Source organism: Hydrogenophaga sp. PBL-H3 (assembly GCF_010104355.1).
In the GTDB taxonomy this organism is placed as follows: Bacteria; Pseudomonadota; Gammaproteobacteria; order Burkholderiales; family Burkholderiaceae_C; genus Hydrogenophaga.
Genome location: NZ_CP044972.1, coordinates 2933485 through 2989726, shown reverse-complemented (window position 1 = coordinate 2989726; position 56242 = coordinate 2933485). Strand labels below are relative to the sequence as shown.

At 64.0% G+C, this 56242-nt stretch carries 55 protein-coding genes, 1 tRNA gene, 1 pseudogene and 1 riboswitch (1 of these 58 cut by a window edge); of the genes and pseudogenes, 24 read left to right on the top strand and 33 right to left on the bottom strand.

Going from position 1 to position 56242, the window contains the following annotated elements; genetic code table 11:
- On the top strand, positions 1-300 hold the 3' portion of the coding sequence (locus tag F9Z44_RS13805) for a carboxymuconolactone decarboxylase family protein (RefSeq protein ID WP_159607051.1). The gene continues 87 nt to the left of window position 1, outside the view; 300 of the gene's 387 nt are visible here — the last part of the coding sequence; its start codon lies beyond the left edge, outside the window; its stop codon occupies positions 298-300.
- Between the two features lie 17 nt (positions 301-317).
- Entirely contained in the window at positions 318-1280 is a 963-nt protein-coding gene (locus F9Z44_RS13800) for a Bug family tripartite tricarboxylate transporter substrate binding protein (RefSeq protein ID WP_159607049.1), read from the top strand.
- An 87-nt stretch (positions 1281-1367) separates the two neighbouring features.
- On the opposite strand, the gene F9Z44_RS13795 is transcribed toward F9Z44_RS13800, so the two are convergent.
- Complete coding sequence (locus tag F9Z44_RS13795; RefSeq protein ID WP_159607047.1) at positions 1368-1922, bottom strand: LuxR C-terminal-related transcriptional regulator; 555 nt, start codon at positions 1920-1922, stop codon at positions 1368-1370.
- 82 nt (positions 1923-2004) lie between these two features.
- Here F9Z44_RS13795 and F9Z44_RS13790 point away from each other — a divergent pair, with 82 nt between their 5' ends.
- The 6 genes and pseudogenes from F9Z44_RS13790 to hsdR all read left to right on the top strand — a co-directional run.
- Entirely contained in the window at positions 2005-2712 is a 708-nt protein-coding gene (locus tag F9Z44_RS13790) for a CoA transferase subunit A (RefSeq protein ID WP_159607045.1), read from the top strand.
- 1 nt (position 2713) lies between these two features.
- Positions 2714-3352, top strand: a complete 639-nt coding sequence (locus F9Z44_RS13785; protein WP_159607043.1) for a CoA transferase subunit B — start codon at positions 2714-2716, stop codon at positions 3350-3352.
- Positions 3353-3369: 17 nt separating this feature from the next.
- A riboswitch (yybP-ykoY riboswitch) is annotated at positions 3370-3543 on the top strand.
- A 6-nt stretch (positions 3544-3549) separates the two neighbouring features.
- A complete protein-coding gene (locus F9Z44_RS13780) occupies positions 3550-4128 on the top strand; it encodes a TMEM165/GDT1 family protein (protein WP_159607041.1) in 579 nt (192 codons plus the stop codon).
- Positions 4129-4751: 623 nt separating this feature from the next.
- Positions 4752-5522 carry a restriction endonuclease subunit S gene (locus F9Z44_RS13775; protein WP_159608727.1) on the top strand — a complete coding sequence of 257 codons (771 nt, stop codon included), beginning with the start codon at positions 4752-4754 and terminating at the stop codon, positions 5520-5522.
- Positions 5510-5878 carry a hypothetical protein gene (locus F9Z44_RS13770; protein WP_159607039.1) on the top strand — a complete coding sequence of 123 codons (369 nt, stop codon included), beginning with the start codon at positions 5510-5512 and terminating at the stop codon, positions 5876-5878. The genes F9Z44_RS13775 and F9Z44_RS13770 overlap by 13 nt, the downstream gene beginning before the upstream one ends.
- Positions 5875-7473 (top strand): annotated as a pseudogene (hsdR, locus tag F9Z44_RS13765) (EcoAI/FtnUII family type I restriction enzme subunit R); the annotation flags it as partial. The gene F9Z44_RS13770 and the pseudogene hsdR, both read left to right, overlap by 4 nt.
- Here the strand turns inward: hsdR and F9Z44_RS23280 are convergent.
- From F9Z44_RS23280 to F9Z44_RS13730, 6 genes are all read right to left on the bottom strand, one after another.
- Positions 7421-8038, bottom strand: a complete 618-nt coding sequence (locus F9Z44_RS23280) for a helix-turn-helix domain-containing protein (protein WP_442907289.1) — start codon at positions 8036-8038, stop codon at positions 7421-7423. The pseudogene hsdR and the gene F9Z44_RS23280 sit on opposite strands and share 53 nt — an antisense overlap.
- Before the next feature lie 79 nt (positions 8039-8117).
- A complete protein-coding gene (locus F9Z44_RS13750; RefSeq protein WP_159607037.1) occupies positions 8118-8450 on the bottom strand; it encodes a hypothetical protein in 333 nt (110 codons plus the stop codon).
- Between the two features lie 10 nt (positions 8451-8460).
- Positions 8461-8718 (bottom strand): helix-turn-helix transcriptional regulator, encoded by a 258-nt coding sequence (locus F9Z44_RS13745; RefSeq protein WP_159607035.1) that lies wholly within the window; start codon positions 8716-8718, stop codon positions 8461-8463.
- Positions 8719-8941: 223 nt separating this feature from the next.
- A complete protein-coding gene (locus F9Z44_RS13740; protein WP_159607033.1) occupies positions 8942-10186 on the bottom strand; it encodes a tyrosine-type recombinase/integrase in 1245 nt (414 codons plus the stop codon).
- A gap of 188 nt (positions 10187-10374) precedes the next feature.
- Positions 10375-10448: transfer RNA gene (locus F9Z44_RS13735), tRNA-Gly, on the bottom strand.
- A gap of 13 nt (positions 10449-10461) precedes the next feature.
- The gene (locus tag F9Z44_RS13730) at positions 10462-11940 is read right to left on the bottom strand and encodes an NAD-dependent succinate-semialdehyde dehydrogenase (protein WP_159607031.1); all 1479 of its coding nucleotides are present in this window, start codon (positions 11938-11940) and stop codon (positions 10462-10464) included.
- Positions 11941-12177: 237 nt separating this feature from the next.
- Between F9Z44_RS13730 and alaS the strand changes: the two genes are divergently transcribed.
- Positions 12178-14811, top strand: a complete 2634-nt coding sequence (gene alaS, locus F9Z44_RS13725; RefSeq protein WP_159607029.1) for an alanine--tRNA ligase — start codon at positions 12178-12180, stop codon at positions 14809-14811.
- A 10-nt stretch (positions 14812-14821) separates the two neighbouring features.
- Here alaS and F9Z44_RS13720 read toward each other — a convergent pair whose 3' ends face one another.
- The 4 genes from F9Z44_RS13720 to F9Z44_RS13705 form a co-directional block, all read right to left on the bottom strand.
- Positions 14822-15970, bottom strand: a complete 1149-nt coding sequence (locus tag F9Z44_RS13720; RefSeq protein ID WP_236574365.1) for a CoA transferase — start codon at positions 15968-15970, stop codon at positions 14822-14824.
- A 53-nt stretch (positions 15971-16023) separates the two neighbouring features.
- The gene (locus F9Z44_RS13715; protein ID WP_159607027.1) at positions 16024-16803 is read right to left on the bottom strand and encodes an enoyl-CoA hydratase/isomerase family protein; all 780 of its coding nucleotides are present in this window, start codon (positions 16801-16803) and stop codon (positions 16024-16026) included.
- Positions 16804-16813: 10 nt separating this feature from the next.
- The gene (locus tag F9Z44_RS13710; RefSeq protein WP_159607025.1) at positions 16814-17791 is read right to left on the bottom strand and encodes a Bug family tripartite tricarboxylate transporter substrate binding protein; all 978 of its coding nucleotides are present in this window, start codon (positions 17789-17791) and stop codon (positions 16814-16816) included.
- A gap of 62 nt (positions 17792-17853) precedes the next feature.
- Positions 17854-19089, bottom strand: a complete 1236-nt coding sequence (locus F9Z44_RS13705) for a pyridoxal-phosphate-dependent aminotransferase family protein (RefSeq protein ID WP_159607023.1) — start codon at positions 19087-19089, stop codon at positions 17854-17856.
- Positions 19090-19196: 107 nt separating this feature from the next.
- On the opposite strand from F9Z44_RS13705, the gene F9Z44_RS13700 reads away from it, so the two are divergent.
- Positions 19197-19898, top strand: coding sequence for a GntR family transcriptional regulator (locus tag F9Z44_RS13700; RefSeq protein ID WP_159607021.1), 702 nt, complete (start codon positions 19197-19199; stop codon positions 19896-19898).
- The gene (locus F9Z44_RS13695) at positions 19895-22996 is read left to right on the top strand and encodes an FAD-binding and (Fe-S)-binding domain-containing protein (RefSeq protein WP_159607019.1); all 3102 of its coding nucleotides are present in this window, start codon (positions 19895-19897) and stop codon (positions 22994-22996) included. Before F9Z44_RS13700 ends, F9Z44_RS13695 begins: the two co-directional genes overlap by 4 nt.
- 12 nt (positions 22997-23008) lie before the next feature.
- On the opposite strand, the gene F9Z44_RS13690 is transcribed toward F9Z44_RS13695, so the two are convergent.
- Complete coding sequence (locus F9Z44_RS13690; RefSeq protein ID WP_159607017.1) at positions 23009-23905, bottom strand: hypothetical protein; 897 nt, start codon at positions 23903-23905, stop codon at positions 23009-23011.
- Between the two features lie 157 nt (positions 23906-24062).
- Here F9Z44_RS13690 and F9Z44_RS13685 point away from each other — a divergent pair, with 157 nt between their 5' ends.
- A complete protein-coding gene (locus F9Z44_RS13685; protein ID WP_159607015.1) occupies positions 24063-24332 on the top strand; it encodes a hypothetical protein in 270 nt (89 codons plus the stop codon).
- 13 nt (positions 24333-24345) lie between these two features.
- On the opposite strand, the gene F9Z44_RS13680 is transcribed toward F9Z44_RS13685, so the two are convergent.
- The 3 genes from F9Z44_RS13680 to F9Z44_RS13670 all read right to left on the bottom strand — a co-directional run bounded on the left by F9Z44_RS13680 (position 24346) and on the right by F9Z44_RS13670 (position 26465).
- On the bottom strand, positions 24346-25278 hold the full coding sequence (locus F9Z44_RS13680) for a pseudouridine synthase (protein ID WP_159607013.1): 933 nt from the start codon (positions 25276-25278) through the stop codon (positions 24346-24348).
- A 35-nt stretch (positions 25279-25313) separates the two neighbouring features.
- Positions 25314-26042: a tRNA (guanosine(46)-N7)-methyltransferase TrmB gene (gene trmB, locus F9Z44_RS13675; RefSeq protein ID WP_159607011.1), complete on the bottom strand. Its 729-nt coding sequence runs from the start codon at positions 26040-26042 to the stop codon at positions 25314-25316.
- A 93-nt stretch (positions 26043-26135) separates the two neighbouring features.
- Positions 26136-26465, bottom strand: a complete 330-nt coding sequence (locus tag F9Z44_RS13670; protein WP_159607009.1) for a hypothetical protein — start codon at positions 26463-26465, stop codon at positions 26136-26138.
- Between the two features lie 9 nt (positions 26466-26474).
- On the opposite strand from F9Z44_RS13670, the gene F9Z44_RS23155 reads away from it, so the two are divergent.
- Positions 26475-26609, top strand: a complete 135-nt coding sequence (locus tag F9Z44_RS23155; RefSeq protein ID WP_274382128.1) for a hypothetical protein — start codon at positions 26475-26477, stop codon at positions 26607-26609.
- 62 nt (positions 26610-26671) lie between these two features.
- Here the strand turns inward: F9Z44_RS23155 and gluQRS are convergent, their stop codons facing one another.
- From gluQRS to F9Z44_RS13655, 3 genes are all read right to left on the bottom strand, one after another.
- On the bottom strand, positions 26672-27559 hold the full coding sequence (gene gluQRS, locus F9Z44_RS13665; protein ID WP_159607007.1) for a tRNA glutamyl-Q(34) synthetase GluQRS: 888 nt from the start codon (positions 27557-27559) through the stop codon (positions 26672-26674).
- Between the two features lie 47 nt (positions 27560-27606).
- The gene (locus tag F9Z44_RS13660) at positions 27607-28707 is read right to left on the bottom strand and encodes an NAD(P)/FAD-dependent oxidoreductase (protein WP_159607005.1); all 1101 of its coding nucleotides are present in this window, start codon (positions 28705-28707) and stop codon (positions 27607-27609) included.
- Positions 28708-28811: 104 nt separating this feature from the next.
- Entirely contained in the window at positions 28812-29759 is a 948-nt protein-coding gene (locus F9Z44_RS13655) for a LysR family transcriptional regulator (RefSeq protein ID WP_159607003.1), read from the bottom strand.
- 151 nt (positions 29760-29910) lie between these two features.
- Here F9Z44_RS13655 and F9Z44_RS13650 point away from each other — a divergent pair, with 151 nt between their 5' ends.
- The 5 genes from F9Z44_RS13650 (at position 29911) to dnaE (ending at position 36169) form a co-directional block, all read left to right on the top strand.
- A complete protein-coding gene (locus F9Z44_RS13650) occupies positions 29911-30612 on the top strand; it encodes a pirin family protein (RefSeq protein WP_159607001.1) in 702 nt (233 codons plus the stop codon).
- A gap of 50 nt (positions 30613-30662) precedes the next feature.
- Positions 30663-31070, top strand: coding sequence for a DoxX family protein (locus F9Z44_RS13645; protein ID WP_159606999.1), 408 nt, complete (start codon positions 30663-30665; stop codon positions 31068-31070).
- 72 nt (positions 31071-31142) lie between these two features.
- Positions 31143-31697, top strand: a complete 555-nt coding sequence (locus tag F9Z44_RS13640) for a flavodoxin family protein (RefSeq protein WP_159606997.1) — start codon at positions 31143-31145, stop codon at positions 31695-31697.
- A gap of 164 nt (positions 31698-31861) precedes the next feature.
- Positions 31862-32575 carry a DUF599 domain-containing protein gene (locus F9Z44_RS13635; protein ID WP_159606995.1) on the top strand — a complete coding sequence of 238 codons (714 nt, stop codon included), beginning with the start codon at positions 31862-31864 and terminating at the stop codon, positions 32573-32575.
- A gap of 36 nt (positions 32576-32611) precedes the next feature.
- On the top strand, positions 32612-36169 hold the full coding sequence (gene dnaE, locus F9Z44_RS13630) for a DNA polymerase III subunit alpha (RefSeq protein ID WP_159606993.1): 3558 nt from the start codon (positions 32612-32614) through the stop codon (positions 36167-36169).
- A 118-nt stretch (positions 36170-36287) separates the two neighbouring features.
- On the opposite strand, the gene tolA is transcribed toward dnaE, so the two are convergent.
- From tolA to ribD, 12 genes are all read right to left on the bottom strand, one after another.
- Entirely contained in the window at positions 36288-37178 is an 891-nt protein-coding gene (gene tolA / locus F9Z44_RS13625; protein ID WP_159606991.1) for a cell envelope integrity protein TolA, read from the bottom strand.
- Between the two features lie 8 nt (positions 37179-37186).
- Entirely contained in the window at positions 37187-37630 is a 444-nt protein-coding gene (locus F9Z44_RS13620) for a biopolymer transporter ExbD (protein ID WP_159606989.1), read from the bottom strand.
- Between the two features lie 2 nt (positions 37631-37632).
- Positions 37633-38331 carry a protein TolQ gene (tolQ, locus tag F9Z44_RS13615; protein WP_159606987.1) on the bottom strand — a complete coding sequence of 233 codons (699 nt, stop codon included), beginning with the start codon at positions 38329-38331 and terminating at the stop codon, positions 37633-37635.
- 33 nt (positions 38332-38364) lie between these two features.
- Entirely contained in the window at positions 38365-38823 is a 459-nt protein-coding gene (gene ybgC / locus F9Z44_RS13610; protein WP_159606985.1) for a tol-pal system-associated acyl-CoA thioesterase, read from the bottom strand.
- Positions 38820-40040 carry a pyridoxal phosphate-dependent aminotransferase gene (locus tag F9Z44_RS13605; protein ID WP_159606983.1) on the bottom strand — a complete coding sequence of 407 codons (1221 nt, stop codon included), beginning with the start codon at positions 40038-40040 and terminating at the stop codon, positions 38820-38822. Before F9Z44_RS13605 ends, ybgC begins: the two co-directional genes overlap by 4 nt.
- Positions 40037-40567 carry a transcription antitermination factor NusB gene (gene nusB, locus F9Z44_RS13600; protein WP_159606981.1) on the bottom strand — a complete coding sequence of 177 codons (531 nt, stop codon included), beginning with the start codon at positions 40565-40567 and terminating at the stop codon, positions 40037-40039. The genes F9Z44_RS13605 and nusB overlap by 4 nt, the downstream gene beginning before the upstream one ends.
- Positions 40568-40569: 2 nt before the next feature.
- On the bottom strand, positions 40570-41034 hold the full coding sequence (ribH, locus tag F9Z44_RS13595) for a 6,7-dimethyl-8-ribityllumazine synthase (RefSeq protein WP_159606979.1): 465 nt from the start codon (positions 41032-41034) through the stop codon (positions 40570-40572).
- A gap of 36 nt (positions 41035-41070) precedes the next feature.
- Positions 41071-42201 (bottom strand): bifunctional 3,4-dihydroxy-2-butanone-4-phosphate synthase/GTP cyclohydrolase II, encoded by a 1131-nt coding sequence (gene ribBA / locus F9Z44_RS13590; RefSeq protein WP_159606977.1) that lies wholly within the window; start codon positions 42199-42201, stop codon positions 41071-41073.
- Entirely contained in the window at positions 42198-42842 is a 645-nt protein-coding gene (locus F9Z44_RS13585) for a riboflavin synthase (protein WP_159606975.1), read from the bottom strand. The genes ribBA and F9Z44_RS13585 overlap by 4 nt, the downstream gene beginning before the upstream one ends.
- Before the next feature lie 88 nt (positions 42843-42930).
- Positions 42931-43392 (bottom strand): type IV pilin protein, encoded by a 462-nt coding sequence (locus F9Z44_RS13580; RefSeq protein ID WP_274382127.1) that lies wholly within the window; start codon positions 43390-43392, stop codon positions 42931-42933.
- Positions 43389-45098, bottom strand: a complete 1710-nt coding sequence (locus tag F9Z44_RS13575) for a PilC/PilY family type IV pilus protein (RefSeq protein WP_159606971.1) — start codon at positions 45096-45098, stop codon at positions 43389-43391. The genes F9Z44_RS13580 and F9Z44_RS13575 overlap by 4 nt, the downstream gene beginning before the upstream one ends.
- A 249-nt stretch (positions 45099-45347) precedes the next feature.
- Positions 45348-46499 carry a bifunctional diaminohydroxyphosphoribosylaminopyrimidine deaminase/5-amino-6-(5-phosphoribosylamino)uracil reductase RibD gene (gene ribD / locus F9Z44_RS13570; protein WP_159606969.1) on the bottom strand — a complete coding sequence of 384 codons (1152 nt, stop codon included), beginning with the start codon at positions 46497-46499 and terminating at the stop codon, positions 45348-45350.
- Between the two features lie 127 nt (positions 46500-46626).
- Here ribD and F9Z44_RS13565 point away from each other — a divergent pair, with 127 nt between their 5' ends.
- The 6 genes from F9Z44_RS13565 to F9Z44_RS13540 all read left to right on the top strand — a co-directional run bounded on the left by F9Z44_RS13565 (position 46627) and on the right by F9Z44_RS13540 (position 53218).
- The gene (locus F9Z44_RS13565) at positions 46627-47067 is read left to right on the top strand and encodes a type IV pilin protein (RefSeq protein WP_159606967.1); all 441 of its coding nucleotides are present in this window, start codon (positions 46627-46629) and stop codon (positions 47065-47067) included.
- A gap of 8 nt (positions 47068-47075) precedes the next feature.
- Positions 47076-47570: a GspH/FimT family pseudopilin gene (locus tag F9Z44_RS13560; RefSeq protein WP_159608725.1), complete on the top strand. Its 495-nt coding sequence runs from the start codon at positions 47076-47078 to the stop codon at positions 47568-47570.
- Positions 47561-48172: a type IV pilus modification protein PilV gene (gene pilV, locus F9Z44_RS13555; protein ID WP_159606965.1), complete on the top strand. Its 612-nt coding sequence runs from the start codon at positions 47561-47563 to the stop codon at positions 48170-48172. Before F9Z44_RS13560 ends, pilV begins: the two co-directional genes overlap by 10 nt.
- Positions 48173-48192: 20 nt before the next feature.
- The gene (locus F9Z44_RS13550; protein WP_159608724.1) at positions 48193-49248 is read left to right on the top strand and encodes a PilW family protein; all 1056 of its coding nucleotides are present in this window, start codon (positions 48193-48195) and stop codon (positions 49246-49248) included.
- Positions 49249-49295: 47 nt separating this feature from the next.
- Complete coding sequence (locus F9Z44_RS13545) at positions 49296-49781, top strand: hypothetical protein (protein ID WP_159606963.1); 486 nt, start codon at positions 49296-49298, stop codon at positions 49779-49781.
- Between the two features lie 65 nt (positions 49782-49846).
- On the top strand, positions 49847-53218 hold the full coding sequence (locus F9Z44_RS13540; protein ID WP_159606961.1) for a pilus assembly protein: 3372 nt from the start codon (positions 49847-49849) through the stop codon (positions 53216-53218).
- Between the two features lie 71 nt (positions 53219-53289).
- Here F9Z44_RS13540 and nrdR read toward each other — a convergent pair whose 3' ends face one another.
- From nrdR to F9Z44_RS13525, 3 genes are all read right to left on the bottom strand, one after another.
- The gene (gene nrdR / locus F9Z44_RS13535; protein WP_159606958.1) at positions 53290-53739 is read right to left on the bottom strand and encodes a transcriptional regulator NrdR; all 450 of its coding nucleotides are present in this window, start codon (positions 53737-53739) and stop codon (positions 53290-53292) included.
- Positions 53740-53758: 19 nt separating this feature from the next.
- Positions 53759-55003 carry a serine hydroxymethyltransferase gene (gene glyA / locus F9Z44_RS13530; RefSeq protein ID WP_159606956.1) on the bottom strand — a complete coding sequence of 415 codons (1245 nt, stop codon included), beginning with the start codon at positions 55001-55003 and terminating at the stop codon, positions 53759-53761.
- A 271-nt stretch (positions 55004-55274) separates the two neighbouring features.
- The gene (locus F9Z44_RS13525) at positions 55275-56171 is read right to left on the bottom strand and encodes a lytic transglycosylase domain-containing protein (protein WP_159606954.1); all 897 of its coding nucleotides are present in this window, start codon (positions 56169-56171) and stop codon (positions 55275-55277) included.
- Positions 56172-56242 lie beyond the last annotated feature (71 nt).

Below are 56242 nucleotides of genomic sequence, written 5' to 3'. Positions count from 1 at the left end.
GGCAACATGACGCCCTTCACCGAGCCCATCCAGCAGCACATCACCCGCAAGGCCTGGGGCGACGTGTGGCAACGCGGCACGCTCGACCTGAAAACGCGCAGCCTCATCACCGTGGCCATGCTCGCCGCGCTGGGCAAGCAAAACGAACTCAAGGGCCATGTGCGAGGAGCCCTCAACAACGGTGCCACACCCGAGGAGTTGCAGGAGGTGCTGCTGCACGCGGCGGTGTACTGTGGCGTGCCCACGGCGGTGGAGGCGTTTCGCACCGCCGCATCGGTGGTCGAAGCCGACCCCAGCTGATTTTTCAAGGAGCCTTCATGTCATTCAAATTCACCCGCCGTGCCGCACTCGCGGCCACACTCGCCGCCTGCTTCGGGCTGGCACAAGCCCAGTCCACCACCCGCATCCTGGTGGGTTTTCCGCCCGGTGGCGGCACCGACGCGATTGCCCGCATCCTGGGTGAGCGCCTCAAGGAAGAGCTGGGCCATGCGGTGATCGTCGACAACAAGCCTGGCGCGGGCGGGCAGATTGCAGCGCAGGCGCTCAAGGCCTCCGCAGCCGATGGCAACACGCTGTTCCTCAGCCACGATCACAGCATCACCATCCTGCCCATGGTGACGAAGAACCCGGGCTACGAGCCAGCCAAAGATTTTGTGCCGGTGGCGGGCTTTGCCACTTTCGTCAACGCCTTCGCCGTCTCCAGCGGCACACCCGCGCAGTCCTTCAAGGCCTATGTGGACGGTGTGAAGGCCGCCGGCGGCAAAGGCACGGTGGGCATCCCCGCGCCCGCCTCGGTACCGCAGTTCCTGGTGCAGGTGATCGCGAAACAGAACGGGCTGGACCTGGTGGCCGCGCCCTACCGGGGCAGCGCACCCATGATGGCCGACATGCTGGGCAACCAGATCCCGGCCGGCGTGGCCTCCATCCCCGACTTCATCGAGAACCACAAGGCCGGCAAGCTGCGCGTGGTGGCCGTCATGGGTTCGCAGCGCCAGGCCGCCATGCCCGAGGTGCCCACGTTTGCCGAGCTCGGCCTCAAGGGTTTTGAGGATGCGCCGTACTACGGCCTGTTCGCCCCGGCCGGCACGCCCAAGGCCACGCTGGACCGCATCGCCCAGGCGGTGCAGAAGGCGATTGCCCAGCCCGACGTGCGCGAGAAGCTCACCGCCATGGGACTCACCGTGGGCTTCATGACCGGTGAGCAGCTGGGCGCGCGCGAGCAGGCTTACGGCAAGGTGTGGGCGAAGATCATTCAAGAGAGTGGCTTTCAGCCGCAATGAAGTTCGATACCGTTCGACCTGAGCCTGTCCAAGGGCATTCACAAGCGCAAGCTTGAAGGCTTCGACGAGCTCAGCCCGAACGGAAGATCAACCCGCCAGCAATCGATGCACAAGATCGGGCGTGCTGTGTGCCCCGTACTTGCGCATGAGCCGCGCCCGGTAGATCTCCACCGTGCGGTGGCTGATGGCCAGGGCCTTGCCGATCTCCTTGCTGGTCAGGCCGCTCATGAGGTGGGCGGCCACCTCGCGCTCGCGGGCCGTGAGGTCGGCTTTCACGGTGCGGCGTGAGCTCAGGTCTTCAAAGCTCCAGATGCCGGCGGCGTGCGGCGTCTCGCGCCTCAATGCGCGCCCGGTCACATGGCACCAGAAGGTTTCGTCCTGCAGCCGGCCGCCCACGCGCTTCATGATGCGGTCGTCCGCGTAGGTGCCGCCTTTGCCCAGCAGCGGCGCCATGCGCGCGCCCAGGCGCTCGTATTCGTCGGCGCTGGGGTAGAGGATCTGGAAACTCTGGCCCACGAGTTGCTCGCGCGTGGCACCGAACATCTCGCACAGGGCCTGGTTGCAGTCGACCATGGTGCGTTGGCGCGAGAGCGCCAGACCCACAGGGGCCAGGTCGAAGGCCAGGCGGTAGTCGATGTCCATGGGGTTGTTCTTTACGAAATACTACGTATGCCGTTACGTAGTATCGTACCGGCTTCCTTGCTTCAACCCAGGAGACAGCAACGTGAACAAGATCCACCCGAGCGCAGCCGACGCGCTCAAAGACATCGTGGCCGATGGCCAGCTGTTCGCCGTCGGCGGCTTCGGCCTCTGCGGCATTCCCGAAGCGCTCATCGACGCCCTGCGCGACAGCGGCAAGAAGAACCTCACCGTGATCTCGAACAACGCGGGCGTGGACGGCTTCGGCCTGGGCAAGCTGCTGGAAACGCGCCAGATCACCAAGATGATCTCCAGCTACGTGGGTGAAAACAAGGAGTTCGAGCGCCAGTACCTGGCCGGTGAACTGCAGCTCGAATTCACGCCCCAGGGCACGCTTGCCGAAAAACTGCGCGCTGGCGGCGCCGGCATCCCGGCCTTCTTCACCAAGACCGGCGTGGGCACCATCGTGGCCGAGGGCAAAGAGCTGCGCGAGTTCGACGGCGAAACCTACGTGATGGAGCGCGCGCTCGTTCCCGACGTGTCGCTGGTGAAAGCCTGGCGAGCCGACACCTCGGGCAACCTGCAGTTCCGCTTCACCGCGCGCAACTTCAACCCGGCCGTGGCCATGGCTGGCAAGATCTGCGTGGTCGAGGTGGAGGAGATCGTGGAGAAGGGCGCCATCGCACCCGACCACATCCACCTCCCGGGCATCTACGTGCACCGCATCGTACTCAACGCCACGCCCGAGAAGCGCATCGAAAAGCGAACCATCACAGAGAAGGCGGGAGTCTGATATGCCCTGGAACCAAGACCAGATGGCTGCGCGCGCAGCCCACGAACTCGAAGACGGTTTCTATGTGAACCTGGGCATCGGCATTCCCACGCTGGTGGCCAACTTCGTGCCCGCCGACAAAGAGGTGTGGCTGCAAAGCGAAAACGGCATGCTCGGCATTGGCCCCTTCCCCAATGAAGACGAGGTCGATGCCGATCTCATCAACGCCGGCAAGCAGACCGTGACGACCATCCCGGGCTCCAGCATCTTCGGCAGCCACGACAGCTTCGCCATGATCCGCGGCGGCAAGATCAACCTGAGCATCCTGGGCGCCATGCAGGTGAGCGCCCGGGGCGACCTGGCCAACTGGATGATCCCCGGCAAGATGGTCAAGGGCATGGGCGGCGCGATGGACCTGGTGGCGGGCGTCAAGCGCGTGATCGTGCTCATGGAGCACGTGGCCAGGAAGAAGGACGGCACCGAAGACCTGAAGATCCTCGACCAGTGCTCCCTGCCGCTCACGGGTGTGGGTGTGGTCGACCGCATCATCACCGACCTGGGTGTGATGGACGTGACACCCGAAGGCCTGAAGCTGGTGGAACTGGCACCGGGCGTGACGCGCGAGTTCATCCAGTCCAAGACCGGCCCCGCGCTGATCTGACGGCTATACTCCCTACCGCACCCGTCATTGGGGAGTAGCCGCTCTGCGCCCTGCAGAGGTCTGCGTCAACACACTTGGCCCTCATGGCCATGGCGCCGACAGCCTTCAGCCTGGCAAGACCTTTGACCACACTGCCTCCGGATGGGCCGGGGATGCCGTGTGGTCTTTTGGTTTCTGCCGGCCCTCGGAGCACTGTCTTGGAAGCTTTTCTCATATCCACCGGTATCGTCACCCTCGCCGAAATGGGCGACAAGACGCAATTGCTCGCCCTCGTGCTGGCCGCGCGCTTCAAGCGCCCCTGGCCCATCGTGGCCGGCATCTTCGTGGCCACGGTGCTCAATCACGCGCTGGCCGGTGCCGTGGGTGCCTGGGTCATGGCAGCCATCGGCCCCGACGTGATGCGCTGGGTGCTGGGCATCTCGTTCATCGCCATGGCGGCCTGGATGTTGATCCCCGACAAACTCGACGAAGATGACATGCCACCCCGGCGCGGCATGGGTGTGTTCGTCGCCACCACCTGGGCGTTCTTCCTGGCCGAGATGGGCGACAAGACCCAGATCGCCACGGTGGCGCTGGGGGCCCAGTACGAGCCGCTGGTGGCGGTGGTCATCGGCACCACGCTGGGCATGATGCTGGCCAATGCGCCGGTGGTGTTCTTCGGCGACAAGCTCACCCGGCGGGTGCCCATCAAGCTGGTGCACGGCATTGCTGCGCTGATTTTTGCGGTGCTTGGCGTGCTGACACTGCTGGGTGTCGGCAAGTCGTTCATCGGCTGAGCACCCACAAAAAAAGGCCCCGGGTGGGGCCTTTTGCATGTGTGGAGGTGAAGGGAATCGAAAAACGTCGCCAAGTACTTGTTTTTAATCGACTTTTGATGATGGGAGGTCAATTTGTTCCCCCATCTGTTCCCCCGCTTTGATTCTCGTGCTCACGTCAGATGGCTTTGGAGGCCATCGGTGAAAAACTCATGCGCCCTCGAATCGAGGCGTTGCTGACCGGTGACACACTCACGCACGTCTTCCTCAAGAATAGAACATGCGTGATCCTGCTCGATACGCTTACCCGAACAACTTCTCAGGCGAAAAGTCGTCGGGCAGTGGGTCAAACGGCCTCCGGGGCCCGACCAGTTCCGGTTCCTCTCGGAGCAACTGCGTCCAGCAGATTTTGGTTAGATCAGTGGTCGACTCGCTCAGCAGAAGACGCGAAGCGTGTTGTTGAGTGGCCGTGTTTGACTCACCTTGATTTTCCATGCGAGATTCCTTGGAGTTCAGAAGCGAGTCCTGGATTTAGACCAGATTGAGCCTTCAATCTTTAACCGCGATGGGAGAGGCGTTCCCCGGCGTTCAGCCAAGATTTCTTCTGCAAGCCACTAGCCCCGTCGGACCGCAATCCAAATGGTCTGTACCCAGCCTATGGAGCAAACGGGGAGAAAGACCGAACAGATAAGTATTACAAGGATCAACCCAGCATCATCGTTGGAAGAAAAGGGTCGGCGGGTGAAATTACAAAAACGGAAGTGAAGTACTGGCCTCTCGATGTCACCTATTTCGCCGAGTTTGATCGTCAACGGTACGACCTGCAGTTTCTTTACTACCTTCTAACGACACTGGACCTACCGAGTTTGGCGAAGGGTGTTAAGCCAGGTATCAATCGGAATGAGGTCTACGGAGTGCCAGTCATGGTGCCCTCACTGCCAGAACAGCGCCGCATCGTCGCCATCCTCGACGAAGTCTTCGAGGGCATCGCCACCGCCAAGGCCAACGCGGAGAAGAATCTGCATAACGCCCGCGAACTGTTCGGGCGACTGAGCGCGGCGGTGCTGGACCAGTTTGCTCCGACCAGCCGTACCGTAACGCTCGAAGAGGTGGCGGAGCCGGGGTGCAGCCTGTCTTACGGTATCGTACAGCCCGGCGAAGAGGTAGCCGATGGGCTGCCCGTCGTTCGTCCGGTGGACTTGAACGAAGGCGTCGTTACTCTGGATGGTCTCAAGCGCATCGACCCGGCGCTGGCGAAGTCGTACGACCGGACCACGCTCAAGGGTACACGCGACCGCTGGGTGAACGCTATGGCAGCGTTATGCTGCGCTCCAAGCGCGCCGCGCTGGAGTTGGCAATCGACACTCTGCGAAAAGAAATTGCCGAGTTCCAGGCCATTGTGGTGGAAAGACTAGAACGCGAGATCGACTCGTCGCGTAAAAAGCTGGTAGACGGGCTGTGGCAAGCGGTCAAGAAATCAAAGCCGGCTGAATTGGAGGCTCAGGTCAGCGGCCCCATCACCAGTGAACTGGCCAAGCGATACGTTGACATGGAGCTTGCCCAGGTGTTCCCGGATGCCCGAAGCCTCGTCGGGGAAATGCGATTGGAGTTCCTGCCCAAAGGCGTGACCTATGAAGTGCTGAACGACCCCGAATTCCTGGAGAAGGTGCGTCAGGCATTTCCGCTTGAGGACTTCGACCGCCCCTTCAAAGAGTTTGAGGCAGCGCCCTCTATGCAACCTTCTTTGTTCTCCTTCGGAGGGAGAGCATGAACGAAGCTGAAACCAGAGCCGAACACATCGACCCCGCACTCAACACCGCCGGCTGGGGCGTGGTGGATGGCAGCCGTGTATTACGCGAGCACGGGATTACTCTGGGCCGGCTGCAGGGAAGTGGCGGTAAGGGCGCACGGGCCAAGGCTGAGATAGCGGACAACGTGCTCGTCTATCGCAACACCAAACTGGCCGTTATTGAGGCCAAGGCCTGGAACAAGCCGCTCACCGAAGGCGTCGGTCAGGCCAAGAGCTACGCCGCAAAGCTCGCAGTACGTCATACCTATGCCACCAATGGCCAGGCGATCTACGGCATCGACATGGCTACTGGCGCCGAAGGCGAAGTGGCCAGCTACCCGAGCCCAGACGAGCTTTGGGCTTTGACGTTTGCCGAGCTGAACGCTTGGCGCGACCGTTTCGCCGCCGTGCCCTTCGAGGACAAGGGCGGCACCTGGCAAGGGCGCTATTACCAAGAAATTGCCATCGCGCGTGTGCTGGAAGCTATTGAGGCTGGCCGTGATCGCATTCTGTTGACGCTGGCCACCGGCACCGGCAAGACCTTCATCGCTTTTCAATTGGCGTGGAAGCTGTTCCAGAGCCGGTGGAACCTGAACGACTGGAGGAGCGGTGCAGAGCCCACGCGCCGGCCGCGCGTTCTCTTTCTCGCTGATCGCAACAACCTGGCTGACCAGGCCTACAACGCCTTCTCGGCTTTCCCTGACGACGCTCTGGTGCGCATCGATCCTGCTGATATCCGTAAGAAGGGCCGAGTGCCGAAGAACGGCAGTATTTTCTTCTCCATCTTCCAGACCTTTATGAGCGGGCCGGGCGGGGCACCGTACTTCGGCGACTACCCGACTGACTTCTTCGACTTCATCGTCATCGACGAATGCCACCGTGGCGGCGCCAACGATGAGGGCTCTTGGCGCGCGATCCTCGACTACTTCTCGCCAGCCGTGCAGCTGGGCCTGACCGCCACACCCAAGCGCACCATCAACTCTGACACCTACGCCTACTTCGGCGAACCGGTATTCGTGTACTCGCTCAAGGAAGGTATCAACGACGGATTCTTGACGCCTTTCAAGGTCAAGCAGATCGCGACCACGCTGGACGAGTATGTGTATACGGCTGACGACTTGGTCGAACAGGGTGACATCGAGGCAGGTAGGCGCTACGAAGAAAAAGACTTCAACAAGATCATCGAAATCAAGGAGCGCGAGGCCTACCGGGTCAAGCTCCTGATGAGCATGATCGACCAACGCGAGAAGACCATCGTGTTCTGCGCTACCCAGGTTCATGCCCTGGCGGTGCGCGACCTGATCAACCAGACCAAGACCAGCACAGATCCGCTCTACTGCGTGAGGGTGACGGCCGACGACGGCGCCCTGGGCGACCAACACTTGCGCGACTTCCAGGACAACGAGAAGACCATCCCGACGGTGCTCACCACCTCGCAGAAGCTGTCAACCGGCGTGGATGCTCGCAACGTGCGCAACATCGTGCTGATGCGCCCTGTGGCATCGATGATCGAGTTCAAGCAGATCATCGGCCGTGGCACTCGCCTTTCCGTATTCGAGTTGTATGACTTCGCCCAGTGTCTTGGATTCCCAGCCGGTCATCACGCAACCAGCCCCCGGATAGTCGCCAGGACTTCGGCGCTCTCAGCGTCGAGCTCGGCGATCTCATCAAGGATGTCCTGCGGCGTGCGCAGCGCGACCTCGACGCTACCGTTCGGGTTCTTGACCGACAGATCGTAGGTCGTGGTGTCGAGGCCATGCGGCCCGTCTCGTCGCACCCATGCGACCCGTCTGCCGCATCCATACGACCCGTCGCACTCGCGCTACCCGTCGCACCCATGCGACCCGTAGGGGTAGCACCCATGCAACCCGTCGTACCGGCGCTACCCGTCAGTTTTTCGAGGTTGATGCGGTAACGTCGCGTCATGCCTGGCGCGCCACCCATGCTGTTTTCCAGGACGGAAACAAACTTCGCGTCAATCAAGCCATGTACGACGCGCTGGGCTTGCGATCTGGAGATCCGGGTTTTTTTTGCGATCGCTGCAATGCTGGGGAAGCAGGCGCCAGCGTCGTTTGACCAGTCGGCCAAGGCCAGAAGAGCGAGAAGTTCGGAGCCGCCTTCTGGATAGTTCTCCCAGACCATGCTCATGACTTTGATGCTCATGGCGAAGCATCCATGAAAGAACGGGAGCGCGAACTGATCTGGTTAGTGAATGCCGGGATCACTGCGGCTCCTCAATGGCGTGACGGCGGCGCGCATGCTGTTGCTGGACGATGGGTGGGACGTTGCCGATCTCATGATCGATTTCTGCGTGGCGGCTGTTTGCTGCTTGCGGGCTGATGCGCTTGATCTCCGCGTACATCAAGTCTTTGTAGCGATTCATTTCTGACTTGTCATCGGCCGAGTGCGCGGCCAGCATTGCAAGGCCCAGTTGCTCGATCAGGGCCTTGCGCGCCATGTCTGCAGCCCAAAAGTCAAAGCTGGTCACGACGGTCGCAGTGTTAGGTTCCAAACCTCCGGCGGCATCTTCTGCTTGGGTGATGTTGATCGTCACAGCCACCCCCTTACTCCGACATCAACATCGCGAGCTTTTCCGCGCGCATGGCATGAAGGCGACTCACCACTTCGCGGATCTGTTCATCCGACTGCCCTGCAATGCGCGCTGCATTGATTGCTTTCACCTCATAGTCAGGCCAGCCGCTTGAGCGCGTGCCGATCTTGACCGGCTGAGTCCAAAGTCCCTCACGGATCAGCACGTAGATGCTGGCGTGCGAGCGGTAGCCCGATTCCGCTTTGCACAGTTCCATTCGCCAGATAGCCATAGCTGCCGACCTTTCGCGGCCTTTGCCGCAGTTGTTAAGGTTTTGAGCTTTTCACACTTGCATCGAACCCTCCTATCAGTTTCCGCACCTCCTGCTTCGTGCTTTCTTGCGATTCACGCCTAGGAAAACAGAGGCCTTGGTCACCAACGAAGTCATTCGACGAGCCAAGCCGGCAAGCGTATGTGAGGAATTCAAGGCGGGACTTTGCAGGCCCTTGTAGTGCTCAAGCAGCCAGCGGGAGCGGAATCACGGCCGCGCCAGCTCGCAGCTTGTCGAGGTAGTCAGCCCACGTTTGCATCATCTGCCGACGCTGCCCCAGGTAGTCGGCGCGGTCGTAGGCGCTGCCCAGCGGCCCGATTTTGCCGTGTCCTAGTTGGGCCTCTACCATGTCTGCTGGTATGCCAGGGATTCGTTCGGCAATCATGGTGCGGGCCATTGCCCTAAACCCGTGGGCAACGTGTTCATCGTTGCCAAAATCCAGTCGACGCAGCGCCGCGTTGATGGTGCCGTCACTCATGGGTTTTTTGCGGTCACGTGCTCCCGGAAACACGTAGCGCCCGCTGCCAGTCAACTGTTCAAGCATTTTCAGGATGCGAACCGCTTGGGTGGACAGAGGCACGAGGTGCGGCTTGCCGTTGACTTTCTCATGCTTCTTCCGCTTCATGTCGGAAGGGGGAATCGTCAGCATGGCGCCCTCAAGGTCCACCCACGCCCATTCCATTGCCCGAATATTTCCAGGCCGCTGAAAGAACAGGGCGGATAGTTGCATTGCCGCTAGCGTGGTCGTTTGCCCGGTGTAGCTGTCGATCGCTCGCAGCAGACCTCCGGCTTCGACCGGATCAAGGACTGCTGAAAAGTGTTTCGCTACATGCGGCTTGAGCGCGCCTTTCAGGTCGCCCGCTGGATTGCGCTCGCAGTACCCGGTCTGAATGCCGTAGCGAAACACCTGCCCGGCCATTTGTTGCAAGTCTTGCGCCGTGCTGAGAATGCCCTTTGCCTCAGCCTTGCGAAGTGTGGCAAGAAGGGAAGGGGCTTTGATGTTGCTCAGGGGCAAGCTGCCGATGTGGGGGAACAGGTAAATCTCGTTCATCCGCAGCCACTTGGTCGCATGGCCGTCGCTCCACCCCGCCGCCTTGACGGAGTGGAATTCACGGGCCACCGCTTCAAACGTGGTCGCCCCCGTGGCGGCCTTGGCGATCTTTTCCGCTTGGCGCACCTGGACCGGGTCGGATCCACTGTCACGCGCCTTGCGGGCAAGGTCGCGACCCTCCCGTGCGGCCTTCAAGGTCACGTCTGGATAGCTGCCCAGCGCCAAACGCTTTTCCTTGCCTCCAAACCGGTATTTGGCAAACCACCGCTTGGAGCCATTGGGCGAAATCTCGATGTAAAGCCCGCCGACATCGGCCAGGCGCTTGCGCGATTTCTCGGGCGGGCAGGTGGCGTTTCTACAGGCAGTATCGGTCAACATGGGGGAACACTCCGGGGGAACAAGTTGGCCCCTTTGCGGGGGTACAGGTGATCTGTTCCCCCGATTGTTCCCCCGCCTCGTTCTGTCTGTCAACGTCGTTGCCTGTACGCCGTTGACATGAAAAGTGTTGATTTATCAATGAAAAAGGCCGTCAGGTGTATGTCCTTGACGGCCTTTGGCTACTCATGTGGAGCGGGTGAAGGGAATCGAACCCTCGTATGAAGCTTGGGAAGCTGCCGTTCTGCCATTGAACTACACCCGCAGGGCTGCCGAGTTTACTTGAGGATGTCGCCCACGCAGAGGTACTTGATCTCCACATAGTCGTCCATGCCGTGGTGCGAACCCTCACGTCCCAGGCCCGACTGCTTCACGCCGCCAAAGGGCACGTGCTCGGTGGCGATGATGCCGACGTTGATGCCGACCATGCCGTATTCGAGCGCTTCGCTCACGCGGAAGATGCGGCCCACGTCGCGGCTGTAGAAATAGCTGGCCAGGCCGAACTCGGTGTTGTTGGCTGCGTCGATGGCTTCTTGCTCCGTCTTGAAGCGAAACACCGGCGCAAATGGACCGAAGGTTTCTTCCCGGGCGCACAGCATGTCGGCGGTGGCTTCCGAGATCACCGTGGGTTCGAAGAACTGGCCTTGCAGTTTTTTGCCGCCGGCGAGCACCTTGCCGCCCTTGGCAACGGCATCGTCCACGTGCTTCTGAACCTTGGCCACGGCAGCGTCTTCGATCAGCGGGCCCTGCACCACGCCGTCGGTGAAGCCGTTGCCCACCTTGAACGCGCGGACCTTGTCGGCGAACTTCTGCACGAAGCTGTCGTACACGCCGTCCTGCACATAAATGCGGTTGGCGCACACGCAGGTCTGACCCGCATTGCGGTACTTGCTGGCGATGGCGCCTTCCACGGCCGAGTCCACGTCGGCGTCGTCGAACACGATGAAGGGCGCGTTGCCACCCAGCTCGAGCGAGAGCTTTTTCACCGTGGGGGCGCTTTGCGCCATCAGGATGCGGCCCACCTCGGTGGAGCCGGTGAAGCTGAGGTGGCGCACCACGTCGGAGGCGCACAGCACCTTGCCCACGGCAATGGATTGTTCGCTGTCGGCGGTGAGGATGTTGAGCACGCCGGCCGGGATGCCGGCGCGGATGGCCAGCTCGGCCGCGGCCAGCGCGGTCAGCGGGGTGAGTTCTGCGGGTTTGATGATCACCGGGCAGCCGGCGGCCAGCGCCGGCGCGACCTTGCGCGTGATCATGGCCAGCGGGAAGTTCCACGGCGTGATGGCCGCGCACACGCCGATGGGCTGCTTGAGCACCAGCAGGCGGCGGTTGTTGTCGAAGGTGGGCAGCGTCTCGCCGTTGACGCGCTTGGCTTCTTCGGCGAACCATTCCACAAAACTCGCACCGTAGGCGATTTCGCCCTTGGCCTCGGCAAAGGGTTTGCCCTGCTCGGCGGTGAGGATGCGCCCCAGGTCTTCCTGGTTGGCCATCAACAGGTCGAACCACTTGCGCAGGATGGCGCTGCGTTCCTTGGCGGTCTTGCCCTTCCATGCGGGCCAGGCGGCGTTGGCCACGGCGATGGCGGCCTCGGCTTCTTTGGGGCCGAGGTTGGCAACGTCGGCCAGCTTGTGGCCGGTGGCCGGGTCGAGCACGTCGAAGCGGCTGGCGCCTGCGACCCACTGGCCGTTGATCAGGCCATCGGTCTTGAGCAGGGTGGGGTCCTTGAGCAGGGCGAGGGGGGAAGTCTTCATGTCCATGGGGCGTCTCCGGTGTTCGGTGTGCCGGGGTGGCAAGGCAGCGGGGAAGCATAGTCGTTTGGGGTGTCGCGTGCAGTACCGCTGGCGACCTTGACCCCTGGTCCACCGTGGCAACAGCGAGACCAAAACCCGGTTTGCGGGCAACTGCCCGCCATGTTGGAAAATACGGGGTTTCGCGCGCCCGCGCACCACCGACATCGCCTTCCGCATCCCTCGACCGAAAACCACAAGGCCACCATGACCCGCCCCGCCACTGCAGTTGTTTCTGTTGCCGACATCCGCAAGAGCTTCCTGGACTTCTTCGCCTCCAAGGGCCACACCGTGGTCGCGTCCAGCTCACTCGTGCCGGGCAACGACCCCACGCTCATGTTCACCAACTCGGGCATGGTCCAGTTCAAGGACGTGTTCCTCGGCTCCGACAAGCGCCCCTATGTGCGCGCGGCCTCGGTGCAGGCCTGCCTGCGCGCCGGTGGCAAGCACAACGACCTGGAAAACGTGGGCTACACCGCGCGCCACCACACCTTCTTCGAGATGCTGGGCAACTGGTCGTTTGGCGACTACTTCAAACGCGAATCGCTCAAGTGGGCCTGGGAGCTGCTGACCGAGGTTTACAAATTGCCGAAAGAGCGCCTGCTCGCCACGGTGTACGAAGAAGACGACGAGGCCTACGACATCTGGACCAAGGAAATCGGCCTGCCGCCCGAGCGCGTGATCCGCATCGGCGACAACAAGGGCGGGCGCTACAAGAGCGACAACTTCTGGATGATGGCCGACACCGGCCCTTGCGGCCCCTGCTCAGAGATCTTCTACGACCACGGCGACCACATCGCCGGCGGCCCTCCAGGCAGCCCCGATGAAGACGGCGACCGCTTCATCGAGATCTGGAACAACGTGTTCATGCAGTTCAACATGGCCGAGGACGGCTCGGTCACGCCGCTGCCCGCGCCTTGCGTGGACACCGGCATGGGCCTGGAGCGCCTGGCCGCCATCCTGCAGCACGTGCACAGCAACTACGAGATCGACATTTTTGATGCGTTGATCAAGGCTGCGGGCCGCGAAACCGGTACTGCCGATCTGGCGAATCCCTCGCTCAAGGTGATCGCCGACCACATCCGCGCCACGTCCTTCCTCATCAGCGACGGCGTGATCCCGAGCAACGAAGGCCGGGGCTACGTGCAGCGCCGCATCGTGCGCCGCGCCATTCGCCACGGCTACAAGCTCGGCCAGAAGACCCCGTTCTTCCACAAGATGGTGCCCGACCTGGTGCGCATGATGGGCGAGGCTTACCCGAATCTGGCAAGCCAGGCTCAGCGCATCACCGATGTGCTGCGGGTGGAGGAGGAGCGCTTCTACGAGACGCTGGCCAACGGCATGGAAATCCTCGATGCGGCCCTTGCCGACGGTGCGAAGGTGCTGCCGGGGGATGTGGCCTTCAAGCTGCACGACACCTACGGCTTCCCGCTCGACCTCTCGGCCGACGTGTGCCGCGAGCGTGGTCTCTCGGTCGATGAAGCCGGCTTCCACGCCGCCATGGACAAGCAGAAGGCCCAGGCGCGCGCAGCCGGCAAGTTCAAGATGGACAAGGCGCTCGACTACACCGGCGCGGGCAACGCTTTCGTGGGTTACGAGCAGCTCGATGCCACGGCCAAGATCGTGGCCCTGTACCTCGACGGCACGCCCGTGGCCGAGCTCAAGAGCGGCCAGAGTGGCGTGGTTGTGCTCGACAGCACGCCGTTTTACGCCGAGAGCGGCGGCCAGGTGGGCGACGAAGGTGTGATCACCAGCGGCTCGGCCCGGTTTGACGTGGCCGACACGCAGAAGATCAAGGCCGACGTTTTCGGCCACCACGGCGCGGTGGTGCAGGGCACCATCAGCGTGGGTGACAGTGTGGCGGCCCAGGTGAACACCGCAGTGCGCGCTGCCACCGTGCGCAACCACAGCGCCACCCACCTGATGCACAAGGCCCTGCGCGAGGTGCTGGGCGACCATGTGCAGCAGAAGGGCTCGCTGGTGAATGCCGAGCGCACGCGCTTCGACTTCGCGCACAACGCACCTGTGACCGACGCGCAGATCCGCAAAATCGAGGCTTTGGTGAATGAAGAAGTGCTGGCCAACGCCGCCACGCAGGCGCGCCTGATGGACATCGAATCGGCGCAGAAGACCGGCGCCATGATGCTGTTTGGCGAGAAGTACGGCGAGACCGTGCGCGTGCTCGACATTGGCAGCAGCCGCGAACTTTGCGGCGGCACGCACGTGCAGCGCACCGGTGACATTGGCCTCTTCAAGGTGGTGGGCGAAAGCGGTGTGGCCGCGGGCGTGCGCCGCATCGAAGCCATCACCGGCGCCAACGCGCTGGGCTATCTGCAGTCGCTGGAAGACACCGTGGCGCAGGCCGCAGGCGCGCTCAAGGCGCCCACAGCCGAACTCACGAACCGCATCGGCCAGACGCTGGAGCAGGTGAAGGCGCTGGAGAAGGAAGTGGCCGCGCTCAAAGGCAAGCTGGCGTCCAGCCAGGGCGACGACCTGATGCTGCAGGCGGTGGACGTCAAGGGCATCAAGGTGCTGGCGGCCGTGCTCAATGGCGCCGACGCCAAGACCCTGCGCGACACGCTCGACAAGCTGAAAGACAAGCTCAAGACCGCCGCCATCGTGCTGGCCGCCGTGGACGGCAACAAGGTGCAGCTGGCTGCGGGTGTCACCGCCGACAGCGTGGGCAAGGTCAAGGCCGGCGAACTGGTGAACTTTGTGGCCCAGCAGGTCGGTGGCAAGGGCGGCGGCAAGGCCGACATGGCCATGGCCGGCGGCACCGATGCCTTGGGCCTGGACGCCGCGCTCAAGTCGGTGCAGACCTGGGTGGCCGAGCGGGCCTGAGCCCGCGGGCTCAGGATTCGGCGATCACGCCCTCGGCCACGAGGGCGTCGATCTCCGCCTCCGGCAGATCAAATTCGAGCAGCACCTCGCGGGTGTGCTGGCCCAGCAGCGGCGCGGGTGTGCTGCTGCGCTCGGGTGAGGCCGAAAAATGGATGGGGCAGCCGATGGCCCGCGTGGCGCCGGCTTGCGGATGCTCCACTTCCACCACCATGCCGCGTGCCACGGTTTGCGGGTGGCTCAGCGCTTCGCCGATGGTGTGCACCGGCCCGGCCGGCACGCCCGCCGCGTCAAACGCCGCCTGCCACTGCTCGCGTGTTTGCGTGCGCACCACCGAGTTCATCAGGTCCACCAGCACATTCAGATGCGCCATGCGGTCGCTGTTCGTGGCAAAGCGCGCGTCGGTCCGCCACTCGGGGTGGCCCAGCACGTCGCAGATGCGTTCCCAGTTGGTCTGGTTGGCGCCGCCGATGTTGATCCAGCCGTCGCTGGCTTCGAACGCCTGGTAGGGCGCGGTGAGGATGTGGGCCGAGCCGGTGGGTTGGGGTGATCGCTGCGTGGCAAACCAAACCGCCGCATGCCAGTAGGTCTGCTGCAGCGCCGCGTCGCTGAGCGATGTGTCCACCACCTGGCCTTCACCGGTCTTGAGCTTGTGGATGTAGGCCGCCAGGATGCCGAGCGCGGCCAGGATGCCGGCGTTCATGTCGGATACCGCGTTGCCGCTCTTGGCCGGCGGGCGGCCCGCTTCGCCGGTGACGGACATCAACCCCGCGAAGCCTTGCGCGATCAGGTCGAAGCCGCCCTTGTCGGCGTACGGTCCGGTGCGCCCGTAGCCGGTGATGGCGCAGTAGATGAGGCCGGGGTTTTCGGCTTTCAAAGCCTCGTAGCCCAGGCCCAGCTTGTCCATGGTGCCGCCGCGAAAGTTCTCCACCAGCACATCGGCGTTTTTCACCATCTTGAGCAAAAGCGCGCGCCCCCTGGGGCTCTTGAGGTTGAGAGCGAGGCCGCGTTTGTTGCGGTTCATCATCATGAACGGCGCCGACACACCGCCCACCTGTGGGTCGCGGTAGCCGCGCGCGTCGTCGCCGCCAGGAATCTTCTCGATCTTGATCACGTCGGCGCCCATGTCGGCGAGCAACAGGCCGCAGGTGGGGCCCGACATGATCTGGGTGATTTCGAGCACGCGCAGGCCCGCGAGCGGGCCGGTTGGTTTGTTCACTGGCCGCTCCAGACGGGGGGTCGTTTGGCCACGAAGGCGGCCACGCCTTCGTGGAAGTCGTCGCTGCCGTAGGCGGCGCGGATCAGGTCCTCGTCCGCTGCCAGATCGTGCGCGGTGAGGCGTTCCAGCGTGGCCTTGCTCACACGCTGCGTCACCGGGGCGAGCGCGGCCAGGCGCTGTGCGAGCGCAGTGGTGGCGCTGTCGATCGCCTCGGGCGTTTCAATGGCATGCAGGAAGCCGCAGGCCAGTGCCTCGTCAGCGGCGATGAACTCGGCCAGCACCAGCATGCGCTTGACGCGCTGGTGCCCGAAGGCCGCGCGCAGGCGCGCCACGTTGGCAATGGCCAGGCAATTGCCCAGCGTCTTGGCAATGGGCACGCCGAATTTCGCGCCGGGTGTGGCCAGGCGAAAGTCGCAAGCGGTGGCAATGGCGAGGCCACCGCCCACGCACCAGCCCTCGACCACGGCCACGGTGGGCATGGGCAACTGGCACATCAGCTCGATGCCAGCTTCGATCTGGCGTTCGTAGGCCACGCCGTCTTCGCCGGTCTGGAAGGCGGTGAACTGCTCGATGTCGGTGCCGGCCACGAAGGCCTGCCCACCGGCGCCGCGGAACACCGCCACCCGCACGCTGCGGTCCGTGCTCAGCTCGCGGTTGATGGCCGCGAGCTGCTCGTACATGGCCCAGGTCATCGCATTGCGCGCCTGGGGTCGGTCAAACAGCACCGAGGCCACGCCGGCCTCGATCTGCAGGCGCACTTGGCCCTGGTCGGTCATGCGCTGGCGCTCAGCTGTCAATCGTTACCTTGGCGTCCTTGATCACCTTGGACCACTTCACCTGCTCGGTGCGGATGAAGTCGGCGAACTGCTGGGCCGAACCGCCGCCGTCTTCGGCGCCGTAGAGGTCCAGCTTCTCCTTCACGTCGGGCATGGCCAGCACCTTGTTGATGTCTTCGTTCATGCGCTGGGCAATGGCGGGTGGCATCTTGCCCGGGCCCACCAGGCCGTACCAGGTGGTGGCCTCAAAGCCGGGGAAGCCGGACTCGGCCATGGTCGGCACGGTCGGGTGGCCCAGGGCGCGTTTGGCGCGGGTCTGCGCGATGGCGCGCACCTTGCCGCTCTTCACGTGCGGGGTGGCGGCCGTCATGGTGTCGAACGAGTAGCCGATCTGCCCACCCATCAGGTCGGTCAGCATCGGGCCGGAGCCTTTGTACGGAATGTGCAGCGCGAACACACCGGCGGCGAGCTTGAACGACTCCAGCGCGAGATGCTGGGCCGATCCCTGGCCGGCGGAGCCGAAGGTGACCTTGCCCGGGTTGGCCTTGCACTGGGCCACGAGTTCGGCCACCGTTTTGGCGGGCTGGTCGTTGTTGCTGATGAGCAGGTTGGGTGTCACGCCCACCAGGGTGAGTGGCGTGAAGTCGCGTTCCACCACGTAGCCCAGCTTGGGCATCAGCCCCGGGGCCAGCGCATGGCTGTTGATGTGGGCCATCAGCAGCGTGTTGCCGTCGGGCGGTGCCTTGGCCACCATGTCGGCGGCGATCACGCCGGACGCACCGGCCCGGTTCTCCACCACCACCGTGAGGTTCCACATGGCCTGCAGCTTCTGGCCCACCAGGCGGGCCAATGCATCGGTACCACCGCCGGGCGCGAAGCCCACAATGATGCGCACCGGACCGACGGGCAAGGTCTGGGCTCTCAGCATGGGCGCGGCCAGGGTGGCAGCGGTGGTCGCTGTGGCGGTGACGAAGGTTCTGCGTTGCATGGTGTCTCCTGGGGTCGTTTGGTTGTGGAACGCGCGGGGATCGGTCAGGGGGTGAGAGCGGCTCAGGCGGCCTTGCGCAACGGCACGGCGGCCGGGTGGCTGGCGTAGTAGTCCATGAGGGTCTGCACGCCCGAGCCGGCGAGCTTCACGCCGGCGAGCTTGAGGCCCATCTCGCAGCCGGCCACGGCGGCGATCAGCGTGAGGTCGTTGGTGTCGCCCAGGTGGCCGATGCGGAACATGCGGCCCTTGATCTTGCCCAGGCCGGTGCCCAGCGAGCAGTCGAAGCGCTCATAGATGATCTTGCGCACTGCGTCGGCGTCCACGCCCTCGGGCGTCATCACGCCGGTGAGGATGGGCGAGTGCACGCCGTTCTCGGCGCACTGGATCGGCAGGCCCCAGGTCGTTACTGCGGCGCGCACGCCGTCGGCCCAGCGCTGGTGGCGGGCGAACACCACGTCCAGGCCCTGGCCCAGGATCATGTCGGCCGCTTCGCTCAGCGCGTAGAGCAGGTTGGTGTTGGGGGTCGACGGCCAGTAGCCGGTCTTGTTCATCTCGATGATTTCGTCCCATGCCCAGAAGGCCTTGGGCAGCTTCGCGGTCTTGCTGGCCTCGATGGCCTTGGGCGAGAGCGCGTTGAAGCTGATGCCGGGCGGCAGCATCAGGCCTTTTTGCGAGCCGCTGATGGAGACGTCCACACCCCACTCGTCGTGGCGGTAGTCCGCGCTGGCCAGGCCCGAGATGGTGTCCACCAGCAGCAGGGAGGGGTGTTTGGCTGCGTCGATCGCCTTGCGCACGGCGGCAATGTTGCTGGTCACGCCGGTGGAGGTTTCGTTGTGTACCACGCACACCGCCTTGATGCTGTGGGCCGTGTCGGCCTTCAGGCGCTCTTCGATCAGGTGGGCCTGCACGCCGTGGCGCCAGCTCGCGGGCACGCCGTTGTCGGTGCCGCTCAATGCCAGCACCTCGGCCTTGAGGCCCAGGCGCGTGGCCAGCTTGTTCCAGAGAAAGGCGAAGTGGCCGGTCTCGTACATCAGCACGTGGTCGCCCGGGCTCAGCGTGTTGGCCAGCGCCGCCTCCCAGGCACCGGTGCCCGAGGCCGGGTAGATCATCACGGGGTGCCTGGTCTGGAAGATCTTCTGCATGTCGGCCAGCACCTTCAAACCCAGCACGCCGAACTCGGGGCCGCGGTGGTCGATGGTGGGCAGGCTCATGGCGCGCAGCACGCGGTCGGGCACGGGCGAGGGGCCCGGAATCTGCAAAAAGTGGCGGCCGGTGGGGTGGAAGTCGGTGGTCAGCATGGCATTGTGTGGTTGGATGACAGACGCATTTTTTGCATACAAAATCAATCTGTCAACGGGATCAGCCCTAAAATGCGCAAAAACAGCCATATTTTTGAATACAAAACATGACGGCCCAGATTTTCTCCATACCTCCGGCGGCCTTGCACGAGCAGGCCACCCACCGCCTGCGCCAGATGCTGGTCGAGGGGCAGATCGCCCCGGGCGCCAAGCTCAACGAGCGCGAGTTGTGCGAGCAGCTCAACGTGTCTCGCACGCCGCTGCGCGAAGCCATCAAGACCCTGGCCGCCGAGGGCCTGGTGGAGCTGGTGCCCAACCGCGGCGCGGTGGCGGTGCAGCTCAGTGAGACCGATGTGCACAACACCTTTGAAGTGATGGCCGGGCTGGAAGCGGCCTCGGGGCAACTGGCCGCACAGCGTGTGACCGACGCCGAACTCGCCGAGATCAAGGCGCTGCACTACGAGATGCTGGCCGCCTACACGCGCGGCGATCTCTCGGCCTACTATCCACTCAACGCGGCCATCCACCGCGCCATCAACGCCGCCGCCCGCAACCCGGTGCTCACGAGCACCTACAACCAGGTCAATGCGCGCCTGCAGGCGCTGCGCTTCCGCTCCAACCAGGACGGCGAGAAGTGGAGCCGCGCGGTGAAGGAGCACGAAGCCATGATCCAGGCGCTGGAAGCGCGCGACCCGGTGGCGCTGGCCAGCGTGCTCACGACCCACCTCAACAACAAGCGCGACGTGGTGATCGAGCAGTTGCGCTCGATGGAAGTGCAGACCATGCAGCAGCAGGGAGCCAAGGAATGAACGCACCCTTGCCACTGGCCGTGACCCGTGAGACCCCGGACGCAGCGTACGAGCGCGTGGCCGACATCAGCAACGAAGTGGCTGGCCAGCTGGCGCGCCGCTTGACGCAGGAGACGCAGGGCGAGGTGCTGTTCAGCCCGGCAGACCGCGGGCGCTACGCCACCGACGCCTCGATCTACCAGCAGATGCCGGTGGGCGTGTTCGTGCCGCAAGACGCGAACGACGTGCGCCTGGCGCTGGACATCTGCCGCGACCTGACGGTGCCCATCGTGCCGCGCGGTGGCGGCACCAGCCAGTGTGGCCAGACCGTGGGCGCGGGCCTGGTGATCGACCACAGCAAACACATGCGCCGCGTGCTTGATGTGGATGTGTCAGGGCGCACCGCCACGGTGGAGCCCGGCCTGGTGCTCGACCACCTCAACGCGCAGCTCAAGCCGCACGGCCTGTGGTACCCCGTGGACGTGTCCACCAGCGCGCAGGCCACGCTGGGCGGCATGGCCGGCAACAACTCGTGTGGCAGCCGCTCGGTGGCCTACGGCAACATGGTGCACAACGTGCTGGGCGCGCAAGCCTGGCTGGCCGACGGCAGCCTGGTCGACTTCGGTGACCACGCCACCGCCAGCCCACAGGCCAAGGCCATCGGCGATTTCGTGTGCGACCTGGCCCTGGAGCACGCCGACGAGATCGACGCGCGCTGGCCCAAGGTGCTGCGCCGCGTGGCCGGCTACAACCTGGACATCTTCCGCAACCAGAACGAGAAGCCGTACACGCACGACGGCTCGGTGAACCTGTCGCACCTGCTCATCGGCAGCGAAGGCACGCTGGCGCTCACGCGTTCGCTCAAGCTGCGTCTGGGTGAACTGCCGCGCGCCAAGGTGCTGGGCGTGGTGAACTTCCCCACCTTCTTCCAGGCGATGGACAGCGCGCAGCACATCGTCAAGCTCGGCGAGGGCATGGCCGTGGGCCAGCTCACGGCGGTGGAGCTGGTCGACCGCACCATGATCGAACTTTCGCTCAAGAACCCGGCGTTCGCGCCCACCATCCGCACCGCGCTCTCGCCGCACATCAACGGCGGCAAGCCCGAGGCCGTGCTGCTGGTGGAGTTCAGCGGCCCGAGCAAGGCCGACATCGCGCACAAGATCCGCGAACTCGTCGAACTCATGGGCGACCTGGGCCTGCCCGGCAGCGTGGTGGAGATGATCGATGACGCGCCGCAGAAGAACCTGTGGGAGGTGCGCAAGGCGGGGCTGAACATCATGATGAGCCTGCGCGGCGACGGCAAACCCGTGAGCTTCATCGAAGACTGCGCGGTGCCGCTGGTGCACCTGGCCGAGTACACCGATGCACTCACCGAGGTGTTCCACAAACACGGCAGCCGCGGCACCTGGTACGCCCACGCCTCGGTGGGCACGCTGCACGTGCGCCCCATTCTCGACATGCGCCGCGGCGGCGCGAGCAAGATGCGCCAGATCGCCGAAGAAGCCAGCGAACTCGTGCGCAAGTACAAGGGCGCCTACAGCGGCGAACACGGCGACGGCCTGTGCCGCGGCGAGTGGATCGAATGGCAGTTCGGCCCGCGCATCAACGACGCGTTCGCCCGCATCAAGCAACACCTCGACCCCACCGGGCTGCTGTCGCCCAACCGCATCATCAACCCGCCGAAGATGGACGACACGCGGCTCATGCGCTTTCCGCCCAGCTACAAGGTGGTGCCCATCCAGCCCGTGCTTGACTGGAGCGCGTGGGATGTGAAGGCCGACCCCGTGACCGAAGTGACCACCGCACCGGGCACCGGCGAAGACCCGGCGCGGGGTCTCGCCAAGGCGGTGGAGATGTGCAACAACAACGGCCACTGCCGCAAGTTCGACGCCGGCACCATGTGCCCGAGCTACCGCGTCACCCGCGACGAACAGCACCTCACGCGCGGCCGCGCCAACACCTTGCGTCTCGCGCTCAGCGGGCAGATCCCGGGTCTCGCGGGCAGCGATGCGCTCACCAGCGAGGTGGTGCGCGAAGCCATGGACCTCTGCGTGGGTTGCAAGGGCTGCAAGCGCGACTGCCCCACCGGCGTGGACATGGCCAAGATGAAGGTCGAGTTCCTGCAGCACTACAAGGCCAAACACGGCCACACGCTGAAAGACCGGCTGGTCGCGCAGCTGCCCGACTACGCGGCCTGGGCCGCGCCCCTGGCGCCGCTGCTCAACTTGCGCAACCGTGTGCCGCTGCTGGCCACGCTGACGGAAAAATGGCTGGGCCTCTCGGCCAAACGCAGCCTGCCGCAGTGGCACGCGCAGCACTTCTTCAACGCGCCCTTGAAGACGGCCACGCGCGACGAGGTGCTCGCCGCCGAACGCGGCGTGGTGCTGTTCGTCGACACCTTCAACGGCTACTTCGAATCGGAGAACGCGCACGCGGCGGTCCAGGTGCTTCAGGCCGCCGGCTACACCGTGCACGTGGCGACCAAAGCCAAGGACGACGGTAAACACCTGTGTTGCGGCCGCACGTATCTGGCCAGCGGCATGGTGGAGCAGGCCAAAGAAAAGGCGCGCGAGGTGGTGCAGAGTCTTCTGCCGTTTGCGCACAAGGGCATCGCCATCGTGGGTCTGGAGCCCTCGTGCCTGCTCACGCTGCGCGACGAGATGCTGGTGATGGGCCTGGGCTCCGCGCCGCAGCAGATCGCCGAGCATGCCCTGCTGTTTGAAGAATTCCTGGCGCGCGAAGCCAAGGCCGGGCGGCTGGACGGCCTGAAGGCCAAACTCAAGGCGGTGGACAAGGCGGTGCTGCTGCACGGCCACTGCCACCAGAAGGCTTTCGATGCGGTCTCGCCCATCCTGGAGGTGCTGCGCTGGATTCCGGGCGCGAAACCGCAACTGATCGAGAGCAGCTGCTGCGGCATGGCCGGCAGCTTCGGCTATGAAGCCTCACACCACACGGTGTCGATGCAGATGGCCGAACTCAGCCTGTTGCCGGCGGTGCGCGCCGAACCTGAAGCCATCGTGGTGGCCGACGGCACCAGCTGCCGCCACCAGATCCACGACGGTGCGCAGCGTGAGGCGGTGCACGTGAGCCGCCTGCTGGCGGGTTTGCTGGCCGATTGAATCCCGCCGCGCTCAGGCCTGCAGCGGGGTGGCCCGTTGCAGGTCGCCCGGCCAGGTGCTGTCGAAACCCAGCCGACCGAGCATGAACAGCATGTTCTGCAGCAGGCGGGCCATCTGGGTGCGGGCGTCCCTGGAGTTGGCGTTGGCCATCAGCGTGATGGACGGCATCATCGTCTCCAGCTGGTCGTCTTCCGGATCCGACCACCGCTGCAGCAGGTGATCCTTGCCCATGGTCAGGCGGGCGTCCACCAGACCGATGGCCCTCTCCAGCAGACCGATGTCCTCAAAGACGATCTCCCAGCAAACCTTGCTGCCTTCGCTTCGCTCGATCACCTGGCATCCCACCGGCAAGAACCAGCGCTGCGTGTCTTCCTTGCCCGACAGGCGCCGGCGGGCACTGCGCCACAGCGAATCCACGTCGGCGATGAACGCGTTGAGCGCGTGGCGGATTTCCAGTGCGGCGTCGTTCTGCGAGCTGGGTCCAGGCACCACCACCGCCGCATCGGTCTGCAGCTGTGCGCCGTCCACCGTGACGCGCTCGGGGTGCAGGCTGGATGAGACCGAGCGCACGATCGAGCGCACGTCGTCGCGCGCGCTCCAGGGTGCAAACACCAGCGTGACACCGGTGGCGTGCAGCACGCGCACGGCGTCGGGCATCAGGTTTCCCGCAGCGATGAGGCGGTGCAGCGCGCTGGCGGCCTCGCGCTGCTCGTAGCGGGTTCCGCCCATGAGCGCGGTGATGATCTGTGGCGCGCTTTTCTTCATGGCCGGCGAGGTGCAGACCATGGACTGCACCTTGGCGGTCTCCCGTGAGAAGACGTCGCAGCGCGACTTCGGCGGCAGGACCCACCCATCGTTGGCAAGGGCCTCAGCGAGGGCGGCGGGCGTGTCGATGGTGGTGCGGGGCATGGGGGCGTTCCTGTGATGGCGCTGCCTGTGTTATCGGCCGATGGCGCCGACTTCTTGAGGCCCGTGGGCCCAGGGCCACCCCAGGGCTGGGCGCGGGGCCACGCGCGAAGGGTGAAAATCACCCGTGATCGTCCTAACGTCTCAACCGAAAGTGTCCATGGCCGCGACCTGCCCGTGCTGCTCCACCGTCAACACCATCTGTTTCTGGGGGCCGCGTCGCGAGGTCTGGTGGAAGCGGCCCGCGCTGCTGGTCTGCTGCCTGCCTTTCGCGGGGGGCATCCCGGCCATCCTCTGGTTGAAGGGGGGATCGCTGCAGGCAGGCTTCTGGATCGTGGCCGGTGTGCTGTTCGCCGCCGCCCTGTTGGGCCTGGTCGTCAGTGCCATCGGTTGCAACGCCTGCGTCGCCCGCATCCTGGGCGATCTGTGACCGCTCGCCCCGATCAGTCCCCCGGCCACGCCAACGCCCGCCCGCTCTCGAACCGCCGTGCCATGCCGGTCACGGGATCGGTGAACGCAATGCCGCGCGCCAGCAGTTGCAGCGGCTCGGCAAAATCCTCGGTGTCGTCCGGCCCGCGCAACACCTGCGGATAGAACTGGTCGCCCACGATGGGCGCGCCCAGGGCATTCATGTGCACGCGCAGCTGGTGCCGTTTGCCGGTGACGGGTGAGAGCGTGTAGCGCGCCCAGGCACCGCGCACCTCGGTGCGTTCGATGAGCGTTTCGCTGTTGGGCTCGCCCTCGGCCTCGACCATGCGGAAGAAGCGTTCGCCGTCTTCTTCGATGCGGCTGCGCCGCGTGAGCGGGAAAACCAGCGCGGGGAGGTGGGGTGCGATGGCTTCGTAGGTCTTGTGCACCACGCGGTCGCGAAACAGGGCCTGGTAGGCGTTGCGATCGGTGGGGCGCACGCTGAACAGCACCAGGCCTGCGGTTTCGCGGTCGATGCGGTGGACGGGGCTCAGCGTGTCGATGCCGGTGCGGCGCTTCAAACGCACCAGCAGGCTTTGCTGCACGAAGCGCCCGCCCGGGGTGACCGGCAGGAAATGCGGCTTGTCGGCCACCAGCAAATGCGCGTCCTGGAACAGCACCGTCTCTTCGAACGGCACCGCAGGCTCGTCGTCGAGATGGCGGTAATAGTGGATGCGTGCGCCGGGCTGGAACGCCGCGTCGGGCGGCAGCGGCTGGCCGGTGTCGTCCAGCACCTCGCCGCGCGCCAGACGATCGGCCCAGGCCGCGCGATCCACCACGCTCAGGCGCTCGGCCAGGTAGTCCAGCAGCAGCGTCCAGGGTGCGGACCGGGTGTGTGGCAGTGCCACGCAACTGGGTGACACGCCGTGGCGTGCGGGGATCTGCGGATGCTTGGGCGGGCGTGCCACGGCGGGGGCGCTCTGGCCTGGGGCGCGCGTGTTCGTCAGACCCGGCGGAACACCAGGTCCCACACGCCGTGGCCCAGCTTCAGACCCCGGTTCTCGAACTTGGTCAGGGGCCGGTAGCCGGGCTGGGGCACGAAGCCGCTGCCGCCGGCCTCGGCGGTGTTCTGCAGCAGCGGCTCGGCGTTCAGCACCTCCAGCATCTGGTGGGCATAGGGTTCCCAGTCGGTGGCCAGGTGCAGGTACCCGCCGGGCTTGAGGTGGCGCGCCAGCCGGTGCACAAACGCCGGCTGGATCAGTCGTCGTTTGTGGTGCCGGCTCTTGTGCCAGGGATCGGGGAAGAAGATGTGCACGCCGTCCAGGCTCGATTCGCCGAGCATGTGGTCGAGCACTTCGACCGCGTCGTGGCGCAGGATGCGGATGTTGTCCAGGTTCTGTTCACCCGCGAGCTTGAGCAGCGCGCCCACGCCGGGCTCGTGCACCTCGCAGCACAGAAAGTTGTCTTCGGGCCGCACGGCGGCGATGTGCGCGGTGGCCCCGCCCATGCCGAAGCCGATTTCCATGACGAGCGGGGCGCTCCGGCCAAAGGCCGCGTTGGCGTCAAAAGCGCCCGGTGTGTAGTTCAGCAGCCAGCGCGGGGCAAAAAGCTCGTAGGCCTTGGCCTGACCAGCGGTGGTGCGGCCGGCGCGCAGCACATAGCTTTTGACTTGCCGCACGTAGGGCACTTCACTCAGGGGGATGCGCGGCTGCGCGTGTCGAGGGTCGGTCATGGCGGGGTGCGGTTCGAGGGAGTGCGATTGTAGGGTTCGGGTCGTCAATCGCAGTCAGGGGAACCTTTTTCGGATGCACGGGATCAGCCAACCTCACATGACCTTCGTCGGCCGCTTGCTCATCCGCGCCTTCACCACCTTGGTGTTGTTGTGGTCGCCGTTGGTGGCCCCGGCTGCAGCGCTGTCTGGCTGCTGCCTTGAAGAACCCGTGTGCTGTGTGCAGATGACGCCTGGCTCCTGCGCGCAATGCCCATCGCTGGCCAAGGCGGTTGCCAGCGAGTTTTCAATGCCCAGCGCGTGCGCACTCAGCCCGCCCAGCACTTTGCCGGCAATCCACTTGCCCACCTCCTTGACCGATATCTGGCGGCCTCCGCCCGCTTTGTCCTTCGTCTGAAAACTGCAACTCCCTTTTTTCTTTGACAAGGAATGACCATGAAATCCAGATTTTTGAAGTCCATGTCGGTGATCGCCATCGCCGTGTCGTCGGCCCCCGCCTTCGCGGTGGCGGCGGGCGCTTGCTGTGTGGCGGGCGCGGCCTGCTGCATCGGCATGGCTTGCTGTCTGTGAACCAGGCGCCCCTGAGGCGCTGACACCGGGCCCGGTCTTGGAATTCCAAGGCCGGGCTTTTTTCATGGGATTTGCGTGGTGTGCGGCCAGAGCCCGGTCCAGTGCGACAACGCGGCTGCGGGCGACCCGGCTTGGGACGGCAGGCTCAGGGATTGAGCTGCGGCGTTGAGTGCGTGCAAAGGATCGGACAGGTCCAGTGGCTGGGCGCCATTTTGTTTGCTGAGCTTTTCGCCGTTGGCGCCCAGCACCAGGGGCGTGTGCAGCCAGGCCGGTGTGGGCAGGCCGAGTGCACGCTGGAGCAAGATTTGACGCGCCGTGTTGTCGGCCAGGTCTTCGCCGCGAACCACGTGGGTGATGCCTTGCGCCGCATCGTCCACCACCACGGCGAGCTGATAGGCCCAGAGGCCATCGGCGCGCTTGAGGATGAAGTCGCCCACCTCGGTGGCGACGTTCTGGGTTTGCGGGCCCAGACGGCGATCGATCCAGGCCACTTCACCCGGTTCCGGCAACTGGAGCCGCCAGGCGCGCGCGGGCTTGCCTTGAAGACCGCCACGGCCGGGACGGCAGGTGCCGGGATAGACGGCGATGTGGTGGCGTTCGCGCTGGGTGCCCTGGGCCTGCAGGGCCGCTTCAATGTCCTTGCGCGAGCAGCCGCAGGGGTAGGCGTGGCCTCGTTCGATGAGTTGGTCCAGTGCCCGTTGGTACAGATCGTCGCGTTGCGATTGCCAGACCACCGGCTCGTCGCTCACCAGGCCGCAGGCGGCCAGTTGCTGCAGGATGGTTTCGTCCATGCCGGGCGGGCAGCGCGGTGTGTCCACGTCTTCGATGCGCACGAGCCAGACGCCGCCTTGGGCGCGGGCGTCGAGCCAACTGGCCAGCGCTGCAACGAGTGAGCCCGCGTGCAGCGGGCCGGTGGGGGAGGGGGCAAATCGGCCCCTGTACGCAGCCATCTTGGGGAGGGCTTCGACAAGCTCAGCCCGAACGGAAAAAGAACAGCTCAGGCGAGCTCGAGTGCCATTTCAAGGCCGGAGACAAACGCGTCTTCGACCCGGTGGCCCAGGCACCAGTCCCCACACGCGCCGATGCCCAGCGCCTTGTCGAACAGGTGGCTCTTGCCCAGGGGCGTCTGCGTCTGGGCAAATCGCCAGCGGTGTGCCACGGCAAAGGTGGGTGTGGCGCGGATGCCGGTGATCTCGGCGAAGCCCTTGAGCAGCTTGGCCTTCACGCGCTCGGCGTCGTCTTCGAGGTGTTTGGTGGACCAGGCGGGGCTGGCCTGGATGGTCCAGCGCTCGATCGGGTCGCGCCCGGGCTTGCTCGATTCGCGCGCCAGCCAGCTGATGCGGTGGTGCGTGCTGCGCGCGGCGTTCCACTGCGGGCCCAGGTGGGGCAGTCCGGGCTGCATGGCCTGGGGATAGGCGACCATCAGCGTCCAGCAGGGTGCAACGTGCACGGGTGCCAGCGCCTGGCGCAGTTCGGGCGCAAGGCCCGAGACTCGCAACAGGTCGTGCACCTGCGGGTGCGGGATGGCCAGCACCACGCGGTCGAAGCCGCCGAGCACCTGCAGGCCACCAGCGCTGTCCTCGGTGCGCAGTTGCCATTGTTCGGGGTGCAGTGCGTCACGCTCGATCTGGGTCACGCGGGTGTCGAGCAAGGTGTTGGCCGCCAGCGGCTGCGCCCACAGGCCCACCAGGGCGTTCATGCCGGGCGAGGCCACGAAGTGTGGTTCGGTGGGCGGGGGCGCACTGGCCAGCACATGGCCGAATTCGTCGAGCACGCGCACGGTGCTGGCGCTCCAGGGGCGCACCACCGAGGTGGCGTTGCTGCGCAGGGCCTTCTCGAAACGCGCGTCGCGCACGGTGAAGTACTGTGATCCATGGTCGAAGCCACCGAACTCGGTGCGCCGGGTCGACATGCGACCGCCCAGGCCACGGCTTTTCTCGAACAGCGTGACCCGGTGCCCGGCCTGCACCAGCGTGCGCGCACACACCACGCCCGCCATGCCGGCGCCGACCACGGCGACATGCAGACCCAGAGGCCTGGCGGCCTTGGCTTTGGGGGCGGAAGCATTCTTGGCGCGGGTCTTGGAAGATGTGGTCATGTCTCGTGGCGCTTTCTTGATGACGCTTGATCGGGCTGGGTGGAGTGCTGTTGACTGTAGCAGTTGCTCCCTGGGGGGAGGCGCCACGGGCGCTACGGGGGTGATCAAATCTGGTGGTGGTTGCTCAGCAGCGCGGCGCGGGTCTGCGGGCTTTGCAGGCGATCCAGCCACCATCGCAGCGCACGACCCATGTCGCTCGCGGTGCGCGGCTGTCGCCAGGCGTAGGCCACGCGCAGGCTGCGGTCGGGCCTCTGCACGTTTTTCACCACCAGCCGCCCGGCTGCAATGAAGGGCTGTGCCAGCGGCAGCGGCAGAAAGCCACCTCCCAGGCCGCGCAGCTGCGCTTCCAGTTTGTGCTGCATGGTGGGCACGGTCAGCACGTCCTGCCCGGGCAGCAGGTTGTGGGTGACGCCGCGCCCGCGTTGGGCACTGTCGGCCACGGCCACGGCGCGGTGTTCGCGCAGTTCTTCATCGCACAGGCTGTGGCCCACCGCCGCCAGCGCATGGTGGGGTGCGACCGCGTAGACAAACGTGATCGGCCCCAGCGGCGCCGACTGGATTTCGGGCAGCGAGAGGTCGCTCGGCACACCCAGGGCCAGGTCGGCCTGACCCATCTGCAAGGCCTCCACCGTGCCCGAGAGCGTTTCTGCGCGCAGCTTCAGCCGCGTGGGCGCGCCCTCGGCGTAGAAGGCTTCGCAGAGCTCGAACAGCGTGGCGCGCGCAATGATCGCGTCGGCTGCGATGGTGAGCTGCGGTTCCCAGCCAGTGGCCACGCGCTTGACGCGCTGCGCCACCGCATCGAGTTCGCTCAACAAATACTGTCCGGAGCGCAGCAGCTCGGCGCCTGCGGGCGTGAGCACGGCGCGTCGGGCGCTGCGGTCGAACAGCAGCACATCCAGCGCGTCCTCGACCTGTCGGATGCGGTAGGTCAGCGCGCTGGGCACCATGCCCACCTCGCGCGCGGCGGCGGCCATGCTGCCCAGGCGCGCCACGGCCTCCAGCAAACCCAGGTTCTCGGGGGACAAGGCGGCGCGAGGCGTGGAAGAGGCCATGTTTGTATGGGGCTTATGTGTTCAGAATATTTGAATGATGCCATCAAATACGTGCAGTCTCAACGGCCATGAGCGCACCCACAATTCACCCCATGCCAGCGAAACCCACCCGGTTTCAGCGGCACCACTCCCAGACCGAAAGGACCACACCATGCTCCAGATTCGACGCTCCGATGCCCGCGGCTTCGCAGACCACGGCTGGCTCAAAAGCGCCCACTCGTTCTCGTTTGCCGAGTACTTTGACCCGGCCTGGATGGGCTGGGGCAACCTGCGTGTGATCAACGAAGACCGCATCGCCCCCGGCACCGGTTTCGGCACGCACGGCCACCGCGACATGGAAATCATCAGCTACGTGTTGCAGGGCAACCTGGCGCACAAGGACAGCATGGGCAACGTCAAGGGCATCCCGCCCGGCGACGTGCAGCGCATGAGCGCCGGCAGCGGCGTGCGCCACAGCGAGTTCAACCACGCGCCGGACGCCACCACGCACTTTCTGCAGATCTGGATCGAGCCCAACGTGAAGGGCATCGAGCCGGGCTACGAGCAGAAGACCTTTGCCGACGACCAGAAGCGCGGCAAGCTGCGCCTGGTGGCCTCCAACGGTGGGGCCGACGGCTCGGTGCACATCAACGCCGACGCGTCGATGTACGCCGGCCTGCTGGACGGCACGGAGACCGCCGAGCTGGCCCTGAACCCTGCGCGCAAGACTTATGTGCACCTGGTGCGTGGTTCGCTGGACGTGAACGGTGAAACGCTCAAGGGCGGCGACGCCGCCGTGCTGGCGGCTGAAAGCCAGCTCACGCTAGCCAACGGCAAAGATGCCGAAGTGCTGGTGTTCGATCTCGCTGCCTGAACCATTTTTTCCATCCCTCCACTCAACTTTTTTTTACTCAAGGACTCACCATGAACGCTTTGCAAAATCCCCTGGCCCTGATCGGCCGCATCCTGTTGGCTCTGGTCTTCGTGCCCGCCGGCTGGAGCAAGATCGGTGGCTTCGACGGCATGGTCGGCTACTCCGCCAGCATGGGTTTGCCGCTGCCCACCGTGGGTGTGGCGATCGCGCTGGTGATCGAGCTCTTCGGTGGCCTGGCGCTTCTGATCGGCTACCGCACGCGGATCGCCGCCATTGCCCTGGCCGTGTTCACGCTGGTGGCCAGCTTCTTCTTCCACGCCTACTGGTCCCTGCCGGCCGACCAGCAAATGATGCAGAACCTGATGTTCTTCAAGAACATCGCCATCACCGGTGGCCTGCTCGCCTTCGCTGCTTTCGGCGCTGGCGCGTTCAGCCTGGACGCCCGCCGCAGCGCTTGAAAGTCACAAGGTCCCGTTTTTTCTTCAACCCGCGCCCGACTGTCGTCTGCGCAATTTCGTGAAAGCCATCCCATGACCAAAGTTGTTGTCGTTTATCACTCCGGCTACGGCCATACCCAGCGCATGGCGCAATCGGTCGCTGAAGGCGCTGGTGCCGAGCTGCTTGCCATCGACGCCGAGGGCAACCTGCCCGAAGGCGGCTGGGAGACCCTGGCCGCGGCTGACGCCATCATCATGGGTTCGCCCACCTACATGGGCACCGTGAGCTGGCAGTTCAAGAAATTCGCCGATGCCTCCAGCAAGCCCTGGTTCAGCCAGCAGTGGAAAGACAAGGTCTTCGCCGGTTTCACCAACAGCGCCACCATGAACGGCGACAAGCTGTCCACGCTGCACTACCTGTTCACCCTGGCCATGCAGCACAGCGGCATCTGGGTCGGTACCGGCCTGATGCCCAGCAACAGCAAGGCCGCACAACGCAACGACGTGAACTTCGTGGGCTCCTTCAGCGGCGCCATGGCACAGAGCCCGTCAGACGCGGGCGCCAACGAAATGCTGCCGGGTGATCTGGAGACGGCGAAGCTGTTCGGCCAGCGCGTGGCGGCCACGGCTGCGAAATTCAAGGCTTGATCGCCAGGTTTCGTTCGCCCTGAGCTCAGGGCCCGTTCGTCCTGAGCTCACGTTCCGTTCGCCCTGAGCCTGTCGAAGGGTTACCACGCCCGCTGGCCCGGATGGACCTCGACAAGCTCAGTCCGAACAGGATTTTGATTTGGCGTGCGCGTAACATCCGCCGGATGAAAGTACTGAGCATCATTCCCTGGGCAGACTGGCTGGCGCTGGTCTGCTTTTTTGCGTTGTGGACCGGCTATGCGTGGTTTGCCCGGGTGTGGGGCCGCAAGATGGGCTCGCTCATCGAGACCACCAACCGTTACCGCGGCTACTGGATGACGCAGACCACCGCGCGCGACCCGCGCATGCTCGATGGCCTGATCACCCAGACGCTGTCCAACACGCCGGCCTTTTTCTCGTCCACCTCCATCCTGGTCATCGGTGGTTTGTTTGCCCTGCTCGGCACCACCGACAAAGCCACCGAGCTGATGAGCGAAATCCCGTTCGCGCAGACCACCACCCTGATCGTCTTCGAGTTCAAGATCCTGGTGATGGTGTCGATCTTCGTGTATGCCTTCTTCCGTTTTTCCTGGTGCATGCGGCAGTACACCTTCGTGGCTTTGATCATTGGCGCCATGCCGCCGGTTGAAGATTTCGAGGCCGGCAAGCACGACCGGCGTGCGTACGCCGGGCGTGCTGCGGCCATGGTGGGCGCAGCTGCCGAGACCTTCAACGACGGGCTGCGGGCTTACTACTTTTCTTTTGCTGCGCTCGCCTGGTTCGTATCGCCGGTGGCCATGGTGGTGGCCACGCTGGCGGTGGTCGCCATTCTCTACAGCCGCGAGTTCCGCTCCGAGGTGCTGAGCATCCTCAAGGACGAAATACCACCGCCGAACTGAGCGGGCGGGAGGCACCGTGCCTTCTAAAATGGGTCGATGTTCACCCATCTGCGCCTGCACACCGAATTCTCCGTCGTCGACGGCACCAACCGCATCGATGAAGTCGTGGCCGCCGCGGCCGCCGACCGCCAGCCCGCGCTGGCCATCACCGACCTGAGCAACCTGTTCGGCGCCGTCAAGTTCTACAAGGCCGCGCGCGGCGTGGGCGTCAAACCCATCATCGGCGCCGAGGTGATGCTGCAGGGCTTCACCGAAGAGACGCCCGGCGCTATGCCCGGCAGCCACCAGCCCGCCGCACCGCGCGTGCTGCTGCTGGTGCAGGACCACCAGGGTTACCTGAACCTGAGCGAGCTGCTGGCCCGCGCCTGGACGCGCAACGAAGGCCGGGGCCAGGCACTGGTGCACCGCGACTGGCTCCAGGAATGCAACGCCGGTTTGATCATGCTGTCGGGCGCGCAGGCCGGCCCGGTGGGGCAGGCGCTGATGCAGGGCGACACGCAGCGTGCGACCGACATGGCGCTGCAGCTCTCCACCCTGTTCACGCACCGCTTCTACCTGGAGTTGCAACGCGCTGGCCGTGCCGACGACGAGCGCCATGTGTCCCAGACCGTGCAACTCGCCGCGCGCCTGCACCTGCCGGTGGTGGCCACGCACCCAGTGCAATTTCTCGAGCCCGACGGCTACGAGGCGCACGAGGCGCGGGTCTGCATTTCCGAAGGCGAGATCCTCGGCAACAACCGGCGCGTGCGCCGATTCACGCGCGAGCAGTACTTCAAGAGCGCCGAGCAGATGCAGGCGCTGTTTGCCGATGTGCCCTCGGCCGTGGCCAACACGCTGGAGATTGCCAAGCGCTGCAACCTCAAGCTGGTGCTGGGCAAACCCCAGCTGCCCAACTTCCCCACGCCGCTGATCGATGGCGTGCCCATGCCGATGGCGGACTTCTTCCGCCAGTCATCGTTTGAAGGGCTCGAAGAGCGCCTGGCCCACCTGTACCCCGACGCGGCCAAGCGAGACGCCGAGCGGCCGCGCTACGTGGAACGCCTGGAGTTCGAGATCAACACGATCCTGAACATGGGCTTCCCGGGCTACTTTTTGATCGTGGGCGACTTCATCAACTGGGCCAAGAACAACGGCTGCCCGGTCGGCCCGGGCCGCGGCTCGGGCGCTGGCTCGCTGGTGGCCTACGCCCTCAAGATCACCGACCTCGACCCGCTCCAATACAAGCTGCTGTTCGAGCGCTTTTTGAACCCGGAGCGGGTGTCCATGCCCGACTTCGACATCGACTTCTGCCAGACCAACCGCGACCGCGTGATCGACTACGTCAAGGACAAGTACGGCAAGGACGCGGTGAGCCAGATCGCCACCTTCGGCACGCTGGCCGCGCGCGCCGCCATTCGCGACGTGGGCCGCGTGCTCGATTTCTCCTACGGCTTCTGCGACGGCATCTCCAAGCTGATCCCGAACAAGCCGGGCATGTCGGTCACGTTGCAGTACCCGCCGAATCCGAAGAAGGAGGGCGACAAGAACAACTACGCGATCGAGATGGAGCCGGTGCTGGCCGAGCGCATCGCCAAGGAAGACGACGTCAAGACGCTGATCGAACTGGCTCAGAAGCTCGAAGGCATGACGCGCAACATCGGCATGCACGCCGGTGGTGTGCTGATTGCGCCCGGCAAGCTCACCGACTTCTGCCCGCTGTACGCGCAGCCCGGCAGCGACTCGGCTGTGAGCCAGTACGACAAGGACGACGTGGAGGCCATTGGTCTCGTGAAGTTCGACTTTCTGGGCCTGGCCACGCTGACCATCCTGGAGATCGCGCGCGAGCTGATCATGAAGCGCCACCCAGGCCAGGAAGGCTTCCGTTTTGAAGACATTCCGCTGACGGACGCCAAGGTCTACGCGCTGTTCTCGCGCGGGCAGACCGAGGCCGTGTTCCAGTTTGAAAGCCGCGGCATGCAGGGCATGCTGAAAGACGCCAAACCGAGCCGGCTGGAAGACCTGATTGCCCTGAACGCGCTGTACCGGCCAGGCCCCATGGACCTGATCCCCAGCTTCGTGAACCGCAAGCATGGCAAGGAAGTCATCGAGTACCCGCACCCGCTGGTGGCGGAGATGCTCTCCGAGACCTACGGCATCATGGTTTACCAGGAGCAGGTGATGCAGACCGCGCAGATCCTGGGCGGCTATTCGCTCGGTGGCGCCGACATGCTGCGCCGCGCCATGGGCAAGAAGAAGGCCGAGGAGATGGCCGAGCACCGCGAGATCTTCCGCGCCGGTGCGGCGAAGAACAACATCTCGCAAGAAAAGGCAGACGAGATCTTCGACCTGATGGAGAAGTTCGCGGGCTACGGCTTCAACAAGTCGCACGCCGCTGCGTACTCGCTGCTGGCGTACCACACCGGCTGGCTCAAGGTGCACTACACGGCCGAGTTCTTCTGCGCCAACATGACGGTGGAGATGGACGACACCGACAAGCTCAAGGTCTTGCACGAAGACGCACTCAAGATGGGCATGAGCTTCGAAGCGCCGGACGTGAACCGCGGCTTTCACCGCTTTGAGCCTGTGACCAACAAAGTCATCCGCTACGGCCTGGGCGCCATCAAGGGCACGGGCCAGGGAGCGATCGAGGCCATCGTGGCGGCGCGCGAAGGCCGCGGCGAAGGTCCGCGCGGCCATGAGGCCGGCCCGTTCAAGAGCCTGTTCGATTTCTGTGTGCGTGTGGACCGCACGCGCCTGAACAAACGCACGGTCGAGGCGCTGATCAAGGCGGGTGGTTTCGATTCACTGCACCTCAACCGCGCCGAACTGCTGGCCTCGGTGGACCGTGCATTCACTTTTGCCGCCGCGTCGGCCGCCAACGCCGCGCAAGCCGACATCTTTGGCGACAGCGACCACGGCTCCAGCACGCAAGACCCTGACCTGGTGGCCACCACGCCTTGGGGCGTGAAGGAACGCCTGACGATGGAGAAGACCGCGATCGGCTTCTACTTCTCGGGCCATTTGTTCGACGAGGTGGAGCGCGAGGTGCGCCGGTTTGCGCGCACACCGCTGGGCGATGTGGTGGAAAGCCGCGACCCGGTGATCCTGGCCGGCATCGTGACCGACTTTCGCGTCATCAACGGTCAACGCGGCAAGCTCGCATTGTTCAAGCTCGACGACAAGACCGGCGTGTTTGAAACCAGCGCCGACGAGAACCTGATCAACGCGCACCGCAACCTGCTGAAAGACGACGAACTCATCATCGTGCAGGCGGTGGCCCAGCCCGACCGTTTCTCGGGCGGCGTGCGCCTGAAGATCCAGCAGGTGTGGGACCTGGCCGCCGCGCGCTGCCGCTTCGGCAAGTACCTGCGCGTGGCGGTGAACGGCCATTCGCCTGCCGTGGCTCAACTGGTGCGCGAGTTTCCGCCCAAGCGGGAAGTGACGGAGCAGGGCGAACTGGTGCGCGGCTTGCCGGTGCGGCTGCAATTGCTGCGCGAGGGTGCGCAGTGCGAACTGCAGCTGGACGACCGCGCGCTGTTTTTCCCGACCGATGCGGCGCTGGCCAGCTGGATGGCGCAGGCGCACGAGCAACGGGCGGAAATCGTGTTTGACTAGGAGGCACCCCCTGCGCCGCTGCGCGGCTTCCCCCTGAAGGGGGACAACATCTGCGGCCGGGCAAAGCCGGTTCCGCGATGTATCTGGTGTGGGGATCGCGCGCCGGAAAGGTACTTGATCAGTCCAGCGGACGCAGACCGATCACCAACGAAGACGGCACGCGTCCGTCCGTGTCGCGCGGCAGGCTGCTGGTGCGGTCGATGGCTCGCAGCACGGCCTCGTCCCAGGCGGCGTTGCCGCTGCTCTTGGTGAGCTTGCGCGAGGTGATGGTGCCGTCGGGTGCGGTGCGCACCTCGACCTCGGCGCGCGGGTTGCCCGGGGCCACGTCGGTGAACACCACGTTGGGTTTGATGCGCGCGGCCACCTTGGCGCCGTAGCCTGGCGTGGGGCCACTGGACTGCTGCGCGGTGCCCGTGCTTTGTGGGCCACCGGTGGCGCCGGCCTGGCCCATCATGCGGGTGATCTGTTCGTCTCGCAGCTGGTCGCGGCGCTTGGCGTCTGCGGCTTCGGCCTTGCGTTCTTGCTCGCGCTTCTGGTCGGCCAGTTTCTGCTGGCGCTCCTTTTCGTCGGCTGCCTTTTCCGCTGCGGCTTTTTTCTCCGCCGCTGCCTTCTCGGCGGCTTTCGTGGCCGCGAGTTTTTTGGCCTCTTCCTCACGCGCCTTCTTCTCGGCCTCGGCCTTCTTCTTCGCTTGCGCGGTGGCGATCTCGGCCTGGTTGGGCGAGGGGGGTGGTGGTGCGGGTGCGGGCACCGGGGTGGGTTTGGGAGGGGCAGGCGGGGGGGGCGCTGGCGGAGGCGGTGGAGGCTCCACCGCACGCGGCGCAGCCTGCTGCGGCAGGCGCGACCAGAGCTCGGCTTCGAACGTCACCGGTTCGGCATCGTTCTGCCAACTCACGCCCCAGGTGAGCGCGATCATCAGCAGGCCATGCGCGACCAGCGCCAGGCCCATCGGGCCGAGCCAGCGGCCGGTGGGCGGCGGGGCCAGGTCGAGGTGGTCGGCGGTGGATTGCATGCGGCAAATCAGCGTGAGGTTTGCACGGACAGGCCGACGCGGGCGATCCCCGCCTCTTGCAGGGTGCTCATCACGCGCACGACCGCGTCGTACTTCACGTTCTTGTCGGCGCTGATGACCACTGGCACGCCGCCTTCGTGTGCGGCACCTTTGCCGGCCTGCAACTGCTTCACACGCGCCACCAGCTGGCCCATGGTCACCGGTTGCGGCTCGGTGCTGGCCGATCCTTCGCGCACCTTGATCTGCTCGTCCTTGTCGATCACCACCGCCACGAAACGGTCGGGCTGGCGCCCGGCCTGGCCCACGCTGGGCAGCGCGATCTGGCTCGGCGTGATGAGCGGGGCCGTGACCATGAAGATGATCAGCAGCACGAGCATCACGTCGATGAACGGGACCATGTTGATCTCGTTGATGGTGCGACGGCCTCGGCCGCGTGAAGAAACGGCGGGCATGTTCAGTGTCCCGAGGGGGTTTGTGTCTGAGCGCCCAGGTTGCGCTGCAGGATGTTGGAGAACTCTTCCATGAAGGTCTCCATGGCGTTGGCCACGCGGTCGATGTCGTGCGCAAAGCGGTTGTAGAACACGACGGCGGGGATGGCGGCGAACAGGCCGATGGCGGTGGCCACGAGGGCCTCGGCGATGCCGGGCGCCACGGTGGCCAGGGTCACCTGGGCCAGCGCTGCCAAGCCGGTGAAGGCGTGCATGATGCCCCACACCGTGCCGAACAGGCCCACATACGGCGAGACCGAGCCGACCGAAGCCAGGAACGAGAGGTTGGTTTCCAGCACGTCGAGTTCGCGCTGGAAGCTCGCGCGCATGGCGCGGCGCGCGCCGTCGAGCAGGGCGCCGTTGTCGGTGATGCGGCGCTCGCGCAGCTTCTGGTATTCGCGCATGCCGCTGGCAAAGATGCGTTCCATGGGGCCACCGTGTTTGGCGCTCTGGGCGGCGGCGGCATACAGGTCGTTGAGGTTGGTACCCGACCAGAACTCACGCTCGAAGTCGTCGTTGTGGGCACGCACGCGCTTGAGCGAGAACACCTTGCGGAAGATGGCGGCCCAGCTCATGACGGACACGACCATGAGCAGCACCACCACGGCCTGCACCACCCAACTGGCGTTGAGCATCAATTGAACGATGGAGAGATCTTGGTTCATGGGTGTTCAGAGATGGCGGGTCGTGAAGAAGTTTCAGGGCGGCAGCTGGAGCGCGGCCATCACGGCGGGCGGAATGCGCTGCGGGCGCAACTGGCGATCGTCAACCCAGCCGATGCGGATGGTACCGCTGCAGAGCAGTGGCGCTGGTTCGCTGCCCGCCGTATCGCTCTGCTGCGGTTTCAGTAGCGCGGTCTGCTCGATTGTCATGGACGCGCGGCCCGCTTCCACCACCCGTGCTGTAACCAGAAGCAAATCATCCAGCCGTGCAGGCCGGTGGTATTGCAACTGCGTCTGGGTGACGACGAACATGCCACCGAGCTGTTCGCGCAGGCGCTGCTGTTCGATGCCCAACGCGCGCAGCCATTCGGTACGGGCGCGCTCGAAAAATTTCAGGTAGTTGGCATAGAACACGATACCGCCTGCGTCCGTGTCTTCCCAGTAGACCCGCACGGGCCAGCTGAACGGTGCGGATTGCAGTGCGGGCACGCTCACAGCGCTTGCTCCAGGCGAGACACCGCCTCACGAAGCTGCGCCATCGAATTGGCGGTGGAGAAGCGCAGGTACCGGCCGGGGTCGGCGCTGCCGAAGTCGCGCCCCGGTGTGGCGGCCAGTTGGCAACGTTTCATGAGCTCAAACGCCAGTGCCCAGCTGCCGCCCTCATCGGGTCGCGAGCCTTGGGGCGGAATGCCCCACCGGTCGCACAGCCCGCTCACATCGGCCCAGGCGTAGAAGGCGCCGTCGGGCATCACCGGCACGGTCAGGCCCAGGCGGTTGAGCTCGGGAATGAAATAGTCGCGCCGTGCTTTGAACTGGCTGCGGCGGCGTTCGTATTCAGTCAGGCTGTCGGGCTCGAAGCAGGCCAGCGCCGCGTGTTGTGCAATGGTGCTGGCGCAAATGAAGAGGTTCTGCGCCAGACGCTCCACCGCAGGCACCAGAGCGGGTGGCAGCACCAGCCAACCCAGGCGCCAGCCGGTCATGTTGAAGTACTTGCTGAAGCTGTTGATGCTGATGACCTCGTCACCGAGGCTGTCTGGCAGGCCGAGCGCGCTGTGGCCGAATGCATCCTCGTAGCTCAGGCCGAGGTAGATCTCGTCGACCATGGTCACGCCGTCTTTTGAGCGCACGCAGCGCGCGATGCGCTCAAGCTCGTCGCGGGCAATAGAGGTGCCCGTGGGGTTGGACGGCGAGGCCAGCAGCACACCGCGTGTGGCCGGGGTCCAGTGGGCTTCGACTTGCGCTGCGCTCAGCTGAAAACGCTGCTCGGGGCCGCTGGGAATCATCACCGCGCGGCCTTCGGCGGCTTGCACGAACTGCCGGTTGCAGGGATAGCTCGGGTCCGGCATCAGCACTTCGTCGCCGGCATCAATGAGCGCCAGGCAGGCCAATTGCAGCGCGGCGGAGGCGCCTGCGGTGACCACGATGCGGCTGGCGTCGATCGAGAGACCGAACCGCGAGGCGTACCAGCCGCTGATGGCTTCACGCAAGGCAGGCAGGCCGAGTGCCTGCGTGTACTGGCTGCGCCCATCGCGGATCGCGCGTTCGGCCGCGGCTGTGACCAACGGTGGCGCAGTGAAATCAGGTTCGCCGATGTTCAGGTAGATCATCGACCGGCCGCCCGGCTTCGCCTGGGCCGCCATGTCGGATGCTGCCTTCGCCAGCTCCATCACGTAGAAGGGATCGACGCGCTGGGCGCGCTGCGAAATCCTCACGGCGCAGATGACTTGCGCGAGCCGGGCTTGGAGGGCGCTGCGGCCACTTCGACCGGGCGCAGCTGCGCGGCCAACTGGTGCAGCACGCCGTTGACGTACTTGTGACCATCGGTGCCACCGAACGATTTGGCCAGCTCGATGCATTCGTTGAGCACCACGCGCCAGGGCACGTCCAGGCAGTGCTGGAATTCGTATGTGCCGATCCACAGCACACCGCGCTCTATCGGCGAGAGCTCGACCAACGGGCGATCGAGCAAAGGCTTGATCAACGCATCCAGTGCCTCCGCCTGATCGATGCTGCCGTGCAGCAATGCGTCAAAGTGCACGCTGTCGCATTTGTGGAAGCCGGCGAGATCGCGCGTGAAGACGTCGATGTCACTGGTGGCGTTGCGTCCTACCAGGTGCTGGTAAATCGCCTGCAGGGCGAATTCACGGGCGCGGGTGCGGGCCGATTTGTCGGCGGCCTTGCGACCGATCAGGCCGCTCTTGGCCTTTTCGCCCTCGGGGGTGGGGAGTTCTGTGGTCATGTTCAACCGATCTCTTGCAGCAGGTGGGCCATTTCCACAGCCACGCGGGCCGCATCGCGGCCCTTGTCGGTTTTGCGCGCGATGGCCTGCTCCAGCGTTTCGGTGGTCAGGATGGCGTTGGCGATGGGGATCTGGTAGTCCAGGGCCAGGCGCGTGACGCCAGCCCCCGACTCGTTGGCCACCAGTTCGAAGTGGTAGGTTTCGCCGCGGATGATGCAACCCAGGGCGATGAGTGCGTCGAAGTCGTCTCGCTCTGCCATGGCCTGCAGCGCCACGGGCACTTCAAGCGCTCCGGGTACCTTCACATGAGCGATGTTTTTCTCCTGTACGCCGAGCGCGACCAACTCCGCCAGGCAGGCGTTGTACAGCGCGTCGGTGATGGGTTCGTTGAAGCGGGCCTGAACGATCCCGATGCTGAGCTTCTTGCCGTCGAGCAAGTGGGCCGTGCCTTTGTCTGCGCCGAACATGTGCGGCTCCGTTTCTTGATGATGAGTTGAATGGGCTCAGCCGTTGCGGCTGAGGTAACCGGTGATTTCCAGGCCGTAGCCGGTCATGCTGGGCATGCGGCGCGGGTTGCCCATGAGCTGCATCCTGTGCACGCCGCAATCGCGCAGGATCTGCGCGCCCACGCCATACGTGCGCAGATCCATGCGGCCGCGCTCGGGCGCCTGGGCCGAGCGGGCGGTGCCTTCAAACTGTGCCAACAGCTGCGCAGCAGTCTCGCCACAGTTGAGCAGCACGGCCACGCCGGCACCGGTTTCGCTGATGTGGCGCAGGCTGGCCTCCAGGCTCCACGAATGCATGGAGCGGCCAACCTCCAGCGTATCAAGCACCGACAGCGGCTCGTGCACGCGCACGGCGACCGACTGGTCTGGGCTCCATTGGCCTTTGACGAGAGCGAGATGCAGGGCACCGCTGGGCTCGTCACTGAAGGCGTGCACCTGGAACTCGCCAAACGCGGTGTTCAGGCTGCGGGTGCCCAGTTTCTTCACCAGGCATTCGGTGCGGCTGCGGTGCTCGATCAAGTCGGCGATGGTGCCGATTTTCAGTCCGTGCTCGGCTGCGAACACCTGCAGGTCGGGCAGGCGGGCCATGGTGCCGTCGTCCTTCATGATTTCGCAGATCACGGCGCTGGGGCTGCAGCCGGCCATGGCGGCCAGGTCGCAACCGGCTTCGGTGTGGCCCGCGCGCATGAGCACGCCGCCTTCAACCGCCTGCAGCGGGAAGATGTGGCCGGGCTGCACCAGATCGGCCGCCACGGCGTTGGGCGCCACCGCCGCCTGCACCGTGCGCGCGCGGTCAGCCGCCGAAATACCGGTGGTCACGCCCTCGGCCGCTTCAATGGAGATGGTGAATGCCGTGCCCATCTTCGTGCCGTTGCGCGGCACCATGGGGGGCAGTTGCAGGCGCTCGCAGCGCTCTTTGGTGAGAGTGAGGCAGATCAGGCCTCGCCCAAAGCGGGCCATGAAGTTGATGGCTTCCGGGGTCACATGGTCGGCAGCGAGCACCAGGTCGCCTTCGTTTTCGCGGTCTTCTTCGTCGACCAGGATCACCATGCGCCCGGCGCGCATGTCGGCCACGATGTCTTCCACGGGGGAGATGGCCACTGGGGCCAGGGTTTCAGGCGCGTTCATGCGGGTTCCTTGAGATTGGGTTGGCCGGCGCTGAGCATGCGCTCCACGTAGCGCGCGACGGTGTCGATTTCCAGATTGACCGCGCTGCCGTTGGTCAACTGGCCCAGCGAGGTGTTCTCCACTGTGTGGGGTATGAGGTTGATGCTGAATTCACAGCCCTCGGTGGTGTCTTTGACCGAATTGACAGTCAGGCTCACGCCGTTGACGGTGATGGAGCCCTTGTAGGCGAGGTATTTGCCGAGTTCGGGCGGCGCCATCACCCGCAACTCCCAGCTTTCGCCCACCTGGGCAAAACGGGTCACGCGCCCGACGCCATCCACATGACCGGAGACGATGTGCCCGCCCAGACGGTCGTGGGCGCGAAGGGCCTTTTCCAGATTGATGCGGTGTCCGGCCTGCGCCAGCCCCGCGGTGCGGGCAAGCGACTCGGCCGAGATGTCGATGGTGAAACGCTGCTGGGGCAGATCCAGCGTGGTCACGGTCATGCAGGCGCCGTTGAGCGCAATGCTGTCGCCCAAGCCGACGTCATCAAGATACCCGGGGGGTGCCTCGATCGTGAGTCGCTTGCCATGGTCCAAAGAGCTGCCCAGGTCGTGGAGGGCGGCGATGCGCCCCACGCCGGTGATGATGCCGGTAAACATCCGGCTATTTTCGCAGGGTTTGCGAAAGCGACCTTGTGCCGGGACTTGTCGAGGGGAAGAGCGCGGTTCTGGCTCTCCCGCAGGTGCCTCAGGAACCTCGGAAGCACCCTTGCAGCGTTTGACCTGGCAGGGCGTTCACGAGTTGGCGTTGCCCTGTGTCGGCGATCACCAGGTCCCCACAACGGTCACCCAGCATCATGCCGGCACGCGTGGCCCGCAAGGAGAAGGTTTGCGCGACGGCTGCGACGACGACCAGGTTGTTTCCCTCCACGAGCTGAATGTTGTACGCCGCCGCGCCTGCAGCCGGCGACCGTTGCAGGTTGGCCGGCAAGGTGGCGCCGACGTACGCGTCGCGCGAACTGTGGAAACGGCGCATGAACTGGGCCGCTTCCACCAGCGCGCGCTGCACATCCGCGCGCTGGGACGCGCGAATGGACTCCCGGTAGGAGGGGTAGGCCACGGCGGCGAGGATGGCCACGATGGCGGCGACCACCATGACCTCGATGAGCGTGAATCCGCCCATGGTGTTGGAGTGTGCGGGTGAGTTCACAGTGGTGGCCTTGTCAGCTGGTATTGCTGGCGGCTCCAGGGTTTGGGGGTGTTTTTGTTGTTCAGGCATATTGTTTGTCCAACGAGCACACCATCCTGCAATCCAACAACCTTAAAAGGGGACGCTTTGCAATCTCCGTCGCTATCTGGATCGCCTTCCCCGTGATGGGTCATCACTCCACTGCCACTGCCCAAGACATTGATCACGCTGATGTTGCGCGATAGTCCTCCCATCTTGCGCACTACACCCGCAACGTTGTCCACCACGCCATCGCCATCGAGGTCGAACGCTGGTCTCCCTGCGCCGGTCAGCGCGTCAAGGATGTAGACCGCATTCGTTGGCAGATTGGTAGGGGTGCAACTCTCGGTGTCGTTGTAAACGCTGCTGTCCAGTGCCACCGTGTTGATCTCGACGCTGGAACCCACCGCTCGAACCTGATCAATGACGCGCTCGCCTGTCGCAGCATTCAGGTTGAAAAACCAACCGTTGTATTTGGTCCAGTCAATGGCGTTTTCGGAAAGGGAGTAGCCCTGAGTTCCATTGACATCCATCTCCAGCTTGAGGGCGGACTGTTCCACCAAGGCGTTGGTCTGAACAGTGTCGAATCCGGTTTTCTGAACACCAGCTTTGGTGGTCGGATCCCAAATTCCGTAAAGGCTCTCGCGAATGGACGTGTCTGCCAGATCGCCGTCTTCGAGCACCATGCCGGTACCGAAAACCACGATGTATCCGCCATTGGGATGAACGTGCCAAAGAGGCGCGGCATAGATGGGCCGGTTGTTTCTGGTGGTGAACAATGGCTTGTCGTAGGCGACTTTCCATGAAGATGGCGCGCCGCGGAGGTCGAAGCGCCACAGGTTGCCATTGGCGTCACCGGCGTAAGCTGCCACGATGCGTCTGCGGGTGTCTCGCACCAGGGTCACGCCACCCAGCCCGCGGCCCGCAGAGTACGTGGCGGGTAGTGGAATGCTGCGCACCAGTGCTCCTGTCATGGCATTGAGCACGACCAAGCCTGCCTTGCTTCCACCGGCCTGTCCGTTGTAGTGGCCGCTGTTGACCACCGCCACCCAGTCTCCCGAGTCGGTCTGTCCGCTGCGCGCGGGATTGGTCATGTAGCCCGTGACAACAGAGGTGCTGTCGAGAGTGTCGGGTCCAGCCTCCCAGAAGAAGTCGCCCATGTCCGGCGTTCGGTCACCGTTGGGCTTGAGTGGCGATCGCAAGCCGTACACCAGCTTCTCGCCCCGCCCGCCTGTGCCGATGGCAAGCTGATTCCACTGAGTGCCCGAAAAAATGTCATGTCGGCTCAGTGGGCCATCAACTGCTGCCGTGGCCATCTGAATTCGCGTGCCCGCCTGATTGACACGGTATGCACCGCACTCATCGGCTGCCTGCGCGGCCACGGGGGTGGCGGTCAAAGTGAAGTCCAGGCCATTCACAGATTGGACTGAAATGACGTAACGCCCCCCTTCAACCGCCAACACCTCGCGTGGAATGATCCTGTGTCCCGGGTAATGGCCGAGAGCCGTGGCCGTTTGTTCCATCCATTGCGTCGCTTTCAACAGCGCTGCACGGGCATCTTCTCGATGGCTGTGCATCAGATGACCATTTAAAGCGGGCAGTGCCGCTGCCAACACCAAGGCTGCCAGGGCAATCGCCCCCATGCACTGGCCGAGCGTGAAGCGGCCCATGGTCATCATGGCGTTCATCGCAGCGGCACCAGATGGTCGCTTGCCTGGGCGTTTCCACGCTCAAGCAGACGAGCGATCGGGATAAGGCTCGCTGGAATATGAAGTGGCAGTGCAAACAACATGCCGGCACTGTAGCGATACCCAATGAATACGAAAGGACTCTCCGGATAAGAGTCGTCAAGCGGATGATCGCCGGAGAAGGTACCTTGTTTGTACTAGGCGCTTTTCTGTTTGAGTCCGACGCGCCTGATGCATTCGCTGAGATCGTCAGCCCTGCTCGGTCTCCAGAAATGCGTCTTTGCCGTGCACCCGCGCCAAGATGCGCAGGTCTTCGCCTATGTGCTCGACCGCTGAGAAGTGGAGTTGAATGCCATCGTGCAACTGCTTGAGCGGGCCGAAACTGGAAAATCCTGCGCCTTGTCCGAGCAGCCTGGGGGCCAGGTACAGCAGCAGCTCGTCTACCAGGCCTTCGCGCAGGAACGATCCGTTGAGCTTGTGGCCGGCTTCCACGTGCAGTTCATTCACTTCACGCTGAGCCAGATCGCGCAGCATGTCGGGCAGACTCACCTTCTGGTTGGCCCCCGGCATGTGGATCAGTAGGGCGCCCCGCTCGGCCAAGGCGGATTGTTTTCCTGCATCCAGCGCTGAGTGGTAAATCCAGACCTGCCGAGGCAGACCGCCTGTCGCGGGTTCGAACAGGCGAGCGGTTGGTGGCGTGTTCAATTCGCTGTCCACCACCACAAGGTGTGGCTGTCGAGTCGTTCCAGGCAATCTCACGTCGAGCCTCGGATCGTCTTGCAACACGGTGCCAATGCCTGTCAGCACGGCACATGCTCTTGCCCGCCAAGCTTGGCCATCGAGGCGCGCAGCCTCTCCGGTGATCCATTGGCTTGCGCCATTGTCCAGCGCGGTCGTTCCGTCGAGCGAGGCGGCCACTTTCATGCGAACCCATGGCGTGCCGCGAATCATGCGACTGAAGAAGCCGATGTTGAGCTCGCGTGATGCTCGCGCAGCGTCGCCGTCAGGGGGGAGCAATTCCACCTCAATGCCTGCCGACCTCAAGCGCGCCATTCCGCGCCCGGCCACCAGTGGATTGGGGTCCGTGGAGGCCACCACCACCTTGGTGATCTTGGCGGCGATCAATGCGTCGCAGCAGGGCGGTGTACGACCGTGGTGAGAGCAGGGCTCCAGCGTGACAAATGCCGTGGCACCGCGAGTTTCATGCCCTCGCGCCGCAGCATCTCGCAGGGCCATCACCTCGGCGTGTGGGCCCCCGGTCGCCTGTGTGTGGCCTTCGCCAATCGTTTGGCCATGGTCGTCCTGCAGTACGCAACCGACGCGAGGATTGGGGTTGGACAGACGCAGTGCACGCTCGGCCACTCGCAGAGCGCCGTGTATTTGTAGATCAAAAGAATTCACATTGGGGACTTGCTGGAGGTGGTTTCAGAGGTGCACACCACTCGGAAGCGGTTCGGCTCCGCTGGTCCTTCTACTACAAAGGAAGCAGAGGCCAGTCGTTACGATTTGTTTGTCAAGGATCAAATCAATGTCCACTTTCAAGCACCGCGGGTTCACGCTGATCGAGCTCATGATCACGGTGGCCATTGTCGCCATCCTGGCGGCAGTGGCGTATCCGTCGTATCAGAATTACATTCTTCGCGCCAACAGGTCTGCTGCCCAGAGCTTTCTTTTCAATGTTGCCAACCGGCAGGAGCAGCAAATGATCAACGCGCGATCCTATTTCGGGATTGCCGCTGGTACCGCCGCGCAGTGGACCGGCGTCGGTGTCACCGTGCCCAAAGAGGTTTCGGCCAATTACACCGTGACTGTCGTGGCCAACAACGCGGCGACGCCGCCTTCCTACCAGGCGTTGGCAACGCCGATTGGCCGACAGGTGGCAGACACCCGCTGCGGGACGTTGACGCTCACACAGGCGGGTGCACGTGGTGTGCAAAACGCTACCGCATCTGCCACGGAATGCTGGTGAGTCACGCCATGGCGAACAGCCTGCACCAGCGCCGCCATCTCGAAAGGCTTCGGCACGGGGGATTCACGCTTGTTGAACTGATGGTCACCCTGGCCGTTTTGGTGGTGCTGCTGATCGTGGCGGTTCCATCGTTCGACGGAGTGATTCGACAGCAACGTGCTCGTGCTGCTGTGTCCGATCTTCAAACGACCTTCATTCTGGCGCGTAGTGAGGCGATCAAGCGCAATGCGAATATCGCCATCCAGCCGAAGGTGGCGGCGACCGGGTGGACGAGTGGCTGGACTGTACTGGCCGGTGCAGTCACTCTCTATGACCAGGCTGCCTACTCAGGGGTGACGATCACGCCCAGTTCCGGAAATGCGACGGTCCTTACCTACGCCAACTCGGGGCGCACCACGGCCAATGCTCAAGTTCGGTTCAGTGTTCAAGCGGGTGATGTCCGGCGATGTGTGATTGTCGGCGTCAGTGGCACCCCTTCCAGTACCAATCAGCCATGTCCTTGATCAAACTTCAGAAGTCCAGACGGCGTCGAGTCCGAGGGAGCAGTCTTATCGAAGTCATGACGACTTTGGTAATTCTGATGATTGGCCTGCTTGGGCTGGTAGGAGTCATGCTGCAAAGCCAGAGGGCACAAGTGGAGTCGTACGAGCGTGTGCAGGCATTGGGAATCCTGCAAGACATGGCCGACCGGATGAATACCAATCGTGCGTCGGCTTCCTGCTATGCCCTCACCGATCAAGCTACGGGAATCTCACCTTTCCTGGGTACCGGTGGGGCGGCCGTTCCTGGTTGTGGTACCGGCACTGCCACTCAGATTGCGCGAGCGCAGGCCGACATGGCCGAGTGGCGCGACCTGCTGCTCGGTGCAAATGAGGCACTGGGTGGCGCCAACGTGGGTGCCGCGCTTGGCGCCAGAGGCTGCATTACCTCGGTGCCTGGCGTACCCAACACTTACCAAATCAGTGTGGCGTGGCAGGGCCGAGATCAAATCGCCGCGCCGCCAGCCGCAGTGCCTTGCGCGAGTGGCGAGTTTGGAGCAGACAGTCAGCGCCGAGCGGTGAGCGTCACTGTCAAGATGGCTGATTTTGCATTTGCAGGCCCATGAGTTCTCAAGCAGAGCCACCCATGAAGCAACAAAATCCGATCCGCCGCGGCCAACATGGCGTCACCTTGATCGAGCTTATGGTTTCCATCGCGATCGGTCTTTTTCTCGTTGTGGGCCTTGCCACGTTGTTTTCTCAGCAGAGCGGTGCGCGCCGTTCGATCGACAACACCGGAAAACTGATTGAAAACGGTCGCTATGCCATGTTTGTCCTTTCCAAGGACATCCAGCTGGCGGGCTATCTGGGTGAGTTGACCGTCCCTCCGGCCGCTCCGGCCGCCGTTCCCAATCCCTGCCTGCTCACGGTCGCAGAACTCGAGAGCGCCATGCCTTTGCAACTGCAGGGGTTCAACAATCCCGCAGGTGCGGCGGTCCCCGCTTGCGTGACCAACCACCGTGCGGGCACCGACATCGTCGTGGTGCGCCGCGCTGATGTTGCGCCGGTGGCGCTGGGCGCAGCGCAGGCAGGTCATGTGTACTTGCAAACTGGCGTGATTGCGCCCCTGTCAACCGTTTTCAATTACCGATTCAACCAAGCGCCTTCAGCTACTTTCGACCTTCGGCTCAAGGACGGTCTCACAGTCTCACCGCTGCGGCGCTACATCACGCACATCTACTTCGTCAGCACGTGCAGCGACCCTGGGGCCGACGGTGTGTGTGGTGCTGGCGACGACACCATTCCGACGCTCAAGCGCCTCGAAATAACGGTGACCGGCGGTGCACGTACGTTCAACACGGTAGCCTTGGTTGAAGGTATCGAAAACATGCAGATCGACTATGGCCTGGATGTCTTGCTGCCAGCGGCGCCAGGCGCCATCGATGGCAGTGCCGACCTGTTCACGGAGGGCACTGTGTCAAACGGCGCAGTGGCCATGACCGCTGAAGACTGGACGAATGTGGTGGCCGTGCGTATTCACCTTCTGGCTCGCAGCCTGGACCCGGAGGCCGGGTACCAGGACGGCAAGGTCTACAACCTGGGACTGGCCGGCAATACTGCCGCGACAGGGGACGCCTTCAAACGGCATGTGTTTTCGCAGTTGGTCAGAGTCGTCAACCCCAGCGGCAGGAGAGAGCCATGAAGGCCCGTTGTGAGCAAAAGGGGAGCACTCTTGTGGTGAGTCTCATCATGCTGGTGCTGATCACGCTGGTGGCGGTGTCAGCCATTCGCTTCGGGGTGGTCAACCTGAAGATTGCGGGCAATGCGCAGGTGCAGACCGAAGCCACCACGGCGGCGCAGACCACGATTGAAAACCTGATCGAGGAGATCAATGTTGCAGAGAACCTCGACGCGATTCAGGCCAAGGCGGCGCTATCTGTGGTGACGGGTAGCCAGAGCTACCCGGTGGCGGTTGTCAAACCAGCCTGCAAGATCAGCGTGCCGGTCTTGAACCAGGAACTCAACACAGCCAGCGCTGCCGACATCCCGTGTTTTGAGTCGGCCGACTCTGACTTCGCCTACAAGCCCGACGGCACGCCCATTGGCAAGCTGTCCGCCTGCAACCGCCAGCAGTGGGATTTGGAGGTCTCGGTCAACGATGCCTCCACAGGTGCCTCGCTCACGATGGTTCAAGGGTTGTCGGTGCGCGTGCCTGCCCAGGTTGCGTGCAATTGAACGCACCACAGAATTGAAGAAACAGGGAAACCACCATGAAATTCCTACACAAACTGGTGCTGTCGATGGCAGCGGTGCTCGCCATCACCGTGATTCCGACAGTCGGCTTTTCCGAGGACATCGACATCTACGTGGGTGGCACCACCGGAGGTGCACCCAACCTGCTGTTCGTGTTTGACAACTCGGCTGCGTTCGAGGCGTCTGCCGCCAATACCTGCAAGTACCTCGATGACGGTACGGCGCCATCGCTGGGCAACTCGGTCGGTGGTATTCAGCAGTGCGCGTTCTACAACATCGTTTATGGACTCAAGGACGACTCCGTCAACCTCGGCTTGATGATCTTCAACTCCAACGGCATGCGGGATCGGTACGGTGAGTACTGCAATGCCAACATCGGGGGTTGCCTGGCCCAACCTTTGACAGCGGTCAACGCATCGACCAAGACCGATCTCCTCAAATGGATCCGATCGTGGTGCACCAGCGGCTGCAGCGCCAGTGGTTACAACATCAAATCCAACACGGCGCGCACCGGCCAGGCCATGCAGGAGTCGTGGGCCTATTACGCGGGTCAGACTGGCATGTCCGGTCGAAAATATGCGGGCGTCGCGCCTGGTTGCCAGCGAAACTTTGTGGTCTTCATTGGCAACGCAACCGGCGCCAACGACAAGCCTGGCGACGGCGGCAACCCGCCGCACATCAGCACGTTGGCGGCTGCACCGGGCATCACCGACGCGCTCAAGAAAAACATCGTCATACCAGAGACGTCCTACGGAACGAGCACATTTTCCTGCGGCATTTACAAGGCCGGCACGCACAACGAAGGTTCGGGGCTGTATGCCGACGAATGGGCTCGCTACATGTTCCAGACGGACCTCTACTCCGGCTTCGATGAAAAGCAAGGCATCACGTCCTACACCGTCGGCTTCATGGGGCCACAGTGCACGCCAGACTACCCGGCCCTGCTGACCAGCACGGCCAAGGTGGGTGGCGGCAAGTACTTTCCCACCACCGACTACACGCAGCTCAAAGCCGCGTTTGACGCGATCCTGACCGAAGTGCAGGCGGTCAACAGTGTGTTCTCGTCGGCCAGCCTGCCGGTGAGCGTGAATGCGCAAGGCACTTTTGAAAACCAGATTTTCCTGGGCATGTTCCGCCCGGACGGCGACGGTGATCCGCGCTGGGTGGGCAACCTCAAACAATTCCAGTTCATTCTGGACTATCCGGATCCCACAAAACCAGACCCCAACAAGGCTACGTTGAAGCTCGGTGATGCGCTGGGTAACGAAGCACTCAGTGCCTCTGGCACGGGCTTCATCTCACCCTCGGCGGTCAGCTTCTGGACCAAGCTCGATGCTGCCCCTGGTTTCTTCGTGAATGACCCCAAGGGCGCTGGCGGCGCGTTTGACTACCCGGACGGTGAATTCGTGGAGAAGGGCGGTGCAGCGCAGGTGATGCGTAACAAGAGCTTGACTTCCACGAACTATTCGGCGACGGCGTCCGGTCCCCGCAAGCTCTACACCTACTGTCCCGCCATTCCCGGTATCACTGCCGCCTTGTGCCCGGCTTCTGCTTCAAGCGACCTGACAGCGTCCGTCAATGCATTCTCGGCTGGCAATGCTCTGATCACCGACTCGGTGCTCGGCGTTGGACTGCTTGCCGGCGACACGGTGATCAACTGGCTGGCGGGCCAGGACAACAAAGCGCTTGATGAAGCCGGTCCTGGCACCCCGGTCACGGTCAGGCCTTCTGTGCATGGCGACGTGATCCACTCGCGGCCAGTGGTGATCAACTATGGCGACACGCGCGGCACGGTGGTGTTCTACGGAGCCAACGACGGTGTCTACCGTGCCGTCAACGGCAGCCAGACCCAAGCCATTGGCACCACACCTCCGGGTGGTGAACTGTGGGGGCTGGTGGCACCCGAGCATTTCAAGAAGATCAATCGACTGCGTGAAAACGATCCCGACCTCAAGTTCTCCACGGCAGGAGCGGCGACGTCCAAACCGAAGGACTATTTCTTCGATGGCTCGACCGGTCTCTACCAGACGCTCAAAGCAGACGGTCGGACCACCAACGAGGCCATCCTTTATGTCACGATGCGGCGCGGTGGCCGGTCGATGTACGCGATCGACGTGGCCGATCCGGTGGCTCCCAAAGTTCTGTGGCACATCAGCAATGAAAATGCGGCGTTTGGTGAACTGGGTGAAACCTGGTCCCGCCCGCGACTGGCCCTGACCAACCTCCCATTCAGCGCTACCGGTGGCAGCGCCACACTCTCCCGCCCGGTGCTGGTGTTCGGCGGCGGCTACTCCGGTGGTTACGACGCCAGCGGCAATCCGCTGGGTGAAGACGCAGAGCCGCCAAAGGCCAACACCATGGGCCGTGGTATCTATGTGGTCAACGCATTGACGGGTGCGCGCATCTGGAGCGCCCAGAAGAGCTGCGGCACTCTGAGCAACTGCAAAGAAGTGTCCAACATGAACTGGTCCTTCCCAGCCGACCTCAGCTTCGTTGACCGCAACAACGATGGTCGTGTCGACCGGCTTTACGCCGCCGACACGGGTGGCAATGTCTGGCGTGTCGACATCAACGATGCTGACACCACGAAGTGGGAGGTCACCAAGCTCGCGGCATTGGGTTGTGATGCCGGTGTGTGCGCCAGCGGCACCACGCCGCGCAAGTTCTTCTTCCCCCCATCGGTGATCTCGGTGGGTGCCACGGGCGCAGCAGGATCGTTCGATGCCGTACTGCTGGGTTCAGGCGATCGTGAACACCCGCTGCAGGCGGTTTCGGACACGTCATCCTCCCTGTTCGTCAGGAACCGCTTCTACATGCTCGCGGACACGGCGACAGGCATGAGTGTGGCGACCAAGGCGGCCGCTGCACCCGCGCTGCCGATGACCGAGGCGGCATTGGATTCGCTGGCGACGGCTTCTTCTCGCTACACCCGCGATACGTCCGACGGCGGTTTTTACTTCACCTTCAGCACGGGTGAGAAAGTGGTGAACGCGCCAACGACTGTGCGCGGAACGACCTATTTCGGTACCAACCGGCCCACAGCGGCAAGTTCCAGTTCTTGCAGCTCCAACCTGGGCCTTGCGCGAGGCTATGCGCTTGATCCTTTCACTGGTGCGCTCAGCTCCCTGGTGTATGACGGCGGTGGTTTGCCCCCTTCCCCAACGTCGGGTCTTGTCACGATCACCATTCCCCCAACCGAACCAGGCAAAGATCCAACCTCTGTCACCAAGCTGTTCTGCATTGGTTGTGCGGGTGGGGACCCCAACAAGCCTTCAGGTGATCGCACTGATGACGGACCTGGATCGAAGGGGGGCGGCGAAGGCAGCGATGGGGCTGATTGCCGCTCGGCCGTGGGTAACTGCCCGCCAGTGAAGAGCGTGCAAAAGAATCCGCGGCGCACATACTGGTTCGTGCGGTAGCGTCTCAAGGCCACGTTGAAAGAAACAGGGGCAAGGACTTCATCAGTCCTTGCCCCTTTTCAGTGGACGGCCTATCGCCGAACTTCGTCCACCAGAGCTCGGAACTCGTCGATGTCCTCGAAGCTTCGGTACACGCTGGCAAAGCGCACATAGGCGACCTTGTCGAGCTTCTTGAGTTCTCGCATCACCATCTCGCCCAGGCGGTTGGCTGCCACCTCCCGGTTACCCAGGTTGAGCAACTTCTCTTCGATGCGTTCAATGGCGGCATCGACCTGCTCCGTGCTCACCGGGCGTTTGCGCAATGCCAGGGCGAAGGAGGCACGCAGCTTGTCGGGTGCGTACTCCACCCTGCGCCCGTCCTTCTTCACCACCGCCGGAAAGCTCACCTCTGGCCGCTCGTAGGTGGTGAAGCGCTTCTCGCATTGCCCGCATTGGCGCCGACGCCGGATGAAGTCCGCGTCTTCCGATACCCGGGTCTCGACAACCTGGGTTTCAAGGTGACCGCAGAAAGGGCATTTCATCGGGTCGGACTCAGAGATGTCAGCGGTAAACGGGGAAGCGTGCGGTCAGGGCATTGACCTTGGCGCGAACCGCTTCGATGTTGGCGGGGTCGCGCGGGTTGTCGAGTACATCGGCGATCAGGTTGGCAGTAATGCGTGCCTCGTCATCCTTGAATCCACGTGTGGTCATGGCTGGGGTGCCGATGCGCACGCCGCTGGTGACCATGGGTTTTTCTGGATCGTTGGGGATGGCATTCTTGTTGATCGTCATGTGTGCGCTGCCCAGCACGGCCTCAGCCTCTTTGCCGGTGATGCCCTTGGCGCGCAAGTCGACCAGCATGACGTGGCTTTCGGTCCGCCCACTGATGATGCGCAGGCCGCGCGACGTCAGTGTTTCTGCAACGATCCGGGCATTGGTCAGCACTTGTTGCTGATAGACCTTGAATTCGGGCGCCAGTGCTTCCTTGAAGGCCACCGCCTTGGCAGCAATCACGTGCATCAGTGGGCCGCCTTGCAGTCCAGGGAAGATGGCGCTGTTGATGGCCTTCTCGTGTTGCGCCTTCATCAGGATGATGCCGCCGCGTGGGCCGCGCAAGCTCTTGTGGGTGGTAGACGTGACCACGTCGGCGTGGGGCACCGGGTTCGGGTAGATGCCGGCCGCGATCAGGCCGGCGTAATGAGCCATGTCGACCATGAAGATCGCGCCCACGTCTTTGGCCACTTTGGCGAAGCGCTCGAAATCGATTCGCAGGCTGTAGGCCGACGCGCCAGCAATGATGAGCTTGGGCTTTGTCTCGTGAGCCTTGCGCTCCATGGCGTCGTAATCGATTTCTTCCTTGTCGTTGAGACCATAGGAGACGACGTTGAACCACTTGCCGCTCATGTTGAGCGCCATGCCGTGGGTGAGGTGACCGCCTTCGGCCAGGCTCATGCCCATGATGGTGTCGCCGGGTTTGAGGAAGGCGAGGAACACGGCCTCGTTGGCCGAGGCGCCACAGTGGGGCTGCACGTTGGCCGCATCGGCGCCAAAGATCTGTTTGACGCGGTCGATGGCCAGTTGCTCGGCGATGTCGACGAACTCGCAGCCGCCGTAGTAGCGCTTGCCGGGGTAGCCCTCGGCGTATTTGTTGGTGAGCTGCGTGCCCTGAGCGGCCATCACCGCGGGCGAAGCGTAGTTCTCGCTGGCGATCAGCTCGATGTGATGTTCCTGACGGGCGTTTTCAGCTTGAATGGCTGCGAACAGCTCAGGGTCGGTTTGCTCGATGAGAATGTTGCGGTCGAACATGGCAGTCCTTCTAGAGGTGAATCCTTGTGCATTGACAAGGGCTGCCCAGGCGAACGGCTGAACACCCTCGCTGCATCAGCTGGGGTGGCACGCTTCCCAGTGGTTGTCCCGGCCGCAGATCGAAGTTTTGTGTGATCGGGCAGGGGGGCCACGTCAGCGGCAGACCTCCCGGATCGGATCCGTGGGTTGCGCGCCTATCGCCAGTTGCGTACTCGACGAGTTTAGCCCAGGGCCATGGTACTGACTGCCCGACGTCGGAAAACCCGGGCGATCAGGATTGCGCGAGGGGTGTGGTCTGCGGCGTGGCGGCAGGAGCTGCCGGACCCGCCTCGATTTCGGTGCCGGGTGCGATGACTGGAGCAGGTGTCAGGGCAGGCGCCACCACATTGGTGGGGCGAGCCTGAGGAACGTAGCGCTGCAGCGGCTTGCCCAGGGCCACGCTCTGGATGCGCATGTGCTCGGACATCACCTTGTCGATGTACCAGCCGCCATCGCTGGTGACCGCACCGGCATAGAGGCGCAGGCCACCTTCAACCGAGCCGGCGCGCTTGATGCAGTCCTGCAGCACCCGCACACCCACGCGCAAGTTTGAAACCGGATCAAAAGCGGCCAGCTGTCCGCCGAAGTCTTCGTACTTGTCGGTGTGCACGCGGGTCAGCACCTGCATGAGGCCCTGCGCACCCACCGGGCTCTGCGCGAATGGGTTGAAGCGAGATTCCACGGCCATCACGGCCAGGATCAGCGTCGGATCCAGCTTGGCTTTCTCGCCGATCTCGAACGCTTCGGCCACCAAAGCGCCGAGCGGTTCGGGGGCCACGCGGTACTTGCGACTGAGCCAGTAGGTCACGTTGGCTTGCTGCTTGGGCAGGTCTCCGGGATGCGCCGCAGTCACGCGGTCAATGGCTGACGGCTCCACGGCGATCAAGGCTTCCTCCAGGGTGGCCTCCTGGCGTTGAAGCAGCCAGCCCAGCAGTTGCTGTTCGGCGCTCTGGCGCAAGTCGGCCCGGGCGCTCAGCACAATCAGGCCGACGGCGAACAGGGTGCCCAGCAGGGCCACGCTGTTGTGCGTGATGTCGAGAAAGCCACGGTAGGTGTCACCCAGCGTGGACTTGAGGGCTGCCACGACACCTGAGGTGCTCTTGTGTGGCGCAGTCGTGAAGGTTGTCATGTTGTCGCTCCGTTCATGGCCGTGGTCGATGTTTGGGTCGGTTCGGCTGAGTGAGGTCGCCGCTGAAGGCT

Coding starts and splice junctions, on each gene's coding strand:
- F9Z44_RS13800 (WP_159607049.1), top strand. CDS start 318: ATGTCATTCAAATTCACCCGCCGTGCCGCACTCGCGGCCACACTCGCC.
- F9Z44_RS13795 (WP_159607047.1), bottom strand. CDS start 1,922: ATGGACATCGACTACCGCCTGGCCTTCGACCTGGCCCCTGTGGGTCTG.
- F9Z44_RS13785 (WP_159607043.1), top strand. CDS start 2,714: ATGCCCTGGAACCAAGACCAGATGGCTGCGCGCGCAGCCCACGAACTC.
- F9Z44_RS23280 (WP_442907289.1), bottom strand. CDS start 8,038: ATGGTCTGGGAGAACTATCCAGAAGGCGGCTCCGAACTTCTCGCTCTT.
- F9Z44_RS13745 (WP_159607035.1), bottom strand. CDS start 8,718: ATGGCTATCTGGCGAATGGAACTGTGCAAAGCGGAATCGGGCTACCGC.
- F9Z44_RS13740 (WP_159607033.1), bottom strand. CDS start 10,186: ATGTTGACCGATACTGCCTGTAGAAACGCCACCTGCCCGCCCGAGAAA.
- F9Z44_RS13730 (WP_159607031.1), bottom strand. CDS start 11,940: ATGGACATGAAGACTTCCCCCCTCGCCCTGCTCAAGGACCCCACCCTG.
- alaS (WP_159607029.1), top strand. CDS start 12,178: ATGACCCGCCCCGCCACTGCAGTTGTTTCTGTTGCCGACATCCGCAAG.
- F9Z44_RS13720 (WP_236574365.1), bottom strand. CDS start 15,970: ATGTCGGGCCCCACCTGCGGCCTGTTGCTCGCCGACATGGGCGCCGAC.
- F9Z44_RS13715 (WP_159607027.1), bottom strand. CDS start 16,803: ATGACCGACCAGGGCCAAGTGCGCCTGCAGATCGAGGCCGGCGTGGCC.
- F9Z44_RS13710 (WP_159607025.1), bottom strand. CDS start 17,791: ATGCAACGCAGAACCTTCGTCACCGCCACAGCGACCACCGCTGCCACC.
- F9Z44_RS13705 (WP_159607023.1), bottom strand. CDS start 19,089: ATGCTGACCACCGACTTCCACCCCACCGGCCGCCACTTTTTGCAGATT.
- F9Z44_RS13700 (WP_159607021.1), top strand. CDS start 19,197: ATGACGGCCCAGATTTTCTCCATACCTCCGGCGGCCTTGCACGAGCAG.
- F9Z44_RS13695 (WP_159607019.1), top strand. CDS start 19,895: ATGAACGCACCCTTGCCACTGGCCGTGACCCGTGAGACCCCGGACGCA.
- F9Z44_RS13690 (WP_159607017.1), bottom strand. CDS start 23,905: ATGCCCCGCACCACCATCGACACGCCCGCCGCCCTCGCTGAGGCCCTT.
- F9Z44_RS13685 (WP_159607015.1), top strand. CDS start 24,063: ATGGCCGCGACCTGCCCGTGCTGCTCCACCGTCAACACCATCTGTTTC.
- trmB (WP_159607011.1), bottom strand. CDS start 26,042: ATGACCGACCCTCGACACGCGCAGCCGCGCATCCCCCTGAGTGAAGTG.
- F9Z44_RS23155 (WP_274382128.1), top strand. CDS start 26,475: ATGAAATCCAGATTTTTGAAGTCCATGTCGGTGATCGCCATCGCCGTG.
- gluQRS (WP_159607007.1), bottom strand. CDS start 27,559: ATGGCTGCGTACAGGGGCCGATTTGCCCCCTCCCCCACCGGCCCGCTG.
- F9Z44_RS13660 (WP_159607005.1), bottom strand. CDS start 28,707: ATGACCACATCTTCCAAGACCCGCGCCAAGAATGCTTCCGCCCCCAAA.
- F9Z44_RS13655 (WP_159607003.1), bottom strand. CDS start 29,759: ATGGCCTCTTCCACGCCTCGCGCCGCCTTGTCCCCCGAGAACCTGGGT.
- F9Z44_RS13650 (WP_159607001.1), top strand. CDS start 29,911: ATGCTCCAGATTCGACGCTCCGATGCCCGCGGCTTCGCAGACCACGGC.
- F9Z44_RS13645 (WP_159606999.1), top strand. CDS start 30,663: ATGAACGCTTTGCAAAATCCCCTGGCCCTGATCGGCCGCATCCTGTTG.
- F9Z44_RS13640 (WP_159606997.1), top strand. CDS start 31,143: ATGACCAAAGTTGTTGTCGTTTATCACTCCGGCTACGGCCATACCCAG.
- F9Z44_RS13635 (WP_159606995.1), top strand. CDS start 31,862: ATGAAAGTACTGAGCATCATTCCCTGGGCAGACTGGCTGGCGCTGGTC.
- dnaE (WP_159606993.1), top strand. CDS start 32,612: ATGTTCACCCATCTGCGCCTGCACACCGAATTCTCCGTCGTCGACGGC.
- tolA (WP_159606991.1), bottom strand. CDS start 37,178: ATGCAATCCACCGCCGACCACCTCGACCTGGCCCCGCCGCCCACCGGC.
- F9Z44_RS13620 (WP_159606989.1), bottom strand. CDS start 37,630: ATGCCCGCCGTTTCTTCACGCGGCCGAGGCCGTCGCACCATCAACGAG.
- tolQ (WP_159606987.1), bottom strand. CDS start 38,331: ATGAACCAAGATCTCTCCATCGTTCAATTGATGCTCAACGCCAGTTGG.
- nusB (WP_159606981.1), bottom strand. CDS start 40,567: ATGACCACAGAACTCCCCACCCCCGAGGGCGAAAAGGCCAAGAGCGGC.
- ribH (WP_159606979.1), bottom strand. CDS start 41,034: ATGTTCGGCGCAGACAAAGGCACGGCCCACTTGCTCGACGGCAAGAAG.
- ribBA (WP_159606977.1), bottom strand. CDS start 42,201: ATGAACGCGCCTGAAACCCTGGCCCCAGTGGCCATCTCCCCCGTGGAA.
- F9Z44_RS13585 (WP_159606975.1), bottom strand. CDS start 42,842: ATGTTTACCGGCATCATCACCGGCGTGGGGCGCATCGCCGCCCTCCAC.
- F9Z44_RS13575 (WP_159606971.1), bottom strand. CDS start 45,098: ATGAACGCCATGATGACCATGGGCCGCTTCACGCTCGGCCAGTGCATG.
- F9Z44_RS13565 (WP_159606967.1), top strand. CDS start 46,627: ATGTCCACTTTCAAGCACCGCGGGTTCACGCTGATCGAGCTCATGATC.
- F9Z44_RS13560 (WP_159608725.1), top strand. CDS start 47,076: ATGGCGAACAGCCTGCACCAGCGCCGCCATCTCGAAAGGCTTCGGCAC.
- pilV (WP_159606965.1), top strand. CDS start 47,561: ATGTCCTTGATCAAACTTCAGAAGTCCAGACGGCGTCGAGTCCGAGGG.
- F9Z44_RS13550 (WP_159608724.1), top strand. CDS start 48,193: ATGAAGCAACAAAATCCGATCCGCCGCGGCCAACATGGCGTCACCTTG.
- F9Z44_RS13545 (WP_159606963.1), top strand. CDS start 49,296: ATGCTGGTGCTGATCACGCTGGTGGCGGTGTCAGCCATTCGCTTCGGG.
- F9Z44_RS13540 (WP_159606961.1), top strand. CDS start 49,847: ATGGCAGCGGTGCTCGCCATCACCGTGATTCCGACAGTCGGCTTTTCC.
- nrdR (WP_159606958.1), bottom strand. CDS start 53,739: ATGAAATGCCCTTTCTGCGGTCACCTTGAAACCCAGGTTGTCGAGACC.
- glyA (WP_159606956.1), bottom strand. CDS start 55,003: ATGTTCGACCGCAACATTCTCATCGAGCAAACCGACCCTGAGCTGTTC.
- F9Z44_RS13525 (WP_159606954.1), bottom strand. CDS start 56,171: ATGACAACCTTCACGACTGCGCCACACAAGAGCACCTCAGGTGTCGTG.